General features: G+C 32.4%; 52 protein-coding genes (2 of these 52 cut by a window edge). 13 read left to right on the top strand and 39 right to left on the bottom strand.

The genetic code is table 11. The annotated features are described in order from the left end of the window. The 6 genes from ACEN2I_RS10040 to ACEN2I_RS10015 form a co-directional block, all read right to left on the bottom strand. Positions 1-1,645 carry the 5' portion of a DNA gyrase/topoisomerase IV subunit A gene (locus tag ACEN2I_RS10040; RefSeq protein WP_441765970.1) on the bottom strand. 1,073 nt of this gene lie to the left of the window's left edge, so 1,645 of the gene's 2,718 nt are visible here — the first part of the coding sequence; its start codon is at positions 1,643-1,645; the stop codon falls past the left edge of the window. Between the two features lie 145 nt (positions 1,646-1,790). Then, positions 1,791-3,659, bottom strand: a complete 1,869-nt coding sequence (locus tag ACEN2I_RS10035) for a DNA topoisomerase IV subunit B (protein WP_441765969.1) — start codon at positions 3,657-3,659, stop codon at positions 1,791-1,793. A 165-nt stretch (positions 3,660-3,824) separates the two neighbouring features. Then, entirely contained in the window at positions 3,825-4,997 is a 1,173-nt protein-coding gene (gene pncB, locus ACEN2I_RS10030) for a nicotinate phosphoribosyltransferase (RefSeq protein ID WP_441765968.1), read from the bottom strand. A 99-nt stretch (positions 4,998-5,096) separates the two neighbouring features. Continuing rightward, the gene (locus tag ACEN2I_RS10025) at positions 5,097-6,077 is read right to left on the bottom strand and encodes a transglutaminase domain-containing protein (protein ID WP_441765967.1); all 981 of its coding nucleotides are present in this window, start codon (positions 6,075-6,077) and stop codon (positions 5,097-5,099) included. Next, entirely contained in the window at positions 6,077-6,604 is a 528-nt protein-coding gene (locus tag ACEN2I_RS10020; protein ID WP_441765966.1) for an NADPH-dependent FMN reductase, read from the bottom strand. The genes ACEN2I_RS10025 and ACEN2I_RS10020 overlap by 1 nt, the downstream gene beginning before the upstream one ends. A 107-nt stretch (positions 6,605-6,711) precedes the next feature. Further along, complete coding sequence (locus ACEN2I_RS10015) at positions 6,712-8,169, bottom strand: TonB-dependent receptor (protein WP_441765965.1); 1,458 nt, start codon at positions 8,167-8,169, stop codon at positions 6,712-6,714. A 91-nt stretch (positions 8,170-8,260) separates the two neighbouring features. Between ACEN2I_RS10015 and ACEN2I_RS10010 the strand changes: the two genes are divergently transcribed. Both ACEN2I_RS10010 and ACEN2I_RS10005 read left to right on the top strand, forming a co-directional pair. Further along, a complete protein-coding gene (locus tag ACEN2I_RS10010; RefSeq protein WP_441765964.1) occupies positions 8,261-9,025 on the top strand; it encodes an MBL fold metallo-hydrolase in 765 nt (254 codons plus the stop codon). A gap of 13 nt (positions 9,026-9,038) precedes the next feature. After that, the gene (locus ACEN2I_RS10005; RefSeq protein WP_441765963.1) at positions 9,039-9,542 is read left to right on the top strand and encodes a hypothetical protein; all 504 of its coding nucleotides are present in this window, start codon (positions 9,039-9,041) and stop codon (positions 9,540-9,542) included. Between the two features lie 61 nt (positions 9,543-9,603). Here ACEN2I_RS10005 and ACEN2I_RS10000 read toward each other — a convergent pair whose 3' ends face one another. From ACEN2I_RS10000 to ACEN2I_RS09985, 4 genes are all read right to left on the bottom strand, one after another. After that, the gene (locus ACEN2I_RS10000) at positions 9,604-10,248 is read right to left on the bottom strand and encodes an alpha/beta hydrolase (protein ID WP_441765962.1); all 645 of its coding nucleotides are present in this window, start codon (positions 10,246-10,248) and stop codon (positions 9,604-9,606) included. A 48-nt stretch (positions 10,249-10,296) separates the two neighbouring features. Beyond that, positions 10,297-10,623 carry a hypothetical protein gene (locus ACEN2I_RS09995; protein WP_441765961.1) on the bottom strand — a complete coding sequence of 109 codons (327 nt, stop codon included), beginning with the start codon at positions 10,621-10,623 and terminating at the stop codon, positions 10,297-10,299. Positions 10,624-10,627: 4 nt separating this feature from the next. Beyond that, entirely contained in the window at positions 10,628-11,881 is a 1,254-nt protein-coding gene (locus ACEN2I_RS09990; RefSeq protein WP_441765960.1) for a dihydroorotase, read from the bottom strand. A gap of 76 nt (positions 11,882-11,957) precedes the next feature. After that, complete coding sequence (locus tag ACEN2I_RS09985; protein ID WP_441765959.1) at positions 11,958-13,886, bottom strand: BatA domain-containing protein; 1,929 nt, start codon at positions 13,884-13,886, stop codon at positions 11,958-11,960. 279 nt (positions 13,887-14,165) lie between these two features. Here ACEN2I_RS09985 and ACEN2I_RS09980 point away from each other — a divergent pair, with 279 nt between their 5' ends. Continuing rightward, positions 14,166-15,278, top strand: a complete 1,113-nt coding sequence (locus ACEN2I_RS09980; protein ID WP_441765958.1) for a lactonase family protein — start codon at positions 14,166-14,168, stop codon at positions 15,276-15,278. An 83-nt stretch (positions 15,279-15,361) separates the two neighbouring features. Here ACEN2I_RS09980 and ACEN2I_RS09975 read toward each other — a convergent pair whose 3' ends face one another. The 9 genes from ACEN2I_RS09975 to ACEN2I_RS09935 all read right to left on the bottom strand — a co-directional run bounded on the left by ACEN2I_RS09975 (position 15,362) and on the right by ACEN2I_RS09935 (position 26,329). Beyond that, positions 15,362-16,714 carry a DEAD/DEAH box helicase gene (locus ACEN2I_RS09975; protein ID WP_441765957.1) on the bottom strand — a complete coding sequence of 451 codons (1,353 nt, stop codon included), beginning with the start codon at positions 16,712-16,714 and terminating at the stop codon, positions 15,362-15,364. A gap of 96 nt (positions 16,715-16,810) precedes the next feature. After that, a complete protein-coding gene (locus ACEN2I_RS09970; protein WP_441765956.1) occupies positions 16,811-17,176 on the bottom strand; it encodes a response regulator transcription factor in 366 nt (121 codons plus the stop codon). Positions 17,177-17,198: 22 nt separating this feature from the next. Further along, positions 17,199-19,334 carry a DUF4838 domain-containing protein gene (locus tag ACEN2I_RS09965; protein WP_441765955.1) on the bottom strand — a complete coding sequence of 712 codons (2,136 nt, stop codon included), beginning with the start codon at positions 19,332-19,334 and terminating at the stop codon, positions 17,199-17,201. Positions 19,335-19,390: 56 nt separating this feature from the next. Then, positions 19,391-20,653 (bottom strand): YaiO family outer membrane beta-barrel protein, encoded by a 1,263-nt coding sequence (locus tag ACEN2I_RS09960; RefSeq protein WP_441765954.1) that lies wholly within the window; start codon positions 20,651-20,653, stop codon positions 19,391-19,393. Between the two features lie 5 nt (positions 20,654-20,658). Beyond that, positions 20,659-22,095 (bottom strand): glycosyltransferase family 2 protein, encoded by a 1,437-nt coding sequence (locus tag ACEN2I_RS09955; RefSeq protein ID WP_441765953.1) that lies wholly within the window; start codon positions 22,093-22,095, stop codon positions 20,659-20,661. Beyond that, positions 22,092-22,886 (bottom strand): HEAT repeat domain-containing protein, encoded by a 795-nt coding sequence (locus ACEN2I_RS09950; protein WP_441765952.1) that lies wholly within the window; start codon positions 22,884-22,886, stop codon positions 22,092-22,094. The genes ACEN2I_RS09955 and ACEN2I_RS09950 overlap by 4 nt, the downstream gene beginning before the upstream one ends. Positions 22,887-23,204: 318 nt before the next feature. After that, complete coding sequence (locus ACEN2I_RS09945; protein ID WP_441765951.1) at positions 23,205-23,969, bottom strand: TIGR02757 family protein; 765 nt, start codon at positions 23,967-23,969, stop codon at positions 23,205-23,207. Next, entirely contained in the window at positions 23,962-25,662 is a 1,701-nt protein-coding gene (locus ACEN2I_RS09940; RefSeq protein WP_441765950.1) for an LIC_10190 family membrane protein, read from the bottom strand. The genes ACEN2I_RS09945 and ACEN2I_RS09940 overlap by 8 nt, the downstream gene beginning before the upstream one ends. 1 nt (position 25,663) lies before the next feature. After that, complete coding sequence (locus tag ACEN2I_RS09935; protein WP_441765949.1) at positions 25,664-26,329, bottom strand: ABC transporter ATP-binding protein; 666 nt, start codon at positions 26,327-26,329, stop codon at positions 25,664-25,666. 165 nt (positions 26,330-26,494) lie between these two features. Between ACEN2I_RS09935 and ACEN2I_RS09930 the strand changes: the two genes are divergently transcribed. Then, the gene (locus ACEN2I_RS09930) at positions 26,495-26,791 is read left to right on the top strand and encodes a hypothetical protein (RefSeq protein WP_441765948.1); all 297 of its coding nucleotides are present in this window, start codon (positions 26,495-26,497) and stop codon (positions 26,789-26,791) included. Between the two features lie 3 nt (positions 26,792-26,794). Here ACEN2I_RS09930 and ACEN2I_RS09925 read toward each other — a convergent pair whose 3' ends face one another. The 8 genes from ACEN2I_RS09925 to ACEN2I_RS09890 form a co-directional block, all read right to left on the bottom strand. Then, the gene (locus tag ACEN2I_RS09925; RefSeq protein WP_441765947.1) at positions 26,795-27,520 is read right to left on the bottom strand and encodes a trypsin-like serine protease; all 726 of its coding nucleotides are present in this window, start codon (positions 27,518-27,520) and stop codon (positions 26,795-26,797) included. 98 nt (positions 27,521-27,618) lie between these two features. Next, positions 27,619-30,396 carry a T9SS type A sorting domain-containing protein gene (locus tag ACEN2I_RS09920; RefSeq protein ID WP_441765946.1) on the bottom strand — a complete coding sequence of 926 codons (2,778 nt, stop codon included), beginning with the start codon at positions 30,394-30,396 and terminating at the stop codon, positions 27,619-27,621. A gap of 337 nt (positions 30,397-30,733) precedes the next feature. After that, positions 30,734-31,036, bottom strand: coding sequence for a DUF6787 family protein (locus ACEN2I_RS09915; RefSeq protein WP_441765945.1), 303 nt, complete (start codon positions 31,034-31,036; stop codon positions 30,734-30,736). Between the two features lie 33 nt (positions 31,037-31,069). Next, positions 31,070-31,510 carry a DUF6146 family protein gene (locus ACEN2I_RS09910; RefSeq protein WP_441765944.1) on the bottom strand — a complete coding sequence of 147 codons (441 nt, stop codon included), beginning with the start codon at positions 31,508-31,510 and terminating at the stop codon, positions 31,070-31,072. 238 nt (positions 31,511-31,748) lie between these two features. Continuing rightward, complete coding sequence (locus tag ACEN2I_RS09905; RefSeq protein WP_441765943.1) at positions 31,749-32,195, bottom strand: DUF937 domain-containing protein; 447 nt, start codon at positions 32,193-32,195, stop codon at positions 31,749-31,751. Positions 32,196-32,303: 108 nt separating this feature from the next. Then, positions 32,304-33,254 carry a D-2-hydroxyacid dehydrogenase gene (locus tag ACEN2I_RS09900; protein ID WP_441765942.1) on the bottom strand — a complete coding sequence of 317 codons (951 nt, stop codon included), beginning with the start codon at positions 33,252-33,254 and terminating at the stop codon, positions 32,304-32,306. Positions 33,255-33,504: 250 nt separating this feature from the next. Next, entirely contained in the window at positions 33,505-34,575 is a 1,071-nt protein-coding gene (gene serC, locus ACEN2I_RS09895; protein WP_441765941.1) for a 3-phosphoserine/phosphohydroxythreonine transaminase, read from the bottom strand. Positions 34,576-34,667: 92 nt separating this feature from the next. Continuing rightward, the gene (locus ACEN2I_RS09890; protein WP_441765940.1) at positions 34,668-35,741 is read right to left on the bottom strand and encodes an acyl-CoA reductase; all 1,074 of its coding nucleotides are present in this window, start codon (positions 35,739-35,741) and stop codon (positions 34,668-34,670) included. A 155-nt stretch (positions 35,742-35,896) separates the two neighbouring features. On the opposite strand from ACEN2I_RS09890, the gene ACEN2I_RS09885 reads away from it, so the two are divergent. Both ACEN2I_RS09885 and ACEN2I_RS09880 read left to right on the top strand, forming a co-directional pair. Beyond that, positions 35,897-36,247, top strand: a complete 351-nt coding sequence (locus ACEN2I_RS09885; protein WP_441765939.1) for a 4Fe-4S dicluster domain-containing protein — start codon at positions 35,897-35,899, stop codon at positions 36,245-36,247. A gap of 150 nt (positions 36,248-36,397) precedes the next feature. After that, a complete protein-coding gene (locus ACEN2I_RS09880) occupies positions 36,398-37,564 on the top strand; it encodes a hypothetical protein (protein WP_441765938.1) in 1,167 nt (388 codons plus the stop codon). A gap of 88 nt (positions 37,565-37,652) precedes the next feature. Here the strand turns inward: ACEN2I_RS09880 and ACEN2I_RS09875 are convergent, their stop codons facing one another. Continuing rightward, a complete protein-coding gene (locus ACEN2I_RS09875; RefSeq protein WP_441765937.1) occupies positions 37,653-40,355 on the bottom strand; it encodes a TonB-dependent receptor in 2,703 nt (900 codons plus the stop codon). Between the two features lie 315 nt (positions 40,356-40,670). Here ACEN2I_RS09875 and ychF point away from each other — a divergent pair, with 315 nt between their 5' ends. The 3 genes from ychF (at position 40,671) to ACEN2I_RS09860 (ending at position 43,678) form a co-directional block, all read left to right on the top strand. Further along, positions 40,671-41,765 (top strand): redox-regulated ATPase YchF, encoded by a 1,095-nt coding sequence (ychF, locus tag ACEN2I_RS09870; RefSeq protein ID WP_110837305.1) that lies wholly within the window; start codon positions 40,671-40,673, stop codon positions 41,763-41,765. Between the two features lie 219 nt (positions 41,766-41,984). After that, positions 41,985-42,659: a hypothetical protein gene (locus tag ACEN2I_RS09865; protein ID WP_441765936.1), complete on the top strand. Its 675-nt coding sequence runs from the start codon at positions 41,985-41,987 to the stop codon at positions 42,657-42,659. Positions 42,660-42,763: 104 nt separating this feature from the next. Next, complete coding sequence (locus ACEN2I_RS09860) at positions 42,764-43,678, top strand: YihY/virulence factor BrkB family protein (RefSeq protein WP_441765935.1); 915 nt, start codon at positions 42,764-42,766, stop codon at positions 43,676-43,678. A gap of 14 nt (positions 43,679-43,692) precedes the next feature. On the opposite strand, the gene ACEN2I_RS09855 is transcribed toward ACEN2I_RS09860, so the two are convergent. The 7 genes from ACEN2I_RS09855 to murQ form a co-directional block, all read right to left on the bottom strand. Further along, positions 43,693-44,319 (bottom strand): 3'-5' exonuclease, encoded by a 627-nt coding sequence (locus ACEN2I_RS09855; protein WP_441765934.1) that lies wholly within the window; start codon positions 44,317-44,319, stop codon positions 43,693-43,695. A gap of 2 nt (positions 44,320-44,321) precedes the next feature. After that, a complete protein-coding gene (locus tag ACEN2I_RS09850; RefSeq protein ID WP_441765933.1) occupies positions 44,322-46,241 on the bottom strand; it encodes a DUF294 nucleotidyltransferase-like domain-containing protein in 1,920 nt (639 codons plus the stop codon). A 175-nt stretch (positions 46,242-46,416) separates the two neighbouring features. Beyond that, positions 46,417-46,788, bottom strand: a complete 372-nt coding sequence (locus ACEN2I_RS09845; protein ID WP_441765932.1) for a DNA topoisomerase IV — start codon at positions 46,786-46,788, stop codon at positions 46,417-46,419. Positions 46,789-47,063: 275 nt separating this feature from the next. Further along, complete coding sequence (locus ACEN2I_RS09840; protein WP_441765931.1) at positions 47,064-47,639, bottom strand: DUF1572 family protein; 576 nt, start codon at positions 47,637-47,639, stop codon at positions 47,064-47,066. Between the two features lie 3 nt (positions 47,640-47,642). Continuing rightward, positions 47,643-48,215 carry a pentapeptide repeat-containing protein gene (locus ACEN2I_RS09835; RefSeq protein ID WP_441765930.1) on the bottom strand — a complete coding sequence of 191 codons (573 nt, stop codon included), beginning with the start codon at positions 48,213-48,215 and terminating at the stop codon, positions 47,643-47,645. Between the two features lie 129 nt (positions 48,216-48,344). Continuing rightward, a complete protein-coding gene (locus tag ACEN2I_RS09830) occupies positions 48,345-48,566 on the bottom strand; it encodes a DUF6095 family protein (protein WP_441765929.1) in 222 nt (73 codons plus the stop codon). A 122-nt stretch (positions 48,567-48,688) separates the two neighbouring features. Next, on the bottom strand, positions 48,689-49,498 hold the full coding sequence (gene murQ, locus ACEN2I_RS09825; protein WP_441765928.1) for an N-acetylmuramic acid 6-phosphate etherase: 810 nt from the start codon (positions 49,496-49,498) through the stop codon (positions 48,689-48,691). Positions 49,499-49,601: 103 nt separating this feature from the next. On the opposite strand from murQ, the gene ACEN2I_RS09820 reads away from it, so the two are divergent. Together ACEN2I_RS09820 and ACEN2I_RS09815 are read left to right on the top strand one after the other, a co-directional pair. Continuing rightward, positions 49,602-50,738 carry a helix-turn-helix domain-containing protein gene (locus ACEN2I_RS09820; RefSeq protein WP_441765927.1) on the top strand — a complete coding sequence of 379 codons (1,137 nt, stop codon included), beginning with the start codon at positions 49,602-49,604 and terminating at the stop codon, positions 50,736-50,738. Between the two features lie 153 nt (positions 50,739-50,891). After that, complete coding sequence (locus tag ACEN2I_RS09815; RefSeq protein ID WP_441765926.1) at positions 50,892-53,279, top strand: TonB-dependent receptor domain-containing protein; 2,388 nt, start codon at positions 50,892-50,894, stop codon at positions 53,277-53,279. 176 nt (positions 53,280-53,455) lie between these two features. On the opposite strand, the gene ACEN2I_RS09810 is transcribed toward ACEN2I_RS09815, so the two are convergent. After that, entirely contained in the window at positions 53,456-54,124 is a 669-nt protein-coding gene (locus ACEN2I_RS09810) for a ZIP family metal transporter (protein WP_441765925.1), read from the bottom strand. A gap of 83 nt (positions 54,125-54,207) precedes the next feature. Beyond that, a complete protein-coding gene (locus tag ACEN2I_RS09805) occupies positions 54,208-54,972 on the bottom strand; it encodes a class I SAM-dependent methyltransferase (protein WP_441765924.1) in 765 nt (254 codons plus the stop codon). A 131-nt stretch (positions 54,973-55,103) separates the two neighbouring features. Here ACEN2I_RS09805 and ACEN2I_RS09800 point away from each other — a divergent pair, with 131 nt between their 5' ends. Together ACEN2I_RS09800 and ACEN2I_RS09795 are read left to right on the top strand one after the other, a co-directional pair. Beyond that, positions 55,104-56,267, top strand: coding sequence for a THUMP domain-containing class I SAM-dependent RNA methyltransferase (locus ACEN2I_RS09800; protein ID WP_441765923.1), 1,164 nt, complete (start codon positions 55,104-55,106; stop codon positions 56,265-56,267). A gap of 142 nt (positions 56,268-56,409) precedes the next feature. Further along, positions 56,410-56,646 (top strand): hypothetical protein, encoded by a 237-nt coding sequence (locus ACEN2I_RS09795; protein WP_441765922.1) that lies wholly within the window; start codon positions 56,410-56,412, stop codon positions 56,644-56,646. Positions 56,647-56,728: 82 nt separating this feature from the next. Here the strand turns inward: ACEN2I_RS09795 and ACEN2I_RS09790 are convergent, their stop codons facing one another. Both ACEN2I_RS09790 and ACEN2I_RS09785 read right to left on the bottom strand, forming a co-directional pair. Continuing rightward, positions 56,729-57,544 carry a DUF6048 family protein gene (locus ACEN2I_RS09790; RefSeq protein ID WP_441765921.1) on the bottom strand — a complete coding sequence of 272 codons (816 nt, stop codon included), beginning with the start codon at positions 57,542-57,544 and terminating at the stop codon, positions 56,729-56,731. Next, positions 57,516-57,671 carry the 3' portion of a DUF6452 family protein gene (locus ACEN2I_RS09785; RefSeq protein WP_441765920.1) on the bottom strand. The gene runs 378 nt beyond the window's last position, so only the last 156 of its 534 coding nucleotides appear in the window; its start codon lies beyond the right edge, outside the window — the gene reads right to left on this strand; the stop codon is at positions 57,516-57,518. The genes ACEN2I_RS09790 and ACEN2I_RS09785 overlap by 29 nt, the downstream gene beginning before the upstream one ends.

Genomic DNA, 57,671 nt, shown 5'->3' with positions numbered 1-57,671 from the left:
CGTCTTTTTTCAAACTGGTTCCTACGAAACCTTCTTCGCGATTTACATATAGTTTTGTATTACGCAAAACTACTTTTGTAGCCTCAACATTATCAAAAACACGAAGTTCTGTCTGACGTTCACGGCCTTTACCGTATTTCTCTTTTAATTTCGTAAAATAAGCAATGGCAAAATCAGTCAAATGTTCCAGATTATGCTCCACTTCTTTCATTTCATCTTCTAACTTTGCGATAAAATCATCGGCTTTGTCAGAGTCAAAACGGGTAATACGAATCATAGGAATCTGAGTCAATCGCTGTAAATCTTCGTCATTGATTTCTCTGACGAATGATTTTTTGAAAGGCTCAAAACGGTCGTATAAATATTTGTAAAGCGATTCCCTGTCAGAATACAATTTGAAATCAATGTACATTTCTTCACGGATGAATATTTTCTCCAAGGTCGAGAAATGCCATTTATTATTTAATTCCTCTAATTGAATTTCTAATTCCTGACGAAGCAAATCTACTGTTCTGTGAGTGGAGATTTTCAACATTTCAGAAACTCCAATAAACAATGGTTTATTGTCTTCAATCACACAGCCCAAAGGTGCTACCGATGTTTCGCAAGCTGTAAAAGCAAACAAAGCATCAATAGTTTTGTCCGGAGAAACACCTGGGAAAAGGTGAATTAAAATCTCAACGTCGGCTGCCGTATTGTCTTCAATCTTCTTGATTTTGATTTTACCTTTATCATTGGCTTTCAAAATACTGTCAATCAAAGTGGTGGTATTGGTCGAAAACGGAATTTGCGTTATCACCAAAGTATTTTTGTCTAATTGTGCAATTTTAGCACGAACACGTACACGCCCGCCACGCAATCCGTCATTATAATTGGACACATCGGCAATACCCTGCGTCATGAAATCAGGGTATAAGGTAAAGGCTTTTCCTTTTAAGATCTTGATTGAAGCATCAATTAGCTCATTGAAATTGTGAGGTAAAACTTTTGTTGAAAGTCCTACTGCGATACCTTCTGCTCCCTGTGCTAAAAGTAATGGAAATTTTACTGGAAGATTGTTAGGTTCTGCACGACGGCCGTCATACGAAACGCCCCAATCGGTAATTTTTGGAGAATATAAAACCTCCAAAGCAAATTTTGATAAACGTGCCTCGATGTAACGGGAAGCTGCAGCTCCATCGCCTGTTAAAATGTTTCCCCAGTTTCCCTGACAGTCAATCAATAAATCTTTTTGGCCAATTTGCACCATCGCATCACCAATACTCGCATCTCCGTGTGGGTGATACTGCATGGTGTGCCCTACAACATTGGCAACTTTATTATAACGGCCATCATCCAGCTCTTTCAAAGAGTGCATAATACGACGCTGAACTGGTTTGAAACCATCTTCGATCGCAGGAACTGCACGCTCCAGAATTACATACGAAGCATAATCCAAAAACCAGTCTTTGTACATTCCCGTTACTTTCGTAATAACGTCTTCTCCTTCCTCTTCCTGATTTTCGTAAAAATGCTGTCCTTCAAAATGCTTGGTGTCTACGTCGATAATTTCGCCATCTCCTTCCTGATTTTCATCAAGTGGATTCTCATCTGAATTATTCTCTTCGTCGTTTGGAATTATGTTATCGTCTTCTTCGTCTTTCATTTATTTTGATTCCGAAATTATTTATTTAACTTTAATATTCTCAATTGTATTTTTACTCTTTTTATAATTTTTAATTAGAAAATAAGTGATTGTAAAACTTACAATAAACACAATGCTTCATAAATTAGTTTCTTCTTTTCCATTTTTATATTTCTTCCAATTCATCAATCTCCACCTTCAAATTCTTGATAATAAATTCTTGTCTGTCCGGTGTATTTTTTCCCATATAGAAAGACAATAATTGCTCAATCGAAGTGTTTTTGTCCATCATAATTGGGTCTAATCGAATGGTTTCTCCAATAAAGTTTTTAAACTCATCCGGAGAAATCTCTCCCAAACCTTTAAATCTGGTGATTTCTGGTTTTGGTTTCAATTTCTCGATAGCGTCCTTTCTTTCTTCTTCCGAATAACAATAAATGGTTTCTTTTTTATTTCGAACCCTGAAAAGTGGTGTCTGTAAAATGTACAAATGCCCTTCTTTGATTAATTCCGGGAAAAATTGCAAGAAGAACGTAATTAATAACAAACGAATGTGCATTCCGTCGACATCGGCATCGGTTGCGATTACGATGTTATTGTAACGTAATTTTTCCAGTCCGTCTTCTATATCCAAAGCGGCTTGGAGTAAATTGAATTCTTCGTTTTCATATACGATTTTCTTTGTCATTCCATAGGAGTTCAAAGGCTTACCACGTAAACTGAAAACCGCCTGTGTATTTACATCTCTGGATTTTGTTATAGATCCGGAAGCCGAATCTCCCTCGGTAATAAAAAGCGTACTTTCTAAGTTTCTTGGATTTTTTGTATCTGGCAGATGCGCACGGCAATCTCTTAATTTTTTATTATGAAGATTGGCTTTCTTTGCACGATCTGTCGCCAGTTTACGAATTCCTGATAATTCTTTACGTTCACGTTCAGCCTGTAGAATTTTGCGTAATAAAGCTTCTGCCGTTGGCGGGTTTTTATGTAAATAATTGTCTAATTTGTTTTTTACAAAATCATTTACAAAAGTACGAACTGATACTGCCGGTGTTCCGTCATCAGAACCCATATCGGTAGAACCCAGTTTGGTTTTGGTCTGAGATTCAAAAACAGGTTCCATCACCTTGATGCTAATTGCACTCACAATCGATTTACGAACATCTGAGGCTTCGAAATTTTTGTTGTAAAACTCACGTATGGTTTTTACAATCGCTTCTCTGTAAGCTGCTAAATGCGTTCCTCCCTGAGTTGTGTTTTGACCATTTACAAAAGAGTGATATTCTTCACTATATTGTGTTTTACTGTGTGTTAAAGCAATTTCAATATCATGATCTTTCAAATGAATGATGGGATATTCTAAATCTTCAGCAGCTATGGTTTCTTCTAATAAATCTCTAAGACCATTCTCTGAAATGTATTTTTCGCCATTAAAAATAATGGTTAAACCATTGTTTAAGTAGCAATAGTTCTTCACCATTTTAATTACATATTCCATACGGAATTTGTAATTCTTGAAGATTGTTTCATCTGGCGTAAAAGTTACTTTTGTTCCTTTTCGTTTTGTGGTTTCAATTATATCTTCTTCAAGAACCAAATTTCCTCCTGAAAATTCTGCTGCTTTTTGCTTTTCATCACGAACAGATTCTACACGAAAATAATTAGACAAAGCATTCACCGCTTTTGTCCCGACACCATTCAAACCAACTGATTTTTGGAAAGCTTTAGAATCGTACTTTCCACCTGTGTTCATTTTCGAAACTACATCAACGACTTTTCCTAACGGAATTCCACGTCCGTAATCACGAACTGAAACCGTTTTGTCTTTGATTGTGACTTCAATAGTTTTGCCCGAGCCCATTACGAACTCATCGATACAGTTGTCTAAAACCTCTTTTAAAAGAATATAAATACCGTCATCCGGTGAAGATCCGTCTCCCAATTTTCCGATATACATTCCGGGACGCATACGAATATGCTCTTTCCAATCGAGTGATCTAATATTATCTTCGTTATATTGATTTTGCTCTGGCATAAATGAATTTGGATTTTTGGCTAATGTACCATTTCTGCATAAAAAATGAAAGCGTATTATTTTAAAGTTATTAATAAAATGACCTTAAAAAACAGAATTCACTTGTTTTAAAAAATAGTAACCGTTAAAAATATAAAAAAATGATTTTGTAACCAAAAATCAAAGTCAGATTCCGAGTACTTGTTTTGCTAAAGCAATCATTTCAGGCGTTCCTGTGGTTTTATTTTTTTCGTCAGAAAGTTTTACAACGCCTTGCCAATGCGTATTGTCAAGTTTAACTTCGGTGAGTTTTATAACCATATTCATCGATGGCAGGCCGACATCATTGGTGAAATTGGTTCCGATTCCAAAAGACATCTTGATTTTGTCTTTACAAAAATCGGAGATAACTTTTACCTTATCAAAATTCAATGAATCTGAAAAAACAATTGCTTTAGATTTTGGACCAATTCCCATTTTGATGTAATGAGAAATTACTTTTTCTGCAAATTCTACCGGATCACCGCTATCATGCCTAACGCCATCAAAAAGTTTGGAATACTTTTTATCAAATTGACTAAAAAATATATCTGTTGTGTAAGTGTCTGTGAGCGCAATTCCGAGATCACCTCCGTAAACTTGTGTCCAATGTTCCAGACTGATTGAATTGGCCATTTTAAAGCCATATTGTGCGGCATGAAACATAAACCATTCGTGTGCATGAGTTCCCAAAGGGCGCTTATTATTGATCATGGCAAAATGGACATTGCTGGTTCCTAAGAAACTTTCTGCACCATTAGTTCTTAATGTTTCATTCACTAAAGAATGCACATCGTAAGAATGACGTCGTCTGGTTCCGAATTCTAAAATAGAAACACCCATTTTGTTATAACTGTCAATTTTGTTTTTGGTTACTTCTTTTATAGCATCGTCATTTAGACGAATTAAATGATTTGATTTATAAAAAAGCTCTGAAATTAAAGACATCAAAGGTACTTCCCATAAAATAGTACGATACCAATACCCTTCAATTATAACATTGAGTTCTGAATCTTCCTGAGTAATTTGAACTTCTGACGGATCGTAACTGTAACCCTGAAGAAAATCTAAATAAGTGGGATCAAGATAAGGACAATAATGAGATAAATATTTTTTTTCGTCTTTAGTTAACCTCAGATTGGCCATTGTGTCTAAAGACTTTCGAAGTAAATCTGCAAAACCTGATGGAAAAATATGTTTGCCACGATTGATAAAACCATAACGAACTTTTGCTTTTGGAAAAAGTTTTATTACAGCATGCTGCATCGTAAATTTATAGAAATCATTATCTAAGATTGATTTCAAAAAAGTTGGTTCCATAATTCAATTCGCTATATTTTTTCAAATCACTAATTGCTAAGATACGCCAATTTGGTAAAAGACGAAAATAATGTAAAAAATCAACTATGCTAACAATGACTACTTTAAAATTACTTTAAAAGAAGCAATACTATTTGTGTCCAGAAAGAATGTAATATAATCACCGATAGTATTATCAAAAACAACCTCAAATTCTAAACCACTTCTTTTCGGTTTTGAGTTTACTATTCGAACAGGTTGATTTTTTTTGTTTAAGTAATAAAACGGATCTGTTTTTGAAATTTTTTTAATCACAAAAGTTATTTTAGCACCTTTATTGACTTCAATTATTCCAGATTCTGGTGCTATGATTTTATGGTCACCTGCGATTGTTTTGTTATAAATTAAGGGTCCATTTAGAAACTCATCCTTGTTTAATTTATGACCAAGAAAAGAACCTGAGTCAGGAAAATGTTTTGCAAAAAAATAATCTGGTTCTGTATCAAAATAGACGGGATCAAAATTCATTACCATTCTGCCTTTATTGTTATCATAATAGCCTTGTCCCCAAGTAACATCAATTAAACGCCATTTTCCATCAATTAAAGAGATATTCCAGGCGTGATTTGAATTCGTGTTTTTTCGGCCAATGTCAACCAATCTTGTTTTTGAATCGCCTCTGATAATCTCTGATTTAATTCCAACTAATGCAGTTAAATGCTGAAATAAAAGGGTAAAGCCTTCACAAACTGCTTTTTTAGATTTAAATGTCTTTTGAAGTGAGTTGTTGTTAAACTCTTGTATCTTTTTTTGTTTTTCAGCTTCAGTACGATAAGAAAAACTTTGTGTTTTTGTGGGATTTAAAAAAGAATCAAAATCATACTTTATATTAAAAGCTATCCAACTATAGATAGCTCTAGCTTTGTCATAATCTGAATTAAAATCTTTTTCTATTTTTTCTGCTAATGCTTCAGGATTATCAAAACTTTTAGGATATTTTAAAACGATATTGTCAACTGCACTATATTTTTGAGAGTAGGAGGTATGCAGGAAAATAATATTTAAAAAGATAAAGGCAAAAACGAATTGTCTTATTTTCATTAATTAAAACTGTTTTTTACAATTGTTTTTAGTTCATTATCGAATTCAGGATTTGAGATTTCATTTTTTTCCAAATCGAAATTTGCATTGAAAGAAGGCAATGAAAAAAGTCCTTTTACCTGAGCGCCATATCTTGGGAAAGCAGTTTTTGCAATTTCTAAAACTGAAGCACCGCCTCTGGCTCCCGGAGAAGTTGCCATAAGAAGCATTGGTTTTTGCTGAAAAACATCTTTGGCAATTCTGGAACTCCAATCGAACACATTTTTAAAAGCAGCCGAATAATTTCCATTATTTTCTGCTAATGAAACAACAAGTATGTCGGCACTTTCTATTTTTTTTAGAAATGATTTTGCAATTTCATGCTGACCAATTTCTTTTTCTAAATCAACACTGAACAAAGGCATTGCAAAATCATTCAAATCTAAAATTTCTACATCAGCATTTTCAAAATGACTGGCCGCATAAGCTGCTAAATGTTTATTGATAGATTGTTGGCTGTTACTTCCCGCAAAGGCTATAATTTTCATGGTTTTAATTTTTATTAAAAGTAATAAATTAAATTCAGTAAAATAAAAGTCCAAAAAAGAATCACTCTTTTTTGGACTTTTTATGATTTTAACTAATAAAATTTGTTTTAATTTTGTTCTAATTCTTTTAGCGGATGATATCCAAAAAGGTGGTGTTCCTTTATTATTTCAGCTACTCCAGATGGAAGCATAGGTTCCCAGCCGGATATTCCCTGACTAATCATTTTTAAAACTTCGCGAGAGAAAACATTTAAAATGCCCGGATCATAGTCTACAATGTCAATTACTTTTCCGTTAAATTTAAAGAATTTATACAGTTCTTTCATTCTTGGATGAACTTTCAGGTTTTCAGAAGTAATAATTTCACCATCTTCACCCAACATCGGATATAAAAATACTTTCATGTCGCGGAAGAATAATTTTCCAAAAGCCTCTAGGATTCCACCACTTAAATGACGGTAATACTTCTCATCAAATATATCAACTAAATTGTTCACACCCATCGCCAGTCCCATGCGGGCTTTGGTATAATTAGCAAAATATTCAACTACTTTATAATATTCCTGGAAATTAGAAATCATTACAGTCTGACCCAATGAGCAAAGTAATTCGGCTCTGTCCATAAAATCCCGTTCGTCAATTTCACCATCTGAGCGTAAATTCGAAAGTGTAATTTCAAAAACCACCAAGGTATTGTCTTTTTCAACCTTGTTTTCTTCGAGAAACATTTTTAATGATTTCTCATACATATCAAGGTTAACATTTGTAACCGGACGGAAACTTCCTCTAAAAGCAAGAAGGTTTTTTTTGTATAGGACAGCAGCGGGTAAAACATTTTTTCCTTCAGGATTAAACATCACGGCATCAGTCATACCGTTTTTTACCAGTTGTAAACTCATCAAACGATTGTCAACATCAGCAAAACGAGGACCTGAGAAATTAATAGTATCTATTTCCAGCTGGTCTTTATCAAGGTGATCGTATAAATAACGAAGTAATCGTTTAGGATCATTGTATTTGTAGAAAGCACCATAAATGAGGTTAACACCTAAAACGCCAAGTGTTTCTTGTTGTAATCTGGCATCAGTTTCCTTAAAACGAATGTGCAGGATGATTTCGTTATAAGCTTCATCAGGTTCTATCTGATATCGTATACCAACCCAGCCATGGCCTTTAAATTGTTTGGCAAAATCTATTGTGGCTACAGTGTTGGCATAACTAAAAAAAAGTTTATTTGGATGTTTTTCTCTGCTTAAACGTTCTTCAATTAGCTCTCCTTCAAAGGTTAACATTTTTTTGAGTCGGTTCTCAGTCACATATCGGCCATCACCTTCTATGCCGTAAACAGCATCACTAAAATCTTTATCATAGGCAGACATTGCTTTTGCAATTGTTCCGGATGAGCCTCCGGATCTGAAAAAATGTCTGACAGTTTCTTGTCCTGCGCCAATTTCAGCAAAAGTTCCGTAAATATTTTCGTTTAAATTAATGCGTAGTGCTTTGTCTTTTATAGAAGGAATCTGAGCGATGACCTTGTCACCTTTGAGTTTTATTTCTGTACCCATTTTATTTTAAATAGATTTGTTACAAAGTTAGTAAATTAGGTTTCTAATGAAAGAGAAATAATCCCTATTTTTGTAAAAAAAACAAGTTCAATTGAAGATCTATTTTTTAGGTACCGGCACTTCTCAGGGTATTCCCATTATTGGGATTGATCACCCTGTTTGTAAAAGCACAGATGCTAAAGATAAAAGGCTTCGTGTGTCCATTTGGATCACATGGGACGACCATTCGTATGTTGTCGATTGCGGCCCTGATTTCAGGCAGCAAATGCTTTCTTGCGGCTGTCGAAAACTCGATGCAATTTTATTTACGCACGAACATGCGGATCATACAGCAGGTTTAGATGATATTCGTCCCTATAATTTCAGACAAGGCGAAATTCCGGTCTATGCACATCAGCGTGTGATTGATAATTTAAAAAAACGCTTTGATTATGTTTTTGAAACCGTAAATAAATATCCCGGAGCACCAAGTGTAAAAACTATTGAAGTAGTCAATGACAAGCCTTTTGCAATTGGCGATAAAATGGCTATCCCAATAAATGTAATGCATGGAAATTTACAAGTTTTTGGCTACAGAATCGATGATTTTGCTTACTTAACAGATGTGAAAACCATCGAAAAAGCTGAAATTGAGAAATTAAAAAACCTTAAAATTTTAGTTGTGAACGCCTTGCGGGTAGAACCTCACTATACTCATTTTAATTTGCAGGAAGCACTTGATTTTATAAATTTGGTCCAGCCTGAAAAAGCTTATTTAACACACATCAGCCATGTTTTAGGATTTCATGAAGAAGTACAAAACCAACTTCCTGATAATGTTTTCCTGGCTTATGATAACTTAGAAATTACAATTTAAATTATACCATAAAATGAAGAAATCCTTAATGCTCTATCTTTTTCTATTAGCAATACTAATGAATGTTTTTACTTATATGTTTTATAGCAGAGAAATAAAATTTGAGCAAGAAAGATATGATAAAACAACGAAGAGACTAAGAGATAGTATAAGTACAGTTTCAGCAAAATTGGCAGAATCAGATTATTTTTCATTAGAAAATAATGAAAATGCCCAAAATTATTTTGATAATAGTGCTTCAGGTGGAAAATTTATTCAATACGAAAAATTGATTCCGGTGGTAAAGGAGAAGTTATTAGACTTAAATGCAAATCCTATTGGTAATCCTTACACAGGACAAGATAAAATTGGAGATAAAAAATTTATTATCAACAAAGTAAAGATTTTAAACCACAGATGGATTATTGCTGATTACAGTAATGGTGAAATTTGGGGAGAAGTTTTATTGAAATATTTTGTAAATGATGATGAATCAATTGATTTTGAAGTAAACCAAACGTTGTTATATCAGAAGTAAATTAACTAAGGGCTGTTATCATTTTATCCAGAAACTGTGATAACAGCCTTGAAAATTAAAATTATTCCGCCAGCCAACTCTTAAAATCAAAGAAATTCTGAGGGGAAACACCGTGTCCAACAGGATATTCTTTATAAATAACCGGAATATTTAATTTCTCTAAAATAGCAGGCGTTTTTCTGGCCCATTCAATTGGAATAACTTGATCTACAGTTCCGTGTGAAGCGAATATTTTTAGGTTATTAAAGTCGTTTCTCTCGTAACCTCCTTTAATGATTTCGTCATTAAAATAACCGCTCATTGCTACAACTCTTTGAACTTTTTCAGGATATGAAAGTGCAACCGAATAACTTAAAATAGAACCCTGACTAAAACCAATTAATGTTATATTACCTGGATCAATTGGATAATTCGCAGCCAATTCATCTATAAATTTTGCGATTAAATCACGAGATGTTTTCGCTTGCTCATTATCTGAAAATTTATTCTGGTCAGCATCAAAATTAATGGCATACCAGGCATAAGCTCCATATTGCAAATCATAAGGCGCTCTTGCAGAAATGATGTAATAATTATCAGGTAGTTCAGTCGCAAATGAAAACAAATCGGCTTCGTTGCTTCCGTATCCGTGCAATAAAAGCAATACAGGATTTTTGTCTAATATAATTTTTGGTTCTTGTATTTTATATTCTAAAGATAGCTTCATTTTTTAATTGTGAATTGTAAGTTGTGAAATGTAAATGGTTGGAATTAACTATCCTATACTTTTAAACCATTTTTGAAATAGATCTCCCACTAAAGGAATTGGTCTTGTCTGACCCTGAATGGCACTGAAAATTCCGTATGTCCATAAAATAGAAATGCAAATCCACATTGGGAAAGTGATAAAAAAACTATCGAAATTACTGATTATAGCTCCAAAAGATATAAAAGACAAAGACAATCCTAATGCCTGACGAATATGAAAAGAAGCAAAACTATTTTTATTTTCAGCGTTCATTGACATGGCAATCAAAACACCAATAATTAAAATATAACTGGTTATGGCAATTGATTTTCCCTCTTCTATTGAATTATTCATTTTATTATTTTGTAATAAGTTGATTTTGATTTAAAATTCCGTAAACCGAGCCTTTAATTTCAGTTCCTAAAAAAGCAGAATTTTTAGATTTTGAAAGAATGTTTGCTATAGTAAAAGTAGACTTTCCTTCTGGATTAAAGAAAGTAAAATTGGCTTTTGAACCTTCAGCAATTGAATAATTTTCAATTCCGAAAATTACTTTTCCTAATGTTAGTTTTTCGATTACAGTTTCTAAAGGCAAAACCGTAAGCAAAGCTCCAAAAGCGCTTTCTAGACCAATAGTTCCGTTTTTAGCTGTATCAAATTCCATTTTTTTAAATTCAATATCAATTGGATTATGATCCGAAGTGATCGCATCGATAGTTCCGTCTAAGACCGCATTAATAAGTACTTTTCTGTCAGACTCAGTTCGCAATGGAGGTGTAACTTTAAAACGTGTGTCGAAATCTTGTAGTTTTTCATCAGTTAAAACCAAATGATGAACAGAAACGCTGCAGGTTACTTGTAAACCTTTTGCTTTTGCTTCTTTAATTAATTTGACTGATTTTGCTGTAGAAATTGTCGGAATATGCAGTTTTCCTCCAGTATATTCCAGTAAAAATAAGTTACGGGCAATTTGTAATTCTTCAGCCAAATTAGGAATTCCTTTTAAACCTAATCTTGTCGAAACAATTCCTTCATTGGCTACTCCGTTTCCTTTGATATTGGCATCCTGTGAATAGGAAATTACCAAACCATCAAAATCCTGAACATATTGCAGTGCTATTTTTAGCAGATTGGCGTTATCAAGACTTTTATTGTAGTCTCCAAAAGCGATGGCTCCGGATTTTTTCATATCAAACAATTCAGCCATATCTTTTCCTTCGCTGCCTTTCGTTAAAGCACCAATAGGAAATAGTTCTGTTGCAAAACCATTTGCTTTGTTTTTTACAAAATTTATCTGTGATTGATTGTCAATTACAGGGAAGGAATTAGGCTGTAAAGCAATACCAGTAAAGCCACTTTTTGCAGCAACATTTAAGCCGTTTGCAATCGTTTCTCTTTCTTCGTAACCTGGTTCACCAAACGAAACACTGCTGTCAAACCAACCTTGAGAAAGATGTAAATTGTCAAATTTTACTTCGATTGTATCATCAATGTCAAGAATAGAAGTTCCTATTTTTTCTATTAAACCATCTGCAATTAAAAGATCAACAGTCTGTTTATGAAACGGACTTTTTGAATCGATAATTTTGGCGCTTCTGATGATTATTTTCATATGTAGATAAATTTATTATGTAGTAAAATCTTAAAATGATTTTTGTAAAAGTAAGATGTCTAAAGAAATCTAAGTTTTACTTTACAAACTTTATAATTACCATTTCTAATGCTAAAAATAACAGTGCAAAGATAACAAACCATTTCCAAATTTGATTGTCTGTGCGTTCAGTTTGTAAGGTGTTAAATATGGTCGAAATTGTATCAGCGGTTTTAAAATCAGAAATTACGTTTGTATTTACGGGATTCAAATTGCTTTCGCTTCGTTTGTAATTAAAACTGAGGTTTTCAACCGGTTCTTTTTTATCAAAAATACTATAATTTCCAGCTGTTTCAGGAAAATCATTGAAGGTTAGTTTGACTTTATTATTCAATATCTGCTGAATCGGAATAAACGAATCATCATTTCCTTTTACTTCTAAAATTGCATCTTTGCTCAATAGAACATCCACAAAATAAGGCTGATTATTACCAATTGTCAAGGCATTAACACCTGTTTTTTGATTATTTTGTCCCATTTTATAAAAAAGAGGAACAATTAAAGGAGACTGCTGAAAGTTTGAATTTGAAGTATTTATTGGTCCTGAAAAAATAGTTATTCCTGCAATAGGATCTTGAATCATGGTTACAAAAACACTTTGGTCTTCATAAGATAGAACCGCTGGATACGGACTTGAAAGCTCAAAAGAACTGTTTGTTTTCGGATATTGAAAATTTGCTATTTTGTTTTCAAAAACCCCTGAAAATAATGGATGATCAAAGTTGATTTTGGTAATTAGCTTACTTTTATTTTCAAGGTTTTTAAACTGAATTTTTCCGAAATTCCCTAAAAATGAATTTAGATTTGAAACTGAGCTTTTCTCAGAAGGGATTACAACCAAATTTCCGCCCTTATGAACAAATGCTTTTAAAGTAGTTTGCAGAGCCTGTGGAACCTCAGTTAGTTCATTCAGAATAATGGTGTTTTGCTTTTCTAAGCTATTATAATCTAAACTGCTTAACGAATAATTGTTATAATTGAATTCGGCTGAAGTATAAATTCTCGATAAGAAATTGCTTTTATCTGGTTCTCCGATACTGATAACATTTGTTTTTTTAGCTTTCGTAATACTAAAGAATAATTTGTTGTCATAAGTCAGACCATTATCTTCAATAGTTACATAACCATGAAAAGCCTCTTTTGGAATTGTAAAATTGATTTTCTTTTTCTTTGAATCAAAATTGATAATCGTTTTGGCAATTAGTTTCTTCTGATTGTACAATGCCATCGAAATGGGTTTGAAATCTTCACCGTATGCGGATAAATTAATTCCTATTTCGTAGAAATTTTCTAAAGTCTGATTAATAAAAATGCTGTCAATAGAAACATTATTTTTTTGTTCAGCTTTCGGAATAATAAAATATGGTTTTTCTTCAGAATTGATATTTTTTACATCTTTTTCTGTTAAGCCAACAGCATCAGTAATAATAACAATATCTTTTTTATTTGATGATTTATGCGCTTTTATCTTCGCCATTATTGCCGAAAGTTCAAAAGGAGTTGCACTGTATTTTAGATTTTGAAGATTACTTTTAGAAGATTTGATATCTGTATTCCAGAGGTTTTCTGTATTGGATAACAATGAAAATTGAGTAGTTTCGGGCGTATTTTCTAATAATTCCTGAACAGCACGTTTTAATAATTCGCCCTTTTTGCCTTTAGCCTGCATGCTAAACGAATTATCCAGTACAATGTACATTTCGTTTGCTGCATTTTTACTGTCTTTGGCTTCAAAAAAAGGCTGGGCAAAAGCTAAAATAGCGCAAGTCAATAATAATAAACGCGTTGTTAATAATAATCTTTTTTTGATTTTTGAACTTTTACGAGTCTGGACAGTAAGTTCTTTTAAAAAGCGGACGTTTGTGAAATAAGAGGTTTTAAAACGGCGTAATTGAAATAAATGAACCAAAATAGGAACAATCAATAAGAACAGAAAGTATAGAATTTCAGGATTTTTAAAATGCATTCAGGCTTTAATTTATTTCACTGTGTTTTTTTCGCAAAGATACTCGTCAAAAATACAAATTTTTACTTAATCATTATAGCTTTTTATTAAACCATATAAGGAATGTTAGAGAATATAAGGGAGTTTTTATTTTAAGTAAATTGAAACGAATTTATATGATTTGAGAGTATCAGGTATAGTTTGAATAATATAACTTTTCAAAATTCATTTATAAGCCTAAAATCTGTTGCAAAAGATATTATTGCTTATTTTAGCTAATTCAAAAAACCACTTTAAAATATGAAAAGAATATGTTTTATGCTTTTTTTAGCAATAGCTTTCAATAATTTGCAGGCTCAGAATAAATTTAATCTGTTGGTAGGAACCTATACCAATACTTGCGAGAGTAAAGGAATCTATATTTATGAATTTGATGCTAATTCTGGAGATCTTAAATTAAAAAATTCTTCAGAAAATGTTATAAGTCCGAGTTATTTATCGGTTTCAGCAGATAATAAATTCATTTATGCCGTAAACGAAAACGGACCACAAAGTACCGTAAGTGCTTTTGGATATATTGCAAAATCCGGTAATATTAATTTTCTAAATAAAAATGATGCTTTAGGAGCAGATCCTTGTCATTTAATTAATGATGATAAAAATGTAATTGCTGCGAATTATTCCGGCGGTAATATTGTAGTTTATAAAAAGAATGCTGATGGGAGTATTTCTACAGTGCAACAGGTGATCCAGCATGAGGGAAAAGGTATTAATCCTGCGCGTCAGGAAAAGGCACATGTACATATGGTTGTTTTTTCTCCAGATAAAAAATTCATTTTATCTAATGATTTAGGCTTAGACAAAATTTTTATTTATAAATACAATCCGAACTCTAAAAACGAAATGCTGACATTAAAAGAAAGTGTTGATGTAAAAGCAGGTAGCGGACCAAGGCACTTGACATTTAGTAAGGATGGTAAATTTGTATATTTAATTCAGGAATTAGACGCTACACTCACGACTTTTAGTTATGATAAAAACGGAAGCTTAAAAAAGATTGCCGAGACAAGTATTCTGGCAAAAGATTTTAAAGGCGGCACGGGGGCAGCAGCAATTAAAATTTCGCCTGACGGAAAATTTTTATATGTAACAGACCGTGTCGATGCCAACAATATTTCGGTTTATAAGATTCTTAAAAACGGAGGTATTGAATTAGTAGAGCAAATAAGTACGTTAGGAAAAGGCCCAAGAGATTTTGCAATTGACCCAATAGGAAATTATCTTTTAGTTGGGCATCAATATACAAATGATATTGTTGTTTTTAAAAGAGACAAAGTTACTGGAAAACTTACAGATACTGGAAAAAGAATCGAATTGTGTTCCCCAGTTGGGTTGGTTTTTACGAAAATATAATTTTTAAAATTCCAATAAAAAAATTCCAAATTCCAAAGATGTTATGCTTGGAATTTGGAATTTTTAATTTTAGAATTTATATCTTATTTGTCTTTATCTTTTCTCTTCTTATCTCTGGTTTTTAACATATTTCGATTGACAGATCCGTGGGTCTTCTTTTTGGTTTTTGAAGGTCCTCCAAGGTTGACTTTTTTATTCTTTTTGGCTTTATCATGAAAGGCACCATCACCATCAAGTTTTACTTTTTTCATTAAAAACTTAATAGGCTGTTTGTCTTTTTCCGGCTCAATTAATTTGCTTGAGATTTCAACTTCTTCTGGGAATTCAGCAATTTCAAGTTCCTGATTCATCAAAACTTCAACTTCGACTTTAAATTCTTCTTCACGAGGCGTGATAAAACTTATTGCTGTTCCCGTTGCATCTGCACGACCAGTACGTCCAATTCTGTGCATGTATAATTCAGGGAATTCAGGAAGTTCAAAGTTGATAACGTGTGAGATATTCGAAATATCCAAACCTCTCGCCATAATGTCTGTAGTAATTAATCCGCGAAGATTTCCTTCCTGGAATTCAGCCATTGTACTCAAACGATAATTTTGAGATTTATTCGAGTGAATAACACCAAACTGTCCTTCAAAATCTTCTTCAATTCTGGTATGAAGCATGTCTGAAATCTTTTTATTATTCACAAAAACCAAAACACGTTCCATGTTTTCGTTTGTTTCTAATAAATGTTTTAACAGATTAACTTTAGTATTGAAGTTAGGGACGTTGTATGTTACTTGTGAAATGTTTTCAAGTGGTGTTCCTGAGGCAGCAAGTGTAACTTCTTCAGGAAAATCAAAAAAGTCATTCAATACAGCATCCACTTCGTCAGTCATGGTTGCCGAGAATAAAATGTTCTGACGTTTGGTTTTCATCATTGCCAAAAGTGCGGTCAATTGTGTGCGGAAACCTAAATTCAGCATTTCATCAAATTCATCGATAACTAATTTTTGAGTTTCATCAAAACGAATCACAGCATCAAGAGCCAAATCCATTGTCCTACCCGGAGTTCCAACTAAAATATCGACTCCTTCGTAAACCGCTTTTTTTTGTGTATTGATATTTACTCCACCAAAAATCCCTAAAGTGCTAACTGACATGTATTTGGTTAACTTTTCAATTTCTTCTACAACCTGAACAACTAATTCACGTGTTGGAACCAGAATTACAATTTTTGGTGTATTGGTTGGTGTAAATTTGTATAATTTTAAAAGAGGCAGTAAATAAGCGAATGTTTTACCGGTACCGGTTTGTGCAATCCCCATCATATCGCGACCTGACATAATCACAGAAAAGGATTTTTCCTGAATAGGAGTAGGAGTAACAAAGCCTAATTCGTCGATTGCTTTTTGTACTGATTTTGGAAGATTGAATTTTTCGAACGTGCTCATTTGCCTTGTTTTTTTGCAAAGATAGCATTAAATCCCCTTATAACAGATAAATACTGTAGACATCGTTAATCAATTGTAAGTTTGAATATTAAAATCTTATTTTAAACACCTTTTTACACGTAGTAATAATTCGTTAGGACTAAAGGGTTTTGCTATAAAATCATCTACTCCTAATTTAAAAGCATCCAGCACTGTAGCTTCTTCCTCTCCTAATGAAGACAAGGCAATTACGGGCATGTCTGCAAAATTATCTTTAATGAATTGTATGATTTCAAGACCGGATTTCATGGGCAGCATTATGTCTGTTAGAACTATATCCGGAACTTCTTTAGGAATTCTTTCAATCGCATCCAGACCATCTTTTGAAATTGAAAGTTCGTAACCTTCTTTGGAAAATATGAATTTCAATATTTCAATAGTCATGTTGTCGTCTTCAATGATAAATATCCTTTTTTTCTCCATAGGGGATGTACTTTAGGTATTTTTATTTTTGCTTTAGTACTATTTCATCCAGCATAAGCATTGGTTTTTTGTTTTTTCTTTCTCGCCAAATAGGCAATTTCTGTTCCGGAATCAGAATAATTTTTATTTTATCAAAAATACGAAAAGGAATGTTGTCAAAACTATAATTTCCTATGCTAAAGTTATAATTCTCTGTTAATTGTGTGCTTTTTTGCTCTTTAATAATTTCCCATTTTTGATTTCGAAAGCCTTTTAAAATAATTTCTTTAGGGAGAAATATCCAGTGTCTTTGGTCTTCTAAACATTGAAAATCTATAGAATTAAAATCGACATTATTAGAAGTAATAATTATTTCAGCATTTTGTCCGTACCAGCCGGTCCAGTTTAGATTAAAATCTTTATACCCTTTAATTCCGTCATTAAGTCCTCTTTCTTTTTTAGCATTAAAATCTGATGAGGGCTGGGTTTGAAATTCGTATTTCAGGTTTTCTCCTAAATGATCTACTACGTTATTTCGGGCAATGTACTTCCATTGGTTAAAGTATTCTTCTGGACTTAAACCATCTTCGCTAAGTTCATAAATCCCAAAATCTGAACAATTTTTCACAAAATCCTGAACCCTGTTTTCCAGATTATCTTTTACAGAAAATGAATTACCCTTTTTTTGATACATTCCGTGAGGTTCTTTTCCGTAAAATTTTGCCTGTTCAAAATATACATATTCCAGATCTAACCGTAACTTTAAAATTCGTTTTTTAATTACTGGATCATCATTTTCAGCATTTGCTTTAGCAATCAAATTGTCATAAATGGACATATTTTCAGCCGATAAAAAAGTATTTCTTTGTTCTACTGGGCCGGAATATATATCGAGGTAGCTCTTTGTTTCTATTTGATTTTTGGTCAAAATATCAAGATACTCCTGAATATAAGGAGCTGATTTGCCATAATAACCCCTTAAAAAGTCAGAAGTTGCTTTTTTTACTTCAAAATTGGAATTCCATAACAATTTTGCAAGAAGATATTGTCTTAATTCGCTGAAACTTCCCGGAATATCAGCATATCCCTGACTAAAAATTCCTTTAACTCCTATCGAATTCAAAAAAGAATAATTTGGAGAAAAAGTATGAAGGTTAGGGAAAGGAGACAGAAAATTAGAAAATTCAACCGTATAGTCCCAGAACATTACATTTTTAGAAACGTGTGTCCATTTTTGGAGCGTGTTTTTTATACTTATGTTTTTACCCTCATTTAAAGCTTCCCCACGATTTGCTTCAATTGCACATACTATTGGATATAAATTAGTAGCTAATTTGAGGTTTTTAGGTGGCTGATAGCTAAATAAATAAGCTAATGTGGCTATTTTTGTTTGAGGAAATTGTTTGGCTATCTGATTCAAAAAGTAGTAATGAGCACCTTGCGGTGAGCCATATTTTTGATTTAATTTTTGGCAATCACTGCATTCACAATAAACAACATCATCATTTTGGCTAACCGAAAAATAAGTAGCATATGGTTTTTCCTTAATAGCTTTGGTAATATTATTAACCATTATTTTGAAAACTGTATCATTTGAATAACAAATGGATTCGCCGTGACGTTTATGGTCATAAAGAGCAAACATTTTAGGATTTTCTTTGAAATATTCCTTGGCTGGGAGAAGTTGATTAAAAGTATGTCCCCAAAGTCCAAAATCATCAAGATACCAATCTATTTTATGCCATTTTCTAAAGGCTTCATCATACATTCCAGGATATAATAATCCTCTGAAATTGAATGACGGCTTTTCTTTTCTGTTTTTATTGGCAGGAAATTTTAAAACATCAAATTTTGGATAATAAGTATAATCAGGAGTGAATTTTCGAACTTCCCAATATTCTAATAAACTATAAACAGCATATTCTAAAAATAAATCTGAAGTAGCTCTTAAAGTTATTTTTTTATTGTCTGAATTGACCTCAAAATAATCTCCTTCTTTTGACTGAAAAACTTCCAGGATTATTCCGTTTTCGGTTTTATTCGAGGAAATTTCAAAACTTGCCAGACTAATTTTATCTAAATTTTCTTTGAGGATTTTCGCAGCGGTCAAACATTGAATATTACTGTAAGTAATAATATTTGATGAAGATTCCGGAAATGTAATTTCGTTTTGCGCCATTATTTTGGTGTTTAAAATGAAAAGAAATCCAAATATTAAAATCCATTTTTGCATATTTAAAATTTATATTGAAGCGAAACTGTTATTTCATATTCATTTTGTCTTTTTTCCGGAGCATATTCCTGATTGTTGTAAAGAAACTGAAAACCTGCAATATAATTATTGAAAATAGTTTTACTGATTCCGGCACCAATTCGATAAGAACTTAAATTTATTCTTTCACTATACAATCCTGAAGTGTTATTGTCATCAGGAGAAGTCCCGTATCCTAAAACAGCAAATAGATAATCGTATCTTGTGTCTAAATAATAGCGGGATGTAAAGGTAAATGCCGGATTTATTTTGTTATCGTCACTTTGAAGAAAGGAGCTTAGATTGAACCACAATGATTTATAATAAGTTCCCATTCCTAAAACTAATGCGGGGAATTCATCAGCATCTGTTTTTGTGTACCGCATTCCAAGATTGGCTTCCCATTTTTTTAGGAAACTAATGTAATAGCTTGCTCCAAAACGGTATTTGGGATAAACTTTGTCATTACTGAAAGCAGCATTAAAAAAAAGATAATCTTTTTTTGTGGTAAAAATATAGGATGAAAGCTCGAATTGTGCTCCATTTACATCCTCAGCCGAATCAGATTTTCGATTCATAGCATTTATGTTTCCAATTAAAGTACCCCAATCCCGGGTTCGTATGTATTGTGCCATGAATTGATTCCATGGACCATAACCGTCCCTGTTAAAACTCGTATTTGCATATTGTAAGCCAATCCTGTCTTCTTCAGTTTTATGAGAAAGTAAAATATAACGGTCTTTAAATGAAACATTTTTTGGGTTTTTCTTTATTAATTCCGTCATTAATTCCAGTTCGGCACCTGCATCGCCTTGCAACTCATAGATGTTTAATTTTTTTGTGTCGTAATAAAGTTGGTTTTCAGTATAAAGCAGTTTTCCTTTTTTAATATATTCTATTGCGGTATTATAATCCTTATTATTAATGGCTATATTAATTAAATAATTGTAAGCATCCGGATATTTATCACTTTTTAAAATTACCTTCTTATAATAAAACTGAGCACTGTCTGATTGTTTTATTCTTTCAAAATTTTGTCCGATAAGCAAATAATAATCCAGATAATCAGGAGCAATTTTTAAACCTGTTTTGGCTTTTTGAATAATTTCCTGCGGATCTTTATTTTCTCTATAATCAGAAACTAATTGTACAAGTAAACTGTCTACATCTATCTTTTGAGCTACAGCAGCATGATTACTTAAAAGTAAAAACCAAGTAAGACACAGAATATAAGAAGTATTCTTCATTTGAGTTATATTTTTTTAGAGGTTGTAAATCCTTTTCGGGTCATAACACCCCAGCTTTGTTCTTTTTGATTAAAAAAGTGCCAATACCCTTTTAATGAGGCATAAACACAAATAGGATGATAAACTATTGGTTCAATAATTGCCATCATTACCAAAACCATTAATTCTTTAGCATTATCGTAATTTTTATATAAGACTTCATCAATAAAGATCGAAATTAAGGTAATAAGTAAATAAAATAAATATATTGTCAAGGTAAACCAAAGCAGGTATTCTTCATTTATAAATTTAAATGTAAAAGCAATTATAATCGTTATCAAACCTATCACTTCAATTATTGGAACCATAAATTCAAACCAAAAAAAATAGGGAAGAATTAAAAATGCTGTTTTGCCATACTTTGGATTAAAAAACATATTTCTGTGCAAATATAAGGTTTGTATCAATCCTCTTGCCCAACGAACCCTTTGTCTTAGTAATATTTGTTTTGTAGACGGCACTTCTGTCCAGCATAAAGATTCCGGAATGTATTTAATTAAGAATTTTTGATGGTTGTCATACATGTATTTTCGCATTCGTGTAATTAATTCCATGTCTTCACCAAGCGATTTATGCCAATAACCACCTGCTTTTATGGCAATTTCTTTATCAAACATGCCTAATCCGCCCGATACTAGTAATAGGCCATTTATTCTGCTCCAGGCCATTCGTCCAAATAAAAAAGCTCTTACATACTCTAATTCCTGAAACCTTGGATACCATTCTTTAGGGAAATGTACTTTGACCAAAAAACCTTCTTTTACTTCGCAGGAGTTCGAAATCCTAATTCCGGCGCCTGTTGCAATTACCCTGCGGCTATGTTCCATAAATGGCTTTGACAGTTTAAGTATAGTTTCCTGTTTTAAAATACAATCTACGTCAGTGCATAAAAACAAAGGATATTTTGATGAATTGATTCCTGCATTTGAAGCATCGGCTTTACTTTTTCCGTTTTCTTTATCCACTACCATTAATTTGGAGTAGATAGGATTTTTGGATTTATAGTGTCCGCGAACAGGTTTAGTAGGAATATGTTCTTCGTAATAAAAATCAACTTTTACTAACTCAAATTCTATTATAAGTTTTTCTAATGTGTCATCTGTACTGCCGTCATTTACAATAATAACTTCATATTTTGGATAAGTTAAAGATAATAAAGATCTGACGTTATATACAATATTTACACCTTCATTAAATGCTGGTGCTACGACCGAAACTCCCATTAAATAGTTTGATTTAAATAAAGTTTCTTCTTCCAGGTATTTTTGAAATCGTAAGTGTTTTAAAATTGCTGTATAGGATAATAGAGCAAGAATGATATAAAACAGAATATAAATTCCGGAAAATGCTGAAACAAAAACTTCATAAGCACTGATGCAGTATTTTAATAGTTCTGTTGTCATAGAATATAAATATCATTTATGTGATTAAGCATTTTAAGGGTATCATCATCTTCTAAGCTTAGTTTTTCTATGGCTTTTTTGTCAATAATACTCAATGCATTTACTGCAAGCATCTTTAGGGATTTATTTGTTTCATATAAAACTAACTGTTCTAAGAAAAATAATGATTTTTGTCCTCCAATCACCTTTAAGCCTTTTAATATTTCTGCTTTATTATTATTGTCGTCATGTAAATAAATAGAAATCAATTCTGTTTCTGCATTTTTGAAATATAATTTTCTGCATGCTAAAATTGCTTCATATCTTAAAATGGAATCCTCAGAATTTAATAGTTCCACAATTTTTTCTTCCTGATGAGCATAATTAAAAAAAACCATCATTTTAATACCTAACCGTATTACAGAATTATTTTCCGAAAGTAGCCATTCATCAATATTTTTGGGCATATCTATTTTTTTTATATGTAGAAGCTCCATTAATTTAATCATGTTTAGCAAAGAAATTTTGGTTGGAATATTTGCAATCCTTTCTAATTTTCCTTGTACCAAAGATAAATAACACGCATATGCATTAGAACGAATAATTTTATCCCTATGTGTTAAATAAGGTTTTATTAATTTTTTCGCAGGTTTATAATCGATATGCTGAAATTGATAAAAACCTTCACATTTTTGAGAGTATCTTAAATTAGCAACTAATCTGGCTGAAAAAACATGAAGGTTCAGTTTTTTGTATAATTCTACAATTATAAAATTTGATTCTCCTTTCAGATTTTTTTTAAAATGAATCATTTCATTGATCACAATATTCTTGCACCAATTTCGATGTAATGGAATTTTATTTTTTAGTTCGGCTATTTTTTCATTAATTTTCTCTTTGTTGTTTTTTTCAAAAATTAAGGAAGTTAGAAATAGATCTGTATTTTGAATTACAAGACGTTTTTTTTTATTGAAATTGTATAAAATTAAACGTCTGCTCCACATTAAAGCTGTCAAAATAATAACGAAGCTTAAAAGTGAAGGGACAAGATAAAATTTTACAAATTCAAAAATCGAGTTCATTAGTATTTTCTTATACTTAATATTACGATTTTTTTTTGGATTAAGGTGTTAAAATCCTTCAAAAACTCCTAAGCCAAATAAGGCAAAGTCATATTTTACAGGGTCATTTGCGTCTAATTCACGTAGTTTTATGTCTAATTCTGCAAGTGCTTTTCCGTCATTTTGTTTTCTTGTAAGTAAACCTAATTTGCGTGCGACATTTCCGGAATGTACATCAAGAGGGCATGACAGCGCACTTGGGGAGATATTTTTCCAAATACCTAAATCAACTCCTTTTGTATCCTGCCGACAAAACCAGCGTAGCATCATATTGATACGTTTTGCTGCAGAGCCATTCATGGGGTCTGAAATGTGTTTTTGAGTTCGGCTTTGATGCGGGATTTCGAAGAATATTTTTTTGAATTCAGAAATGCTTTTTTGTGTTGAATTAGCTTCTAAATTTTTAGCAAAAACGGATTCTAAACCATTATGATTTTGGTAAATATGCTTTAATCCTTTAATGAACCCGGTAAAATCATTTCCGTTAAATGTGCGATGGACAAAATTTTCTAATCGTTCTAAATCCAAATCAGAATGTGACATTACAAAATCGTAAGGTGTATTGCCCATCAAATCCATCATTTGATGAGAATTTTTGATAATCATTTTTCGATTTCCCCAGGCAATAGTGGCACTTAAAAATCCTGCAATTTCAATATCTTCTTTCTGCGCAAACAAATGCGGAATTTGTACAGGATCACTTTCGATAAAATCGAATGTGTTATATTGATTAACTTTTTCGTCAAGGAATTCTTTGAGTTCTGTTTTATTCATTTTTCTGTATTTTTTTTGCGTAAAACCCGTCTTTTAAATCGTTAGTACGCATTTGAGGGATAATTTGAAAATATTTTTCAAAATAATCAATTTGCTGTTTATCAACACAAGGCAAATCCCCATTTCCATTTGCCCAGAAAAAATCATTTTTTTGAGGAGAATTATATTTTAAATTACCTAATTGAATCGTTTCAAAAGCGGTATTGTTTTTTGTATTTGGGTAAGGAAAAAAAATATTTTTAACTGAAAAATTACTGATTTCCATCATGAGTTTATGATTAGAAAATCTATTTAGACTTACAGGAAAAAATAAAACAACGAAAGTTGGAATTAATGAGAGTAAAAGTAAAATATTAATTGTTCTTCTGCTTTGAACAATACAAATAAAACAAAATATGGCGAAAAACAATATGAAATTCATAAAAAATCGATACTGTGGAGATGTTATTAAAAACAAAAATAATTGCACGATCATTACAACATAAAGTATCCATAAAGCTTTTTTATTTTGGAATTTAAAAATAAAGAAAGGTACAATAAGAATTAAAAAAATAGCGATTTTGTTAAATAAGCCGTTGAGTTTGGGCAGTGTTAACCATCTTAAAAATAAATCCAAAACGGACATAGAATTGTATTGCTCAGTAGTAACAAAAAAACCATAATATTTAATTTGATCGTAATAAAAACCCTGAATGGAGTCTGGAATCGAATAATTCATAGTCAATGAAGTTAAAATTTTAGACGGAAAAATCGGTGATCCACAAATAATCATATTTTTTATTACAAAAAGACAAAGAATTGTAATTGTTAAAAAAATAGTTTTTAAAAGGTTCCTTGATAAAAGCTGAAAATGAAGTATCAATAAAATGATTGGAAAAACAGAAAAAGTTAAAGTAGTATTTTTTATGTAAAGTAAAAAAAGAACCAAAATCACAATTAAATTATAGTTTTCAGGTGTTGTTTTTTTGAAATTTTCTAAGAAATAAAAAAGTAAAATAAAACTAAAAACATATACAGGAATATCTGGAGATGGTGCACTAATAAATTGGAAAAAGAAAATATTGAACAAAGGAAACAGTCCAATAAGGAGGTAGTTTTTATTTCTGTTTTTATAATATTCATCCAGCATTTGGATTGAAAAAATGTTTCCTAAAAGCAGGCAAAAACCACTTAAATCATTGTAATTTTTATATAAAAAAGAAAAATTAAAAACACTTTGAGTAATATGCCAGCCACTCATTTGTCCATAAAATAAATGAAGGTTTACCAGTCCTTTTACAAAACCATATTCGTTAAGCCATTTTATGGTTTGAATGTAATACGATTCATTATCAATGACAAACGGGATAGAAGCGCTTTGTGCAATGACCAGGAAAAAAATTATAAAGAGAATTAATTTAAAAACATTGTCTAATTGTTTGATTTCTAATAAAAATGATTTATATCTTCCAATAATAGTATTGTAGAATCGAATTACAGAAATAATATTTAGTACTAATAAAAAAAAGTGAAATTCAATATTTATTCTTCCAAAAATGGCCCAGATGCTGGCTAAAATTGTGGTAGAAAACAAACCTAATATTACAGTAATTATTAGATTATTATTTTTTAAGCCAATAATTTTATCAAAAACAAATCCTAGATTTACGTTAGTAAATAAAATATAAACCCAGCTTATAAAAATTAAAATCATGTTAAGTTATAATTTGTCCATCTGACATTATCAGTTTTCTGTCAGCCATATTTGCAAGCTCTTCATTATGGGTTACAATGACAAAAGTTTGCCCAAATTCATCGCGAAGCTGAAAGAATAACTGATGCAGGTTTTCGGCAGAATGAGTGTCCAGATTTCCGGACGGTTCATCGGCAAAAATCACATCGGGTTTATTGATTAATGCCCTTGCTACGGCAACACGCTGCTGTTCACCGCCGGAAAGTTCGTTTGGCTTATGATTGATTCGATGAGATAATCCTAAATAATTCAGGAGTCTTTTGGCTTCGGCTTCGGTTTCTGATGTTTTTTTGCCTGCAATATAGGCAGGAATGCACACATTTTCGAGAGCTGTAAATTCAGGCAGAAGCTGATGGAACTGAAAAATAAATCCCAAATTCAGGTTTCTGAATTTTGATAAGGCTTTGTCATTCATTCCCAAAATATTTTCTCCGTTTATGGTAAGGGAAGATTCAGAACCTGATTTTTCAGGCTTGTCCAATGTTCCTAAGATGTGTAGTAAAGTGGTTTTTCCTGCTCCGGAAGCGCCAACAATTGAAACAATTTCTCCTTTTTGAATATGTAAATCAACACCTTTTAAAACTTCAAGCTGATCGTAGAATTTATGTATATTTTTTGCGTGTATCATGGAAACTGTTTTTACAAAGAAACAAAGATTCTGCCGATATTAAAATGGACTGTAACAGAATTTTATGATGGAGAACAAAATGGGAATTAAGAAACAAATTTTTCTAATGGAATAATTTTTGGTGATAATTAATTTTTAAATTCGATATATCTAAATAATTTTAAAATGGAAAGGCTAAGTACAGCGAACGACGCTATGATAAAAAAATTGCTATTAGGTCTCCTTTTTGATGGAATTGGAATGATTTCGTTTAGCATTCCACTACTTGGTGAATTTTCGGATGTAATTTGGGCACCAATTGCAGCTTTTATTATGACTAGAATGTATAAAGGCAGAGTAGGGAAGGTCGCAAGTATTTTGACTTTTGTAGAAGAGATAATTCCGTTTACGGATATAATTCCTTCATTTACTATTACCTGGATTTATACTTATTATTTTCAAAAGCAAAACAGGGCTGTTTAATGTTTATTTCAAATTTTCTAAAAATGGTAATAGGGTTATTGCAGAAAAAGGAGAAAAATATTTTTTGTCAGTCTCAGGGTCAACAGTGCCATTAGACACGATACCTATTAGCATTCCTTTTTCATCAACAACAGGAGCACCACTTAAGCCACCAAATTGTTCCGGAACAATAATATCTTTAAGGAGAATACGATTGTTGATGGTTTTATAATATTCGAATTCATATACTCTTTGTTTTCCGCTTTCCATTTTTCTTGTCCAGCCCACTACATATAATTTTTCTCCCGCAATTAAAGGATTCACTCTTATTTGCAGAGGTTTTATTTTTGAATGATTTTCTTTTATTGAAAAAAGCAGCCAGTCATTTTCATAAGTCGATTTGGCTACTAAAAGTTCTGATTTGTTTTCATTCAGCAATTTATCACAAATAACAATTTCGGATTTGTTTTCTAATGGATACAAAGACCAGGATTTGATATTGTTTTCAAATGACAAGGTTTTCATTTTATCAGGTTTGATAATTTTTAATAGATGTTTTGCCGTGACAGCATAGATTTCGTTATTGTATCGTAGTAAAAATCCACAGCTAAATTTTGACTGATCTAATTTGGAATCAAAAAAATCAATTTTGTTGACTAAAGTGATTTCTTCAAAAGTTTTAGTTGATACTTTTTCCTGCCCCGTACACGCTGTTAATATCAGTAAAGCAATGAGAGAGATAAATTTCATAATTTTTTTAAATAAGGCAGTAAATAGTCATCATCATCTTTAATAAATAAATGGCAACTGTTTAAGGCTGCCATTTATATCAAATTTATGCAAAAAACTTATTGTACAATAATCTTGTTTATATGTAATACTTGTTTTGTTTTTGGGTCTGAAACTTTTAGAATAAAAACACCTTTTGATTTTAAATTGATGTTCTCCTGTGTTTTTCCAATAATGTTTCTTTTAAAGACTTCCTTGCCTAAAATATCAAAGATTTTGAGTTCAGCATTGCTTCCGTCATTTTCCAGTAAAACAGAAAAAGATCCGTTATTTGGTACAGGCCAAACTTTAAAAGAACTATTTTCTTTGATTGGTTTTTCTACTGATAGATTAGAGCTGTATCCGCTAACGATATTAACTTTGCGAGTCATAGTTGCTGCTTCGTTATCCGTAACAGTAAAATCAAAAGAACATAAACCTGTTGTCGTTGGAGTAAATTCTACTATATCTGAATTAAGACTCGTATTGCCGTTAACAACATTAGATACAGAGTAATTAACCCCAGTTGTAAAACCCCTTGATAGTTTCTGGATATTAATGCTGATTTTACTTCCGTCCGGCGAATCATAGTGAGGCAGGGACATCCATTGTAAATAGGTATCTAAATTAGTATAACCATCCAAGTCAGCATCAGCATTGGTATCTGAGAAATCACCAATACCGGAATTTGTATTTGTTCCCAGGATATTTTCCCACCAATTTGGCAATCCATCCTGATCAGTATCCCAATTTGCGTCTCTTATTATTTCAGGATAGGTTTCGTAACCTCCAACATCAGATTCGTTGTCAGGAAATCCGGGTTTATTGGTAACGCTTCCTCTATAAGTATAAGTTCCGTTTAATGTTTCTGTAATGATTCTTTGATCGTGATCATCAAATTCAGGCTGAATGCATCCAACATCAGATAGTACAATTTTATAAGCATTTGATGCAGATTGTGTAGTTACGTATGAAGGAAAGAATTGTGTGGTAACAAAGTTATCGTAAGTATTAGTTGCTCCATTTTTATAAGTGGATCTTCTTCCAATAGTTTGATTACTTTCGTCAAAATAGCCTGGCATCACATTTCCATTAAAATAACAGCGTTGCATTCCAGTTCCTGTATTTTCGTTATCCGCACTAAATGCAACAAATATTTTTGAACCTGCACCAGGCTTATAATAATTGTTTACAAAGTTTACTTCTTTAGTTCCGCCATCAGTTGTTCTGGAACCCCAATTATAAACTACATTATTTGTAATATCCATTCTGCCAGAATAAGCACCGCTACCATCTAATCCTCCTCCTAAACTCCAATTACGTCCATAGCAATGTGCTAAGAGATTGTGATGAAAACTTCCAATGTCACCGCCTATTGTCGCAGCATAACCATGCTCAGTTCCGGCTGGATAATTTTGATGTCCTGCAGCATTTAATGCTTCTGATATTAATGTTTTTTGTAAAGTAATATTTTTTCCTGAACGGGAACTAAAAGCCTCGTCAATTGTCCAGCTTATAGAGCAATGGTCAATTATACTATGATCTGCACCCGTTAACCCCATTCCGTCAAAGGTTGTTCCTCCTCCTAATCGTACTCTTATGTTTTGAACAATGGCATCATTTCCTGTAATTCCAAAAGGAGCAGTACGAATACAAATTCCTTTTCCTGGAGCTGTTTGACCAGCAATCGTTACATAAGGCTGACTTGAAACCAAACGAGAATTTAGCTGGATAATTCCAGATGTGTTGAACACAATCGTTCTTGGACCAATATCATTTGTAACAGCTTCACGTAAGCTTCCCGGACCGCTATCATTTAAATTGGTAACGGCAACTACTTTTCCGCCTCTTCCACCACGTGCAAATCGGCCATAGCCTTCAGCACCCGGAAAAGCAAGCTGTGCAGGACGAAAGCGCCATGTATTACCTTTTACGATTTCATTATTGGATAAAACTTCATCTACTCTCCAATAGTAAGTTTCTCCGGTGTATAATCCATTTAACTGATAAGAAGCATTTGCTTTAAGTTGGTTGCCTTTAAATTCAGGAGATAATGTTCCTGCGGCTTCAAGAGCTGCTAAATCAGTACCAAAATAAATATTGTGTGATACGGCATTAAGTGCTGAAGTCCATATTAATGTTTTATTGCCTGAACTTAATTCTACATGTTCATCATTATGTTTAGGAGCTGGATCTGTTGCCTGATTAAAAATATTAGGTGTGTTTAATTCAAATCCATTTAACATTACATTTTTATAAGTTTCAGTGCCGGATCTTTCGGCAGCAAAAATAATAACTACATCGTTTCCTGTTGTCGCCTGAAAAGTTAAATATGCTGATTTTGCATCTGCTGTTTTCAGTGCTCTCACACTTGGAATTAAATTATCGATTATTAAATTTCCATTTATCGATATATCAATTGGGCTAAAAGTGTAAACTGGGCTGTCTACTGCATTCAAAAAAGCCAGTAGGGTATGGGTACCTGTTTCTAATCCGCTAATTCGTACTTCTATTTGACCACCTTCATTTGCAGTGCCATTTTTTACAGTAACCCCATCACAGACTAATCTGGCATAAGTAGGTGCACTTATTCCGGTTTTATACCAGTTGGTGCCTAAAAGATCACCTTTGTCTCCAACACGGGTTAGTGTAAATTTAACTCCGTTTACAGTTTTAGTGTCTGAATTTGTAGTAATTACCCATGGCGTGTAGTCTGGGTCACCTACTTCTGCAGTTTGTCTTCCTGATTGATCAAAATCAATTTTTACTACCGGATTCTGAGCAAAAATCTTTGTTGTCGTTATTGTAAGGCAGATTATTGCCATTACAAACGAAAATTTAATAGAATTATTAAACATTTTAATGTGGTTTTGGTGGTTAGTTAAGTAAAATCTTGTAAAGTAAAGTTTGATATTTCTTAAAATAAATCCATCCTGTTCTATCCTGTTCTGGTATTGAATTAATGATGTATGTGTTAGTTCTTTTCAGATAACGAATGGTTATTCTTAAAAGAGCCTTGTATTGTTAATGATTGTGATAAAATGCAATTTGGAATGATGGTGTGAAATGTCACTGCCGTTCTGTATGCTGAAGATAGAATACAAAAAAAGTCAAGCAAATTTCTTGGAAAACTAATTTATTTGACTCGTATTTAATTCACTTAAAGGTAATTGTGCAAAAAAAAACGGAAAGAATTTAATTTTTAAATAGAAAACCCAGGCCCAAACTTTTAAGCATCTTTTTTTCGAAGTTCCAAAAAAAACGAAACTGTCCAAAAATAGTTCCAATAGCAACTAATAGAACCTGATAGATTGGAAAGATAATTATTAACCGAATAAGGGTAAACCATCCGCCAAAATCTTCTTTGGTAATATGCAGCCATTCGCAAAAAGGTCTGGATAACCATGCTGATGCCGATCCTGTGATGGCAAAAACAATAAATATGATAATAAGTTGAAAATTAGAGGTTACACCCCAGCGTTGCTTTAATCGATTCATTTTTTATCGGCGATGATTGCAAATATACTAACATTATCTGGAAGGGACATATCCTCCTAATTTTTGTTTGTAAGTATTTTGAAAGTAAATCATGTAGTTATAGATGAGGTAATTTACTTCGTAACCATAATTTATAGCAGGGTCATAATCTATTCTCATTTCGTACAAATTAGGATTGTATCGCTGAGGCTGTAAAACTCTGTTGTTCCATTCAATTACATAAAATTGGTTTTTTGTTTCGAGATAAGACTGAGTGTGATAATTTCTTGGATAAGCGCGTGAAGCCAGCCAGAAACTAAAACCATTGTCTATAATAATAACTTCATATTCTAAAGAATCGTTTGCAATTCGTACAGTATCATTTAAAACAGTTTTTGATTTAGGATCAGCAGTTGCCAGACTTGAGTTCTTTGAAGATGTAGAACAGGCTATAACCGTAAATAAGATTCCTAATATGTAAACGAAATTTTTCATGGCTTAAATTTGAACTTTAAATTTACAAAAAATAGCCTGATGACTTTTATTATTTAACATTTGCAACAAAAGCTGTCTAGTTTTGGTAAACAGCTTTACAAATAATAAAAATTAACAATTTTTATTATTTGCTTTTAAATAACTTACCAATAAACCCTCCTATACCGCCACTGCTTTTGGTAACTATTAAAACATCTTCTACATCAACTTTGCCGTCAGCATTTTGATCTAAACCAAATTACATTCCATATTTTGAAATCGTATCCATAATACCTGAAGCCTGGCCGCTATTTCCTGATATAGCATTTATAATATCCGAAATTTGAAAACTACCATCTTTAGGATCTTTGGCTTTATTTACCAATGAACTTAAAATCTGTGGAATCATGCTTCCTGCGACATTAGAAGAAGTATCGCGGTTTAAGCCAAATTTTTCTCCCAGGTTTCCAGATAATTGTTGTGTTAACTGCTGTACAACAGGGTCCGAATGATCAATTGAGTTTCCATGAAATAATGCGGCTAATTGTTCTCCACCACCTTCTGAAACAATTTTTTGCAGTCCTGAAAAGATAGAATTTCCGGCTTCATTCAATACGCCTTCATTATGCTCATTTGGAATAGCATTGTTTTTTACAACAGCATCCTCTCCAAATTGTTGTACTAATTGAGTTAATTGTTCAAACATGATATTAAAGAATTTGGTTAGATTTACAACTCAAATTTAATCAAAAAAAGGAAGGGATTTATTAACCAATGTTAATAAATCCCTTCCAAATAATTTAATTATAATTAATTAGCTCAACAAAGAAATAATTTGTGAGGCTAACTCTGTACCAATTCTGTCTTGAGCTTCTCCAGTTGCCGCTCCAATATGCGGAGTCAAAGATATTTTAGAGTGCATTAAGATTGCCATTTCCGGTTTTGGTTCGCTTTCAAAAACGTCTAATCCTGCAAAAGAAACTTTTCCTGAATCTAAAGCTTTTATCAAAGCAACTTCATCAATGACACCTCCACGGGCACAGTTTACAATTCCAACACCGTCTTTCATGATTTCAAATTCTTTCTCACCAATGATGTAACCATCCTGAGCAGGAACGTGAAGTGTAATAAAATCAGATTCTTTCAACAATGACTCTAAAGATTGAGGAACAATGGTGGTCGTAATAGACTGACCATCAAAAAACTCCACTTTTACATCTACAGAAGGTATAAATCCATCAGCAGCAATAACTTTCATACCCAAACCAAGTGCCATTTTTGCAGTAGCCTGACCAATACGGCCAATACCAACAATACCTAAGGTTTTGCCTCTTAATTCAGTACCATTTGCGTAAGCTTTTTTCAAACCATCAAAGTTTGAATCTCCCTCTAATGGCATATTTCTGTTAGAATCATGTAAAAAACGAACACCAGAAAGTAAGTGTCCAAAAACTAATTCAGCTACAGATTCAGATGAAGAAGCAGGCGTATTAATGACATGGATTCCTTTGCTTTTAGCATAATCAACATCGATATTATCCATACCAACACCACCACGGCCTATGATTTTAAGACCAGGACAAGCATCAATAATATCTTTGCGAACTTTGGTTGCACTACGCACCAAAACTACATCTACATTGTTTTCATTCACAAAATTAGCAACTTGTTCCTGCGCTACTTTTGTTGTAATAACTTCAAATCCACCTTTTTCTAAAGCCAGAATTCCACTTTTAGAAATTCCGTCATTCGCTAATACTTTCATTTTTTGTTTATGTGTTTTATCGGTCAATCGTTTAACTGTTTAAAAGTTTAATCGATGAGCCTAATTATTATGTTTTTTTTTTTTCTTAGAAGCTATTTCCCGCTATCCGCTATATCTTTTTCTGTCTAAAAAGCCAGAAAAAGGATGCCGCTTCTATCGGGGCTAAAACTCCAATATTTAGATGATATTTCTTGTAAACAGAATTTTTGATTAAAAATTTAAGAGATTAAACAGTTAACCAAATCAACGATTAAACTTTAGTTTCCAAAGTTTTCATTACATCTACCAAAACCTGTACACTTTCGATAGGCATAGCGTTATATATTGAAGCTCTGTAACCACCAACTGAACGATGACCCGGTAAACCAGAAATATTGGCTTCTTTCCACAATTTATCAAATGTTTCAGTGTGGTCAGGATTTGTCAGTAAAAAAGTTACATTCATATTTGAACGGTCTTCAACAGCTGCAGCTCCTTTAAACAATGGATTTCTGTCTATTTCAGTATATAATAAAGCAGCTTTTGCATCATTTAATTTTTCAACAGCTGCAACTCCACCTTTACTCTTGATCCATTGTAATGTCAATAATGAAACGTAAACTGCAAAAACTGGAGGCGTATTGTACATACTTTCTGCTTTGATATGTTTAGCATAATCTAACATGCTTGGAATCGCTCTTCCGTTTTTACCTAAAATTTCTTCTTTAATAACCACCAAAGTAGTTCCTGCAGGTCCCATATTTTTTTGAGCACCGGCATAGATTAAATCAAATTTAGAAAAATCTAGATCGCGTGAAAAAATATCAGAACTCATATCGCAAACAACAGGAACGTTAGTTGCAGGAAATTCTTTCATTTGAGTTCCAAAAATGGTGTTGTTGCTGGTACAGTGAAAATAATCTGCATCAGCTGGTATTTCGTAACCTTTTGGAATATGGTTGTAGTTTTCTTCTTTTGAAGAAGCAGCAATAACAGTTTCTCCAAAAAACTTAGCTTCTTTTATAGCAGCAGTTGCCCATGTTCCAGAATCTAAATAAACAGCTTTTCCGTTTTCTTTCATCAAGTTATAAGGTGCCATTAAAAATGCTGTACTGGCACCACCTTGTAAAAATAAGGCTTGATATCCTTTGCCTTCAAGTCCTAATAATTCTAAAGCTAAAGAACGAGCTTCATCCATAACAGCAACGAAATCTTTGCTTCGGTGCGAAATTTCCAGAATAGATAATCCGGAATCATTAAAATTTAAAACTGCTTTTGAGGCTTTTTCAAAAACTTCCTGAGGTAAAATACTTGGTCCTGCGCTGTAGTTGTGTTTTTTCATGGTATAATTAATAGTCCAAATTTTTAAAGATGCAAATTTCGGCAATAGGAGCTGAAAAAGCGATAAATTATTCGAAATAATTAAACATATTTTTACTTTGTTGTTAACAAAAACGTTATAGTATCCACGTTATCTGCATAATCCCACAATTGTGGATTTTGTGCTTGTCCGAAAGCAATACTGTTTTTGATTACATTATTACTTACAATGCATTGAATTTGTTCAGCATCAGCTTCGAGACGTTTTTGCAAATCTTCTATGTTTTCATAAAATTCGTAAAAAACACTCGAAATAGGAGAAGCATAACTTGTATCTTCTTTTATAGTTAAAAATCCATTATCCAGTAATTTGAAATTACTCATTAAAAAAACAGCTTTATTGTAATCGTAATTGTTAGCATATTTTTCATAATGAATAACATCCTGATATTTGAAAATGGCTTCAAAAAAGGCATTAAAAGAATATCCCTTTGGAACAAAGATTTTGGAAACATTGCGGCATCCCAAACCGAAATAACGAAAAATATCTTCGCCTAAAGCTTCTAAATCCTCCTTTGTTTCCTGACCATTTAAGATCGCAACAGAATTTCTGTTTTTACGAATGATGGATGGTTTGTCTTTAAAATAATATTCAAAATAACGTGCAGTGTTATTGCTTCCGGTGGCAATTACAGTATCAAAATTTTCCAGTTTTCCTTCTACAAAATTGATCTTTTCGTTTAAGTTTTTATCAACAGCAATGAGATATTTTGCTAAAAACGGCAGTAAATGCTGATCGTTGGAAGATGTTTTTATTAAGGCTTTATTTCCGGTTATTAAAACCGATAAAAAGTCATGAAAACCTACTAAGGGAATATTTCCGGCCAGAATTAAGGCAACCGTTTTTTCTTTTTTGTTATCGTTTGCGGAGTCGAAGAAGTAATTTGAAAGCCATTTATCAAGATTTTCTTCTGTCAGAGCATTTGACCATGATTTTATTGCAAAATACACTTGTTCAGGGGTGTACCAGCCATTATGAGATTGTGATAAATGTATCAGTTTTTCAAAATCATCAAAAAATAAATCGTTATGTAAGACATCCGAATTTTTAGCTGTATCCTTTTCAGAGAATTGTTTTAAAAATTTTCCTAATTCAACAAAAATACTTTTTTTTGTTTCTAATGTCATAATGTTTGTTTATGAAGAGTTTTGATTGTAATTTTGCACAAAAATAAGCATAAATAAGTCGAAAGTCAAAAGTCATCTATTCAAAAGATAAAAATGCCTTTTTGTTTTTTTTTGACTTTAGAACTTTAAGACATTATAACCTTAAGACTAAAAAAATGGCAATAATTATAACTGACGAATGCATTAATTGTGGGGCTTGTGAACCAGAGTGCCCAAATACAGCAATTTATGAAGGAGCTGATGACTGGAGATATAAAGATGGAACAAGACTTTCAGGAAAAGTAATTTTACCAGACGGAACAGAAGTTGATGCAGAAGATGCGCAAACGCCAATTTCGGATGAAGTATACTATATCGTACCAGGAAAATGTACAGAATGTAAAGGATTTCATGATGAACCTCAATGTGCTGCTGTTTGTCCTGTTGATTGTTGTGTGCCAGACGATAATCACGTAGAAGACGAAGAAACCTTGTTGAACAGACAAGCTTTTTTACATGGTGAATAATATTTAAAATTATGATAAAAAAAATCCTGAGCATTGAGCTTAGGATTTTTTTTTTGTAAATAAAATATTTAATTTATTTTGTATTGCACTGGTTTTTAATATTTTATTTTATTTAAATTTGGCAATACTATTTTGCATTTATAATAACCTATGAAAAGACTAATACTTTTATTTGTTCTGCTTTTTAGCGTTGGTGTTTTTGCGCAAAACACTGAGTATTCTATTATTATTAAAGATATAGAAACGCAATTGCCTATAGAAAGTGCTACCGTATTTATTATGAAAACCAAGCAGACTTTAATAAGTAATAAAGACGGAAAAGTAACTTTTGAATTAAACGGTGCCTCAAATGTTCAGGTTTCTGAGACAAATTATGAAAAATTAACCCTTAGATGGACAACTTTAAAAGATGATGATTTTGTAGTTTATCTTAAAAACAGCCATAATAAGCTGGATGAAATTGTGGTTTCAAAAGAGAATCCACAAAAAACACTCCAAAAAATTGTTTCTAATTCCAGGCAAAAATTAGCTGATTCATACCGATTAAAGGTTTATGTAAGAGAGTTTTTTATGTTAGACAACAAATATTCTTATTATAATGATGGTCTTGTAAATTTTCAGTTTTCTGTCAGTCAAAAAAAAGCAACTACTACATTATTGGTAGAACAAAATCGTTCTTACGGTTTATTGGAAACAGATGTCAGTGCTGATTTAAAGGGATATAATTTGAATAATATTATGGAGAATTATTCAAACTTAAACTATTTTGACCCAATTTTGGATTCAAAGACCAGAAAAGAATATAGCTTTACAACGAAAGGGCATCCTAATAACAGCAACTATTATATAATGTCTGTTACGCCTTTGGATAATGCAAAAGAGGCTTTGGATACTTTTGAAATTATTTATGATCCGGAAAAAAAATTGATTGTAGAATTTAGTGTCATTATTGAACCGGCTCATCTTATTGAAATTGAAGATAATAAAAAACCAGGTTCTACAAATGTTACCAAATCGATTGTAAAAGTTAATTACAGGGTTGATGGTCCTGATTATTATGTGTTGAATGCTAATGAAGAAATAGGGTATGACCTTGTTTTAAAAGATGATAAGGTCAAAAATATTCAGGTTCGCAATAGCTTTGTGACAACAAATTTCAATAAACAAAATTTTACCTATAAGGAAAGTGATGTTTTTAAAGAGAAAACACTTTTTAATAAAAAGAATAAAGTCCTGACCAAATATTGGGACATTTCAGGATTTACAGCAACGGATGAAGAAAAAGGAATTATTGATTCATTGGAGTTTAAACTTTAATTTTTTAAGAAATAACAGATTGATATAAAAAAATCCTGAATAAACTCAGGATTTTTTTTGTATTTAATAATATGGGCTAATAGATTTTCTAGAAATTAAATCCAAGTCTGGCATAATAATAAGCTCCGCTGAAACCCATTTGTACAGCGTCCCAATATCCACCGGCTTCAACCCAGTCATCTTGTTGGTCTGGATAAATATTTAATAAGTTATTGGCTCCAATGCTGATTTTGGTTGATTTAGAAACTTTAAATCCTAAAGTCAAATCGGTTACAATTTTGGCTCCATAAGTATCTGTAGCAGCTTTCTTTTGATTTGCAAATACTTGATCATCAGTTTCTGAAGGATCTAATCTGTAATCTTCAGCGTCTTCATCCATTTGATAATCTAATAATTTTACATCGCTAAATCTGGTAAAAGCCAATCCGGCATCAAACCATTTTCTTCCGTAATTTAGGTTTAAACCAAATTTATTTGCAGGAGCTGAAGCTAATAAAAAGGCTTTATCACGTTCTCCAAAAAATGTTTTTTCGTCTAAATCTCCGTTATTTACTTTATCTATTTTCATGTCATTGATGTTTCCAACTAAAGTGGCTCCAATTCTGTTTTCGCCGATTGTTTTTTTCCAGGCTAAAACAACATCCAGACCTTTAGTTTTGGTATCTACACCATTTACGAAAAATTGTGCTTTATCAACTCCAAGTCCTAAATTAGAAGCATCGAAATAACCTGTTAATACAATTCTGTCTTTCACATTAATCATATATCCATCAACTGTGGCAGTAAAATCACCAAAATTAGCAGTAAAACCTAAAGATGCATTTATAGCTTTTTCTTCATTTAAATTATCAATACCAAAAGCTTTTGTAACAGGACTGTCATTTGATGAAAGCAATACTTCTGTTGCTCCACCGGAACTAAAGTTTGTAAAACGTAAGTTGTAATAAATTTGTGCTAATGATGGTGCGCGGAAGCCAGTACTTACAGAGCCTCTTAAGTTAATATTATCCGTAAGTTTAAGTCTTGAAGCTAATTTTCCGTTTACAGTGCTTCCAAAATCGCTGTAGTTTTCAAATCGAACCGCACCGCTTACCATTAAAGATTTTGAAATATCTAACTCAGCATCAGTATATAAAGAAAAATTATTACGGCTTTTATTTACTTCATTTAAAGGACTGTATCCCGGAAAACCTTGTGATCCTCCTGGTCTTGGTTCACCAGAAACAGGATCAATGGGGGCGCTTTGAGTTGTTGGATCTGTAATAGGTACTCCGTTAGTGTCGTAAGTAGCATAAGAACCTATTTCTCCTGCAAAAATTTCGAATTGTTCTAATCTAAATTCAGTTCCAAAAGCTATGTTAAGTCCTTCAAGAATGTCACCATAATTTTTGGAAACATCTAAATTAGTTGTGTTTTGAAGTAAACTATGTCCACCCGCATCAAATTCTGTCGGAGAATTTTCTTCAAGAGAAGCGTTGATTGTTCCTTCTATATTATAATGAAATTTATTTTTTCCAAAAGTATTACTAAAATCCCATTTCCAGCCTCCTGAAGTCTCTGTTCTAATTCCTGCAGCAATTGAATTATCATTTATTTTTGATGTAATTCTTGGTGTATAACCGCCCGGGTAAATAGCCTCTACAACTCTTTCGCCATCATTTCTGGTAAAAGCATAAGCATCAGTATCCCTAAAATTACTTCCTCCAAACGCATAAAATTGTGTTTTTTCAGAAATAGGAACAGCAAGATTTACAAATAAATTGACACCTTGAATTTCAGCTTCACCAAAACCTTTTCTAAAATCAAAACCAGGTCGTAAGGTTTTGTTTTTATTTAAAAATTCTCCGGTAACATTTATATATCCACCTTTAGCGCCAATAGAAGTTCCGTAATTAGCAGATACCTTTAATGATCCGCCGTCAAAATTCTGATCCTTTCCGAATGAATTTCCATTACCATTTTTGTATAATCTGTAACCTTCTGTATTAGCTGTTCCAACAGGAAAATCACCTTTTGCATCCGTATTAAATGCACCATAGGTTACAGCTCCTGTAAATTCATTAACATTGTCATTGGTTACAATATTGATAACACCGGCAATTGCATCAGAACCATATTGAGCTGCTGCACCGTCTCTCAAAATTTCAATTCTTTTGATAGAGGCAGCCGGAATTGCATTCAAATCCGTTCCGGTATTTCCACGTCCGCGGGTTCCAAATAGATTAATAAGTGACGATTGGTGCCTTCTTTTTCCGTTAATCAAAACCAAAGTCTGATCTGGTCCCATCCCTCTCAATGAAGCAGGATCAACGTGATCAGCACCATCAGAACCGGATTGTTTATTAGCATTAAATGATGGAGCAACATATTGCAAAAGTTCATTAATTTCTAATTTTCCGCTTTGTGTAGTTACCTCTTTTACGTTAATCACATCTATAGGAACAGCTGAATTCACAACTGTTCTTTTGGCATTTCTGGAACCCACAACTACAACATCGTTTAGAACCTGCCCGCCATTTTCGTCCAGAGTAACGTCTATTTTATCGGTTGTGGCAGATTTTTCAATAGTTGAATAGCCAACATAGCTAAAAACTAATGTTGCACCATCTTTTACTTTAATGCTATAGTTACCTTCAAAATCTGTAGATACACCATTGTTTGTTCCCTTTTCAAGAACATTTACACCTGGTAAAGGTCCTCCGGTTTTGTCCTTCACAACTCCGGAAACTTCTTTTTGGGCAAAAAGAAATACTGAGTTTAGCAGAAGCAGTAATAATGCAATGTTTTTCATGGTTGTTCGGTTTTTTGTTTGTTAAATTTATCTAAATATAGATAAAAGTAGTGTTTTTTAACAAAAATGCAGTTAAAAGTTTAATTATTTTGACGCGTGTATTTAAAAATACATTAATCGTCATTTTTAGTTCAGTTACGAGCTATTAAATCTTATATTTGCAAAATTTTAAAGCCAAAAAATATCATTTTGGCAGAAACAAAAAATCAAACACTAAATTATAAACCATTAAAATTACTTCTATAAATTAAGGTAGAAGCACTGATGGAAAAGCCTGAGCAATTCAGGATCAATAAAAATAAATAGAAACAACAGATGAAAGCAGGAATTGTAGGATTACCAAATGTTGGAAAATCAACATTATTTAATTGTTTATCTAATGCAAAAGCGCAGAGTGCCAACTTTCCGTTTTGTACAATCGAACCAAATATTGGTGTTGTAAACGTTCCGGATCCAAGAATCAATAAGTTAGAAGAATTGGTTAAACCAGAGCGTGTGCAAATGGCAACAGTTGATATCGTAGATATTGCAGGTTTGGTAAAAGGCGCAAGTAAAGGGGAAGGTCTTGGAAACCAGTTTTTAGGAAACATTAGAGAGTGTAACGCTATTATTCACGTTTTGCGTTGTTTTGACAATGATAATATTGTTCACGTTGACGGAAATGTAAATCCAATTCGTGATAAAGAAACGATTGATATCGAATTACAATTGAAAGATTTAGAAACCGTTGAAAAACGTTTAGAAAAAGTAAATCGTGCCGCAAAAACTGGAAATAAAGAAGCACAGACTGAAAAAGCACTTTTAGACAGAATCAGAGAGGCATTATTACAAGCTAAGTCGGCTCGTACAATTACTCCTCAGGGTAATGACGAAGAAGTTTTAATGGAATCTTTCCAATTAATTACGGCAAAACCGGTATTGTACGTTTGTAATGTTGACGAAAATTCTGCTGTAAACGGAAACAAATATGTAGATCAGGTTCGTGAATTAGTAAAAGACGAAGATGCTGAAGTTATCATACTTTCAGTAGGAGCAGAGGCTGATATTACAGAATTGGAAAGTTACGAAGAGCGCCAGGTTTTTCTTGAAGATATGGGATTAACAGAGCCTGGAGCTTCAGTTTTAATTCGTGCAGCATACAAATTATTAAAACAACAGACTTATTTTACCGCTGGTGTAAAAGAAGTTCGTGCCTGGACAATCAATATCGGTTCTACAGCACCTCAGGCTGCAGGAGTTATCCATACTGATTTTGAAAAAGGATTCATTCGTGCCGAAGTTATTTCATACGAAGATTACGTTCAATATGGTTCTGAAGCAAAAGCAAAAGAAGCAGGAAAATTCAAAGTAGAAGGGAAAGAATATGTTGTTAAAGATGGTGATGTTATGCATTTTCGTTTCAACGTTTAATTTCTGCAACCTAGAATGGAAAAAGATTTAAACTGCTGGAGAAATTCAGCAGTTTTTTTATGCCCACAAAATATAAATTCATGAAAAATGATTTTCCTTTCAAATATAGTAACTGAACTACTATAAAAGATAAAGTTAACTGAAGTAAAAGGTAAGCAATTGGAATTTGGTACAATTTTAGTTTTAAAAAGGTAACCTAAAAACAAAAAATTAACCATAATGAAAAAAATCATTTTAATCATTGCCCTAATAATTATTTCTGTTTCATGTAAAAAAGCTGATTTAGAAGCAGATTATGATGGAATCAAATTTTATTTTGAAAATCCGCAACCAATTAATAATTCAGAACTGAATGGTTTTCCTGCCAAATTTAAAGGATTGTATAGGAATGCAGATTCTACTTTTTTAAGAATTGTAGAAGACAGAATTTTAAGGGAATATTTTTATAAGTTTAAAGTTCATAAACAAAAAATGGATTCCTTACGTTCTGAATACGATCTTGTTGACGGCAAATTAATAGCTAAGGATACTAAAGATAAATTTGAGATAAATAGAAAAGGAGATTCTATAGAATTAATACGAAAAGAGATAGATACTATTTTTAGATTTTCATATAATCAAAAAGCAAAACGTATTAATGGTCATTTGATTTTAAGTAAGAGAGATTCCGTTTTTTGGAAAATTAGAATGATAACTTTAGAAAAAGATATTCTTAAAATAAAATACATTTATTTATTGAAAGACTTGAAGAAATTAGATTCTGTTACAGTAGTAAAAGGCAAAATATTGGATTCACTTTCTTATTTAATTAAGCCAACCAGAAAGGAGTTCAAAAATATTTTAAGCATTAAAAACTTAGGAGAGAATAATGTATATATAAAAGTTTCAAAATAAAATTCTAATCAACATGGTAAAAATATAATATTTATCTACAAAGCCACAATTCAAAATTTTTGAATATTTCTTAAATTTGAGAGAATATAAAAAATCAGCATATCGTGAAAATAAAAAATATATTCTCAAAAACTTGGTTTCTGTTAAAGAATACTTTTACAGAATTTAATGAAGACAATGCGATTAAATTGAGTGCTGCATTATCATATTATACCATTTTTGCCTTACCGCCTTTATTGATTATCATCATTACAATTTGTGGTTTTTTCTTTGGTGAAGAGGCCGTTACGGGTCAGCTATATGGACAAATTAATGAATTGGTTGGTAATGACGCTGCAGGTCAGATTCAGGAAGCTATTAAAAATGTGGAGCTTTCGGGCAGTAATGTTTTTGCAACAGTATTTGGAGTAATAATGCTGTTAATTGGAGCATCGGGAGTATTTGCTGAGATTCAGAGTTCTATAAATTTTATTTGGGGTTTGCGCGCTAAGCCGGATAAAGGTCTTAAAAAGTTTATTCAAAACAGGTTAATGTCATTTTCTATGATTGCTTCTGTAGGTTTTTTAATGCTTGTTAGCCTTTTTATAAATACGACACTTGATGTTTTAAGCTCACGTTTAAAAATATATTTCCCTGAAAGCACTGTTTATTTATTTTATATAGTCAATAGCGTAATTGTTTTGGCCAGTATTACACTTCTTTTTACCATTATTTTCAGAACGTTGCCGGATGGAAAAATAAGATGGAAAGATGCTTTCATAGGTGCGACTGTTACAGCTGTACTTTTTATGATTGGTAAATTTGCTATAGGATTTTACTTAGGAAGTTCTACGGTTGCATCTGTTTATGGGGCAGCAGGTTCTGTAATTATTATATTGGTTTGGGTATATTATTCGGCAATAATTCTATATTTTGGAGCAGAGTTTACTAAAGTATATGCAAAATCGTATGGAGGAAAAATTTATCCAAATGAATATTCAGTAGAAATTCAAAAGGAGATTTTTGAAATTATCGAATAGCGCCGGATGCAAAATTATTTAAATAGCTGATCCAAATTAATTTCTTTCTTTTCCCTCAGTTTTTTTACAATTTTTAAAAATGCAATAGCCGTAATATAAGCATCTCCTAATGCTGTATGACGGTCTTTTTTAGAAATATCAAATTTATCTGCCAAATCATCTAACGAGTAATGGTCTTTTCGTTCGAAGAGATGGGATTTTATCAACGTTTTTTTATACAAAACACCAGTATCAAGAGCTTTGTTTTTTAACTCGGGAAAACCATTTCTTTCCAAAGCACGATTAATCATTGTAATATCAAAATGAGCGTGATGTGCGATAATAACAGAATCACCCAAATAGTTTAAAAACTGTTCTAAAGCTTCTGATTCTGACGGTCGTTTTACAACAAAATCTTTCAAGATACCATGAATCTGCGCTGTTGATTTATCATAATGCTCCTGTTTTATATAAAGTTCAAAACTATCCTGAACCGAAATAATATTATTTTGTAAAACCAGGGCTCCAATACATAAAATCCGATCATTTGTATAATCAAAACCTGTTGTTTCAGTATCCAGAACTACAAAACGTGTTTCTTCAATAGTTGTATTTTTATAGAAAGTATCTTCTTCCTTTTTCCAAAAGTGCAATAAACTCATCCTTATACAATATTAGAAACATTAAAACGTACCGAAATTAATTCCTGAAGTTCTTTTATGGTTTTGAAAGTCCTTTTTAGTTTTATTTTTTCCATCTTCGAAAGGGATTCCAAAGCAATAAACTGTCCCGAATCGTGATGTAAAAGTCCTTGTTTGGTTCTAAATTTTAATAATGCTTTAAACGAATATGAACATGATAAATAAAGTTCACTGTTTTGAGGCTCCAATTCTGCTAATTTTTCAAAACGTTCCGCCGTATTACTGATTGATTTTACAGAGTGAGATAAAATTAAAACCCTTGCAGCATCTGTCAGTGGCATTAAAGCTCTTCGTTTAATGTCAAACTGATCTTTGTTAGCACCATCCTGTTCAACCAAAAATTGCCTAAAAAAACCAGTTGGAGATGGGCTTTGCAAAGCGCCGCTAACCAAATGAACATAAAAAATAGGATTCGCTTTTACACTCTCAAAAATCGAGTCCGACAATTGACTGACAATTTCAGCGTCACCGTATTTCAAACTATAATCAAAAAAGATAAAAGATAACAGTACTTCATTTTTACCAGGATTATTAATCCAGTACGTGACCTGATTTTTCCATTCATCAAGACTCATGCACCATTTAGGATTGGATGCCATCATTTCGGCAGGGCAATATTCGTAACCAATAGTAAAAAGCCCTTTATTAATGTAAGTGGCTAATTTTATAAAATATGCTTTAGTTTCATCTTTAAATACTTCAGAAACATTTTCATACACAATAGCATTATCCTGATCTGTGTGTAACATTTGTTCGTCACGTCCCTGACTTCCAAGTGCAAGCCATGCAAATTTTACAGGAGGAGGACTATGCATTTTTTCTAAAGATATATCAATAACGCGGGTTACACAGGCATCATTTAATTCGGTTATAATTTTTGTAATCAGCGTCATCGGAATATTTTGATCTAAATATCCTTGCAGTAAGTGCATGATTTGCGCTCTTATAGGTTTGATTTCCTTGACTTTCGTCGTTCTTTTTAGAGCTTTGATCAAAACGGCAGGATTATTTCCCAACGACACCATAAGATCATGTTTAGATAAAATACCAACCGCTTTTGTGTTGACGGTCCCATCTTTGGTAAGACACAAATAACTAATGTTACTTTTCATCATAGCCATTTGAGCCTCAGTAACCGTCATTTTTTTAGAATATGTAATTACCGGCGATGTCATAATCGTTTCGGCAGTGGTAGTGATAGGATAATCGCCTGAAACAATTTTGTTGCGCAAATCCTTGTCGGTAATAATTCCGATAGGAAGCATTTCATCCACAATTAAAATAGCACCAACTTTTTTCCGGGTTAAAATTTTAGCAATTTCTTTTGCTGTCGTTGAGGGGTCGCATGTAACTATTTTTTTAGAATATTTGACAGGCTGTAAATCAAATAATTCTTTGTCTGAACTGAGATTTTCCTGTACGACAACTTCTCCGTATAAATTATTTTTATGAACTTCAGAATAAGGATTTTTAGTGTTTGAAGCATAACTTTCAATCAGGAAATTACCAATATCTTTATTTTCTAGGGCATAAGGCTTAAAAACGGCAATGGGAATAGCGTATAAAATACTTTCTTCATAAGCGTTGGCTTCCATAACATAATTTTCCTGGGCCAGAAGCGGTCTTAGTCCAAAAATATCGCCTTCATCACACATATCCAAAATCACATTTTTTTGATTCTTTTTAAGTGCAACTGCTCCTTTGTGAACCACATAAAAAGAATCATGTGTTTTCTCATTTTCGGAAAAAATTATCGAATCTTTTTCTTTATAAATGATAGAAATCTGCTCTGATAATTTTTCAAGATCTTTTTGTTGCAAAAAATTAAAAGGAGGGAAGTTCTTCAAAAAGTCGGCAACTCTATGTGAGATTGTATTTTTCATAAGCTTGATTTTAATCCAATTTAAGATTTAAAATAGAAATGTAAAAGAAACATTTTTTAAATTTTATTCAAACTATATTTTTTTAAATATTAGGTCAATTTGTTAAACAAAAAAAGCTCCTTAAAGGAACTTTTTTGTAGGCTATATAAATTAGCATTTTTATAAAACATACTGTTTAGTCAATTTTAGTAACTTTACCGTGCTGTTTTTCTTCAGAACCAATCATTCCAAATTCAAACGTATATGAATCTTTCGAAGTTGTTAATATTTTCATGCTGATTGCTTTTTCCTCAGCCATATTTTTTGGGTGTTTTTTTTGCAGAACGTATTCGCAGTCACTTACCCAGCGAACTGTAGAAGTATCTGTTTTTCCTTCAAAAGTTTCGATTTCGATATTGTTTTTTCGTTCGAAAATCGTTGTTTTTTTAACACCATCTACTTCAAACTCAAATTTGAATTTCCCGGTTTTAAAATCTTTGCAATTGTGCTCGGCGTTATAGCAGGAGAATAATGTGATTAGAGGAAATAAGAATATAATTTTTTTCATTTTAAAGGTATTGTTTTATAAGGAGCTAATCCTGCTGTCCACTGTATCTTTTGTGGCGAACCCCGCCACAAAAGGATGTCGCTTCCATCAGGGCTAAAAATATATCGGATAAATAATAAACATTGTTACAATCAACACAAAAAGAATATTTATAAAAGAAAGAAAAAATAAATTCCGTCTTCTGTTTTTATCTGTTAGTTCATCAGATAATTTTGTTCTGCAGAATTTAATTAAAATCCAGTACCAAAATCCTCCTGAAGATACATGAAATTCTATCATTTCAATCTTTCTAATTCATCATCCGTAAAGTTCTTTATTTCTTTTTCTTTGGCAAACTTTTCAGCATTGTAATTTCCGGATTTATTTTTCGGAATCGATAAACTGTTCCATTGTTCATTTTTTAATTGTTTGGCATAAAAAACAATTTGACCAATATGATACGGATAATGCGCCAGCTGACGATTTATAGCTTCAATAACGGTATGGCCTTCATTTCGAATATAAATAATATCCGAAAGCTGATCTGGTTTTAAACTGTTTAGAGCATTAAGAAAACAGTCCCAGCCATTATTCCAAACTTCTAAAACTTCTTCTTTTGTTTGTGAATCATTTTCGAATTCGCCATCGCGATTGCGCCACTCTTTTTCTCCGTCAGAAGTTAAAAAGTCTGTCCATCGCGAAAGCATATTTCCGGAAATATGTTTAATTATAGTCGCAATACTGTTTGTGTCTTCATTTTTTGCGACAAAAAGCTGTTCAGAGCCTAATTGATCCATTGCTTTTTCACCCAGCATTTTATAATATAAAAACTGTTTTTTAATGCTTTCTAAATAAGCTTCGTTTGCTTCCATATATTATACAATTTTAATGTCATATTTATCCAAAAGTCCCACAATTCCCTGATTAGAAAATTGTGCTTTTCGCATCGGATTGAATTCAGGATCAATTTTATAGTTGTAAGCAGTTTTAAAATTAACGGCAGCCAGTTGGGTATCATTAAAAATAGCGCCATCCAGATCACAATTTTCAAAAACAGAACTGGTTAAATTGGTTCCTATAAAAGTAGCTTCTTTTACAGAGCAATTTATAAATTTGGTTTTAGGCATTTTTTTATTTGAGAAAACCGCATAATCCAAAGCAGTTTCTTCAAAATAAACCTGGAATAAAAAATCATCACATTCATTAAAAGCGATTCCCAGAAGTTTACAATTTTTAAAAGTCACATTTTTTAAACTGGTTCCGGCTAAACTTGTCATTGAGAGGTTGCAGTCGATAAACTCACAATCCAAAAAAGTATTGTAGGCAAAATTGCTATTTGAAAAATCACAGTTTTTAAAAACACAATCCTCAAACTCCCGATTGTTTATTTTTTTGTCAATATAAACGACTTCTTCGAATGTTTTCTGGATGTGAATTAAGCTTTCCATGGATGTTTTTTGGATTTTCGACCGTTATAATTTATTGTTATTGTGGATTGAATTGTAATAAATTAGGTTTTTCATTACATTATTTTTTTAGCAATCCTGAAGAATTGTAAATTTTAAGTCAGATACAAATTAGTCATTAAACAAACCTCTCATAATAGTTTTCAATCCGTAAAAAATTAAAAACATAGCGCTTAAACAAGCTAGAATTCCAATTCCTAAAACCAGATAATGCCAATTTGTATGCTGATTCATAAACGCATTATATATTAGGGAAGGACCAATAAATAATAACGGTAACGAACCTGATAGATATTTAATGCCTTTTCCTAGTAATTCTTTATTTGTTGCCATTTTTAAATTTTTGTTTCGGGTTTCAGGTTTTTTTAGTTTTAAGTTTGACACCAGCTTTGCGATTTCAAAAAAACTTCTTTTCAATTTAAAGGGTTGTATACTTTGAGAAAAAACCTTTTTACTTATTTATAATTATCAACAGCATTTCTAACGCTGCCATATTTTTTTAATAATTCCGATGCTTCTTCATACGAAACCGGAATTTCACCCATAATCATTTTTACACCTCGATCGACCAATTTAATGTTACTCAATTGCATATCAACCATTTTATTCCCTTTTACTTTTCCAAGCTGAATCATCGCTGCTGTCGAAATCATATTCAAAACTAATTTTTGAGCTGTTCCGGCTTTCATTCTCGAACTTCCGGTAACGAATTCCGGGCCAACCACGACTTCAATTGGAAATTTTGCAGTCAAAGCCAACGGGCTTCCTGTATTGCAGGTAATACAGCCTGTTAAAATATTATTTTGATTACAGGTTTCCAAACCACCTATAACATAAGGAGTTGTTCCCGAAGCGGCGATGCCAATTACGACATCATTAGCACCAATATTATTCGCCTGCAAATCAATCCAGGCTTGTGCTGCATTGTCTTCTGCGTTTTCTACAGCACGACGAATCGCAGTGTCACCACCGGCAATAATTCCGTTTACCAAATCAAACGGAACACCAAAAGTAGGAGGACATTCTGAGGCATCCACAACGCCTAAACGACCTGAAGTTCCTGCTCCGATATAAAATATTCGTCCGCCCAGTTTTAATTTCGACACAACTTGCGCTACTAAAGCTTCAATTTGTGGCAACGCTTTTTCAACTGCATTCGGAACAGTTTTGTCTTCATTATTGATATTCGTCAGCAATTCATGAACCGACATTTTCTCTAAATGTTCGTATTTTGAGGATTGTTCAGTGGTTTTTGTAAACGTCATTTTTTGTGTAATTGGTCTTGCCCAAAATTACTGTTTTTTATTGCAATTTTCAGAAGCTTTTTGAAAGAACTAAATATTATATTTGTTAAATATTAAAAGATAAATGGATAGATTAAGCTTACTGCAGGGGATTGCCAAAATCTCGGTTTTTGTGTCTTTACTAATGGCGTTTTTTTTATATACCGTTAAAACCGAAAATAAATTGGCCAACCGTTTATTTGCGTGGTTTTTTATTGTGTCGGCTATTGACCTTAGTGGATTTTTCGTTTTCGAATACATTCAGGATTACCCGAATCTGGCCATTTTCAGATGGACGATCTGTTTGTTGGCAATGCCTCTGTTTTATCTTTATGTACTAGCAGTTTGTTATTCTGACTTTAGATTAAAATGGAATCATTTGTTGCATTTACTTCCTTTAACTGTTGTTAATTTGGTTTTTATTCCACGACTTTATCTGGGAATGAATAAAGAAATTTCAAACTCCATTGATCAAATGCCTGAAATATATTTTATTCAGATTTTAATTGAATTTCAATACGTATTTTATATTGTCAGCGCATTTTTAGTTTTAAAACAGTACAAAGAAATTTACCTGGAAAATTACGCCAATCCGAGTTCTTTAACTTACAAGTATCTTTTTCAAATGACTACTGTTTTTCTTGTTGCACACTGTTTGGTGGCCTTGAAAAATGTATTGCGTTATAGCGATTACAGACAAGTGTTTCTTTGGTTAAATGTAGTTGTAGGAACTGTCGCTTTGTTTATTACTTGTTGGTTGGTAATGAAAGCTCTGAATCATCCGGAACTTTTTAGGGGAATCAATTCTAAACTAAAGCTAACAAAAAATATTCTTCCGGAAATTAATGATAATACAATCGAAGTTAAAGAACACCATAATGAAGCTATTGATGTTCAAATTATGACATTAAAAAAATACATGGTTGAGAAAGAGCCTTTTCTTGATCCATCGCTTACGATTCAGGAATTGGCCAATCAAATTGATATTCCGGTCCGGGATTTATCAGTTTTGATTAATCATAAAATGGACCAGCACTTTTTTGATTTTGTGAATGAATATCGGATCCAAAAAGCTATGAATATTTTAAAAGATAAGTCTAAAAGCGACCTCACCGTTTTAGAAATTCTATATGAAGTTGGTTTTAACTCCAAATCTTCGTTTAATACTTCTTTCAAAAAATACACGAATTTAACGCCTACAGCGTACCGAAACGCTTCGTAATTAGGGTTTTGTAAAAAGTCGTACTTTGTACTTTATAAAGTCGAACCAATTTCCTGAACAGAAAATGGTTCGACTTTTTTTTGTCGGTCGAATCTGGAAAATTTCTAAGGCAACTTTGCTTCAAATTAATCGAACAAGTTAAAAATAGAAATTATGAAAACAGCAAACCTCCTTATCTTTTTATTATTGCCATTCTTTTGTTTAGCACAATCAACATTTAAATTGAAAGGAAAAATAGCAAGTGAAATAACCACATTAGAATGGGCAGATATCTCAATCTTAAATTCAGAAGGTAAAATTGTCGACGGAACGACAACGAAACAAGACGGAACTTTTGAAATCAATCTTAAAAAAGGTTCTTATAAAATAGGGGTTAATCTTTTAGGATTTGAAGAATATGAAAAAGAAATTTCAATAGAAAATGATACCGACATAGGAATCATAATGATGAAACAAAATGCAACGAAATTAGTAGAAGTTGTTGTTAAGTCAAAAAAGAAAACGATCGAACAAAAAACAGATCGTTTGGTTTATAATCTTGAAAATAATCTTACAACGGTTGGCGGAGATGCCTTGAGCGCCATTAATACAGCGCCGGGTGTTGTAGTAAAAAATGATGCGATTACTATTTTAGGAAAAGGTACTTCCCGCGTTATGATTGACGGAAGAATTATTGAATTGGCTGGCGAAGAATTGAATAACTTTTTAAAATCAATAGCAGCAAGTGATATTAAAAGTATTGAAATTATAAGTAATCCACCGGCGAAATACGAAGCGGAAGGAACTGGCGGACTGATCAATATCATTATGAAAAAAGGGGTTCGTGATTCCTGGAAAAATAGCACCACAGCTTCTTACGATCAGAATAAATATGGAATTTTTACTTTGAGAGATAATTTCTTTTATAATAAAAACAAGTTTCGTTTTTCTGCCAGCGTTAATGCAAAAACGGGTTATTTGAATGTTACAGATGATTTAAAAATGTATTTTCCTGATGGACTTTCTCACATGAATAGCGTAACCAAAGTAAAAACCGAAAATCTTTCCGGAAAAATAGCATTGGATTATGATTTTTCTGAACGTACGACAGTTGGTCTTCAATTTTTGAATGACAGAAATAACCCTGATTTCAAATCAGATATTTCGATTAATAATTACAATACTCAAAATCAATTGGATAATATTACGCTTAATAAAAGTAATACTGATAAAGGATCTGGCAATCAAACGTATAATGTGCATTTGATTACCAAACTAGATTCTTTGAAACGAAAATTATCTGTTGATGTAGACTATTTTAATTACAACTCTAAATTCGACAGAAATTTTATTGCTAATAATTACACTCCAGATATGATATTTGTAGATGTGAATCAGGCAGGGAGAAATATTTCGAATCAGGATATTGATAATTGGAGTTTTAAGGCTGATATAGAACATCCTTTTCATGCCATCAATTTGTATTACGGTGCAAAAATGAGTTTTACAAACAGCATTAGTGATGTTCTTTATTACAATACAATTTCAGGAACTCCGGAATTAGATCCGAACCAATCTAACCGATTTAAATACACAGAAAACAATCAGGCGATTTATGTTAACGCAGAAAAGAAATTAAACGAAAAATGGAATCTTCAATTAGGTTTAAGATTAGAAAACACTCAAACAAACGGAGTTTCGGAAACCTTAAATCAAGAAACAAATAATGATTATTTGAAATTATTTCCAACATTTTATGCTTCATACAAGAAAAATGAAAACAACAGTTTCAGTTTAAATTACGGAAAAAGAATAAACAGACCCCGTTTTGATTTACTGAATCCTTTTAGAATTTATATTAACAGTAATAGTTATTCAGAAGGAAATCCATTTTTGAAACCTTCTTTCAGTGATAATTTTGAGTTTGCGCATTCGTATAAAGAAATCCTGAGAACTAGTGTTTTTGTCAATGCTGTTACAAATGGTTACGGCGTTTTATTTACTTCAAACCCGGAAACAAATACACAAATTGTAACACGTGAGAATTATTTTAAAAATTTGAGTTATGGTATCGGAGAGAGTTATTCAGCAGCTTTTGCAGATTGGTGGCAGAGTGAAAATTCGCTGTACTTGTTAGGTGCAAAAACGGAGTTTATAAGAGATATTCAGGCAACTCCGTCAAATAGTATGCAGGTTGATTTTTCTACAAACAATACATTTTCGTTGGGTAAAACAACAAAATTGCAGGTTGATTTTAGTTACAGCACTCCTTTTAAAAGCGGTTTGTATGAAGTAGGATATTCGGCGAGTTTTGATATTGGTTTTAAACAGGATTTGTTTAATAAAACCATGCAGATTGCATTTCTGGCGAATGATATTTTTAATACGTCTTATTTAAAAGATTATACCTCGGTTGTAAATGGTGTGAAACAGTTATATAGCACTAATGAAAGTAATCGATTTGTGCGCTTATCTGTGGTTTATAATTTTGGAAACAAAAAGATAAATGTAAAAGAGCGTGCTTTTGGAAATCAGGATGAGAAAAAGAGAACGGGGAATTAATTGTGAATTATGAATGTTGTCATTATTCAACTGAAATTATAAAGTTCTTTGTTTGCGTGAGGGATAGGAGAAAGCTACCGAAGTAGCACGGATAGCCCGGCCGGATTTGCGAAAGGCGCCAGTAAGAGGTTATTTAAATAGCGCCTTTTGTAAATGAGGTCACTCCCTACTTATACTTATAATAAGAATGCCAAAAGAATTCCGAGAACAATCATGGAAACTTTGGCAACATTAAATTTATGTCCTTCGCTGCTTTCAAAGATAATCGTTGATGAAATGTGGAATAAAATTCCGATTACAATGGCTGTTATTTCAGTGTAATATTCGTTTAGAATTGGTAGATATTCAGATGCGATTGTGCCAAGTGGAGTCATAATGGCGAAAGTCAGCATAAAGGCAAAAATCGCTTTTTTATTCAGATTGGCATTGATAAAAAAAGTCGTTAAAATCACAGCGATCGGCAAATGATGAATGGCAATTCCAACTGCTAAATCTTGGTGATGACTTACTGGAAAACCTTCTAAAAAGGCGTGAATACATAAACTGATAAAAAGCAGCCACGGAATCTGAGACATTACCTCATGACCGTGAACGTGACCGTGTTCGGCCCCTTTTGAAAAAAATTCAAGAATAATCTGGAATAAAATCCCAACCATTATGAACAAACCTATTTTGTGGTCGTGTGATTCGTATACCTCAGGCAAAAGATGCATTACGGTTAACGACAATAAAAACGAACCGCTAAAGGCAAGTAATAATTTTAGATTGGTTTTGTTTTTTGGTTTTAGAAACAAAGCCACAGCATAACCTAAAAGTACTGAAAATAAGGGTAGTATGTAGTTCATTTTTTATGTGATCGTTGATTTGTCTGATCGTTTAATTGTTTGTTCCCTGCTCAATCGATTAAACAACTAAACGATTTACCAATTTATTTAAAAATCATGATTAATCGTTCACTTTCGGTCTTGTGGAATTTTTTGAGTTTGTAATCTCCAAAAATGTCTAACAGAAAAATTCCGGCTTCTGTCATTAATTCTTCAAAATCTTTTAAGGTTAAAGCTTTTACTTTTTCGGTAAAATGATATTGATGACCCTGGTCTTCAAAATCAATTTCTTTAAAAATATGTCCATCTTCCAGATATCTTTTGATTTTAAAATCGATTCCGTTAACGGTTTTTATTTCTTGAGGAACCAAAGTTTCAAGAACCTGAGCCACATTCATAAAATCAATTACGGCAAAACCATATTCAGTCAAGCTTTTTTTTATTGCTTTTAAAGTGGTCAGATTGTCCTCATCGTTTTCGAAATAGCCAAAACTGGTAAACAAATTAAAAATAGCGTCAAATTTTTCTTCAAAAGGTTCACGCATATCGTGCACTTTAAAGTGAAGGGTTTCGTTGCTGTTTTTGCTGGCTTCGGCAATACTGTTTTCAGATAAATCGGCACCCAAAACATTAAAACCAAGTTGGTTTAAGTAAATAGAATGGCGTCCTTTTCCGCAGGCTAAATCCAATACTTTTGCTTTTTCAGGCAAGTTTAAATAATGCGTCAGATTATCCATAAAAATCTGAGCTTCTCTGTAATTTCGGTCTTTATAAAGAATGTGATAATACGGAGTATCAAACCATGAAGTAAACCAGTTTTCGGTATTACGATCCTGATTAGGTGTTGATGAGTTCGGTGCTTCAGACATTTATTCTATTTCAATTAATTCAAAGTCCGGCAAATTTAGTGTATTTTTGCCGAAAAATAACTATTTCGTGGCGATACCTGAATAATCAGATATGTGTATGCGATCGGAGTTTTTTTTAAACAAAAATAAAGATGGAAGAAAATTTTAGAATGATAGCCAAATGTTTTTTTGGTTTCGAAGAAATATTAGAAGCAGAGTTGAAGGCTTTGGGCGCTCAGGATGTCGAAAAAGGTGTAAGAATGGTGAGTTTTAAGGGCGATAAAGGTTTTATGTACAAAGCAAATTTAGCATTGCGAACTGCTCTGAAAGTTTTAAAACCTATTTATTCCTTTAGAGCAAACAACGAACAGGCTTTGTATAAAGGCATTTCGGGTGTAAACTGGTCTAAGCTTTTAAATGCCAACCAGACTTTTGTAATCGATGCAACGGTGCATTCGACTTATTTTAATCATTCAGAATTTGTTTCTCAGAAATGTAAAGATGCAATTGTGGATCAGTTTAGAGAACGAACAGGCCAGCGCCCAAGCATTGATAAAGCTTTTCCGGATTTGCGAATAAATATACATATCGATAAAGATCAGGTTTCGGTTGCTTTGGATACTTCTGGAAATTCATTGCATCAGCGTGGTTACAGAACGGCTACGAATATTGCGCCAATCAATGAAGTTTTGGCAGCAGGTATTTTATTGTTGTCAGGCTGGGAAGGGCAAAGTCACTTTTTGGATCCGATGTGTGGATCCGGAACTTTTTTGGCAGAAGCTGCTATGATTGCTTGTAATATTCCGGCAAATATTAACAGAAAAGAATTTGCTTTTGAAAAATGGAAAGACTGGGACAATGATTTATTTGATCAGATTGTAAACAGTCTGATGAAAAAAACAAAAGAATTTCATTATACAATTAAAGGTTTTGATAAAGCGCCAAGTGCTGTAAATAAAGCTAAAGATAATATCAGAAACGCTAATTTAGAAGATTACATTACGGTATCTGAGGATAACTTTTTTGAGACTGAAAAAGCAGTTGAAGGAAAATTGCATTTGGTTTTTAATCCTCCGTATGATGAGCGTTTAGATATTCATATGGAAGAATTTTATAAAAATATAGGAGATACTTTAAAGAAAAGCTACCCAGGGACCAATGCCTGGTTTATAACTGCAAATCTTGAAGCCTTGAAATTCGTAGGATTAAAACCATCCAGAAAGATCAAGCTTTTCAACGCAAGCCTTGAAGCACGTTTGGTAAAATACGAAATGTACGAAGGAAGTAAGAGAACAAAATTTCAGGTTTCTGAATAGAGTTCTGTGCATCTAAAACACGAGTTAATAATGTTTTAACTTCTTCTCGTATAGTTTATGTGAAATAATAGATTAACAATTAAGGTCTGACGAAAAATAGTCTTGCAACTTAGTATCTCAGATCCTTAGAAACTTTAAAAAAATGACAAAACTACAGGTAAGAGCTTTTTTATATCAATTAGGATGCTTTGCAATTTTATTTATTCTGGGAAGATTTATAATAGCAGAATACTCAGGGTTAACCGGTATGTGGATACCAATGACTGCTTTTATTGTGGCAACTTTAGTAGCTCCGCAATTTAAGGCAGTGAAAACAAAAGATGGTGAAAAGCTTTTTATGAAATGGATTTTCATAAAAGGAGTTAAAGAAATAGGATAGTTAGAAATTAAATTTAAAAAATGAAAAAATACGAATTCACTAATTAAATAATGAACTCGTATTTTTTATTTTTAAAGAAAATTTATTTCTGAGGCGCTTTTTTCTCTGTTTCCGGAATTATTAATTTCTTTTTATAAAGAGGAATAAAATAGGAAACCGTATAATTAAATCCGACTCCAAAACTTCCATCATAGGTTCTGTTGAATCCTGGAATATAAAGATTCTCAAAGTTATCAGACTCTTTATTGGCTAAAAGCATTTTTAACTGAACGCTAAATCCAACGAAGACATTATTAAAAACTTTGGCTTTTAGTCCTAAAACAACTTCTGCCCAGGCCGCAGTTAAACCAGAATATTTTGTTCCATCAGCAATTGGCGGTATTTCTCCCCAATATTGATTGGCATTGTAAATTTTATAACTGTTTAATTGCTGACTAAAAGTACTAAATCCTCCACGCAGGCCTATTGATATAATATTTTCCATGTCCAGCCAGTTGTTATAGGTATTGTAATCAAAACCTCCTTTGATATAAGTTCCGGTTGCTGTTGAATTCAATCGATCATCATCAGTAGTTTTGTCTTCTATACCAAGTTCAGCTGCCAGGTAATATTTTTTTGTAAGGCGAAAATCACCCACAAATTCTACTCCTTTATAATCTTTATCATAAAGACCACGGGTTAGTTTGTATAAATCAACACCTACACGCAAGCCGTAGCGATCTGTTTTGGGAGGAATACTGTCGTTTATAACATTCTGAACAGTATTGTTTGCTACAGATTTTGGTTTTTCCTGAACAATTTCTTTTGCTTCTTTTGTAGTAGTTGTTTCCTGGGCTTGAACTAAAAACATTGAAAACAATAAACAAATACTAGAAAAATATTTTGACATGTGTTTCATTTTCGAATTCGACATTAGTATTAAATGGATCGACATTACTTATCCAATAGTTATTTGCATCTTCATCCCCTGCGCGTTGAATTGAAATTAAAGTGTAAATGGTTTTAAAACCACAGGCTCTGGATAC

The organism is Flavobacterium sp. W22_SRS_FK3 (assembly GCF_052113665.1).
Lineage (GTDB): Bacteria > Bacteroidota > Bacteroidia > Flavobacteriales > Flavobacteriaceae > Flavobacterium.
Note: the sequence above shows the minus strand (reverse complement) of the source record. Positions and strands in the feature narration are given on the sequence as shown.

Excerpts from the sequence above, each read along its gene's own strand:
- ACEN2I_RS09890 (WP_441765940.1), bottom strand. The coding sequence starts at position 35,741 with ATGACATTAGAAACAAAAAAAAGTATTTTTGTTGAATTAGGAAAATTT.
- ACEN2I_RS09980 (WP_441765958.1), top strand. The coding sequence starts at position 14,166 with ATGAAAAGAATATGTTTTATGCTTTTTTTAGCAATAGCTTTCAATAAT.
- ACEN2I_RS09965 (WP_441765955.1), bottom strand. The coding sequence starts at position 19,334 with ATGGCGCAAAACGAAATTACATTTCCGGAATCTTCATCAAATATTATT.
- murQ (WP_441765928.1), bottom strand. The coding sequence starts at position 49,498 with ATGACGTTTACAAAAACCACTGAACAATCCTCAAAATACGAACATTTA.
- ACEN2I_RS09830 (WP_441765929.1), bottom strand. The coding sequence starts at position 48,566 with ATGGCAACAAATAAAGAATTACTAGGAAAAGGCATTAAATATCTATCA.
- ACEN2I_RS09970 (WP_441765956.1), bottom strand. The coding sequence starts at position 17,176 with ATGGAGAAAAAAAGGATATTTATCATTGAAGACGACAACATGACTATT.
- serC (WP_441765941.1), bottom strand. The coding sequence starts at position 34,575 with ATGAAAAAACACAACTACAGCGCAGGACCAAGTATTTTACCTCAGGAA.
- ACEN2I_RS09885 (WP_441765939.1), top strand. The coding sequence starts at position 35,897 with ATGGCAATAATTATAACTGACGAATGCATTAATTGTGGGGCTTGTGAA.
- ACEN2I_RS09945 (WP_441765951.1), bottom strand. The coding sequence starts at position 23,969 with ATGAATAAAACAGAACTCAAAGAATTCCTTGACGAAAAAGTTAATCAA.
- ACEN2I_RS09995 (WP_441765961.1), bottom strand. The coding sequence starts at position 10,623 with ATGAATAATTCAATAGAAGAGGGAAAATCAATTGCCATAACCAGTTAT.
- ACEN2I_RS09850 (WP_441765933.1), bottom strand. The coding sequence starts at position 46,241 with ATGAAAAATACAATCTCACATAGAGTTGCCGACTTTTTGAAGAACTTC.
- ACEN2I_RS10005 (WP_441765963.1), top strand. The coding sequence starts at position 9,039 with ATGAAGAAATCCTTAATGCTCTATCTTTTTCTATTAGCAATACTAATG.
- ACEN2I_RS09875 (WP_441765937.1), bottom strand. The coding sequence starts at position 40,355 with ATGAAAAACATTGCATTATTACTGCTTCTGCTAAACTCAGTATTTCTT.
- ACEN2I_RS09915 (WP_441765945.1), bottom strand. The coding sequence starts at position 31,036 with ATGAATCGATTAAAGCAACGCTGGGGTGTAACCTCTAATTTTCAACTT.
- ACEN2I_RS10035 (WP_441765969.1), bottom strand. The coding sequence starts at position 3,659 with ATGCCAGAGCAAAATCAATATAACGAAGATAATATTAGATCACTCGAT.
- ACEN2I_RS09990 (WP_441765960.1), bottom strand. The coding sequence starts at position 11,881 with ATGAAAATAATCATCAGAAGCGCCAAAATTATCGATTCAAAAAGTCCG.
- ACEN2I_RS09865 (WP_441765936.1), top strand. The coding sequence starts at position 41,985 with ATGAAAAAAATCATTTTAATCATTGCCCTAATAATTATTTCTGTTTCA.
- ACEN2I_RS09810 (WP_441765925.1), bottom strand. The coding sequence starts at position 54,124 with ATGAACTACATACTACCCTTATTTTCAGTACTTTTAGGTTATGCTGTG.
- ACEN2I_RS10025 (WP_441765967.1), bottom strand. The coding sequence starts at position 6,077 with ATGAAAATAAGACAATTCGTTTTTGCCTTTATCTTTTTAAATATTATT.
- ACEN2I_RS09880 (WP_441765938.1), top strand. The coding sequence starts at position 36,398 with ATGAAAAGACTAATACTTTTATTTGTTCTGCTTTTTAGCGTTGGTGTT.
- ACEN2I_RS09845 (WP_441765932.1), bottom strand. The coding sequence starts at position 46,788 with ATGAAAAAAATTATATTCTTATTTCCTCTAATCACATTATTCTCCTGC.
- ACEN2I_RS10015 (WP_441765965.1), bottom strand. The coding sequence starts at position 8,169 with ATGGGTACAGAAATAAAACTCAAAGGTGACAAGGTCATCGCTCAGATT.
- ACEN2I_RS09815 (WP_441765926.1), top strand. The coding sequence starts at position 50,892 with ATGAAAACAGCAAACCTCCTTATCTTTTTATTATTGCCATTCTTTTGT.
- ychF (WP_110837305.1), top strand. The coding sequence starts at position 40,671 with ATGAAAGCAGGAATTGTAGGATTACCAAATGTTGGAAAATCAACATTA.
- ACEN2I_RS09910 (WP_441765944.1), bottom strand. The coding sequence starts at position 31,510 with ATGAAAAATTTCGTTTACATATTAGGAATCTTATTTACGGTTATAGCC.
- ACEN2I_RS09960 (WP_441765954.1), bottom strand. The coding sequence starts at position 20,653 with ATGAAGAATACTTCTTATATTCTGTGTCTTACTTGGTTTTTACTTTTA.
- pncB (WP_441765968.1), bottom strand. The coding sequence starts at position 4,997 with ATGGAACCAACTTTTTTGAAATCAATCTTAGATAATGATTTCTATAAA.
- ACEN2I_RS09790 (WP_441765921.1), bottom strand. The coding sequence starts at position 57,544 with ATGAAACACATGTCAAAATATTTTTCTAGTATTTGTTTATTGTTTTCA.
- ACEN2I_RS09920 (WP_441765946.1), bottom strand. The coding sequence starts at position 30,396 with ATGTTTAATAATTCTATTAAATTTTCGTTTGTAATGGCAATAATCTGC.
- ACEN2I_RS09935 (WP_441765949.1), bottom strand. The coding sequence starts at position 26,329 with ATGATACACGCAAAAAATATACATAAATTCTACGATCAGCTTGAAGTT.
- ACEN2I_RS09930 (WP_441765948.1), top strand. The coding sequence starts at position 26,495 with ATGGAAAGGCTAAGTACAGCGAACGACGCTATGATAAAAAAATTGCTA.
- ACEN2I_RS09820 (WP_441765927.1), top strand. The coding sequence starts at position 49,602 with ATGGATAGATTAAGCTTACTGCAGGGGATTGCCAAAATCTCGGTTTTT.
- ACEN2I_RS09900 (WP_441765942.1), bottom strand. The coding sequence starts at position 33,254 with ATGAAAGTATTAGCGAATGACGGAATTTCTAAAAGTGGAATTCTGGCT.
- ACEN2I_RS09855 (WP_441765934.1), bottom strand. The coding sequence starts at position 44,319 with ATGAGTTTATTGCACTTTTGGAAAAAGGAAGAAGATACTTTCTATAAA.
- ACEN2I_RS10020 (WP_441765966.1), bottom strand. The coding sequence starts at position 6,604 with ATGAAAATTATAGCCTTTGCGGGAAGTAACAGCCAACAATCTATCAAT.
- ACEN2I_RS09835 (WP_441765930.1), bottom strand. The coding sequence starts at position 48,215 with ATGGAAAGCTTAATTCACATCCAGAAAACATTCGAAGAAGTCGTTTAT.
- ACEN2I_RS09800 (WP_441765923.1), top strand. The coding sequence starts at position 55,104 with ATGGAAGAAAATTTTAGAATGATAGCCAAATGTTTTTTTGGTTTCGAA.
- ACEN2I_RS09940 (WP_441765950.1), bottom strand. The coding sequence starts at position 25,662 with ATGATTTTAATTTTTATAAGCTGGGTTTATATTTTATTTACTAACGTA.
- ACEN2I_RS09950 (WP_441765952.1), bottom strand. The coding sequence starts at position 22,886 with ATGATTCATTTTAAAAAAAATCTGAAAGGAGAATCAAATTTTATAATT.
- ACEN2I_RS09805 (WP_441765924.1), bottom strand. The coding sequence starts at position 54,972 with ATGTCTGAAGCACCGAACTCATCAACACCTAATCAGGATCGTAATACC.
- ACEN2I_RS10000 (WP_441765962.1), bottom strand. The coding sequence starts at position 10,248 with ATGAAGCTATCTTTAGAATATAAAATACAAGAACCAAAAATTATATTA.
- ACEN2I_RS09985 (WP_441765959.1), bottom strand. The coding sequence starts at position 13,886 with ATGCATTTTAAAAATCCTGAAATTCTATACTTTCTGTTCTTATTGATT.
- ACEN2I_RS09925 (WP_441765947.1), bottom strand. The coding sequence starts at position 27,520 with ATGAAATTTATCTCTCTCATTGCTTTACTGATATTAACAGCGTGTACG.
- ACEN2I_RS09975 (WP_441765957.1), bottom strand. The coding sequence starts at position 16,714 with ATGAGCACGTTCGAAAAATTCAATCTTCCAAAATCAGTACAAAAAGCA.
- ACEN2I_RS09905 (WP_441765943.1), bottom strand. The coding sequence starts at position 32,195 with ATGTTTGAACAATTAACTCAATTAGTACAACAATTTGGAGAGGATGCT.
- ACEN2I_RS09955 (WP_441765953.1), bottom strand. The coding sequence starts at position 22,095 with ATGACAACAGAACTATTAAAATACTGCATCAGTGCTTATGAAGTTTTT.
- ACEN2I_RS09840 (WP_441765931.1), bottom strand. The coding sequence starts at position 47,639 with ATGGAAGCAAACGAAGCTTATTTAGAAAGCATTAAAAAACAGTTTTTA.
- ACEN2I_RS09795 (WP_441765922.1), top strand. The coding sequence starts at position 56,410 with ATGACAAAACTACAGGTAAGAGCTTTTTTATATCAATTAGGATGCTTT.